Source organism: Rhodopirellula europaea 6C (genome assembly GCF_000338295.1).
Taxonomy (GTDB): domain Bacteria; phylum Planctomycetota; class Planctomycetia; order Pirellulales; family Pirellulaceae; genus Rhodopirellula; species Rhodopirellula europaea.
This window is the reverse complement of sequence record NZ_ANMO01000154.1, coordinates 57,672-110,654: the sequence shown is the minus strand read 5'-3', so window position 1 is coordinate 110,654 and position 52,983 is coordinate 57,672. Positions and strand designations below refer to the sequence as shown.

41 protein-coding genes and 1 tRNA gene (1 of these 42 cut by a window edge) are annotated in these 52,983 nt (G+C 55.5%); 18 read left to right on the top strand and 24 right to left on the bottom strand.

The genetic code is table 11. The features are described from left to right. The first annotated feature begins 227 nt into the window (after positions 1–227). From RE6C_RS16505 to RE6C_RS16480, 6 genes are all read left to right on the top strand, one after another. Positions 228–554, top strand: coding sequence for a hypothetical protein (locus tag RE6C_RS16505; protein ID WP_236618274.1), 327 nt, complete (start codon positions 228–230; stop codon positions 552–554). An 82-nt stretch (positions 555–636) separates the two neighbouring features. Next, positions 637–1,494: a DUF1559 domain-containing protein gene (locus tag RE6C_RS16500; RefSeq protein WP_008658283.1), complete on the top strand. Its 858-nt coding sequence runs from the start codon at positions 637–639 to the stop codon at positions 1,492–1,494. A 252-nt stretch (positions 1,495–1,746) separates the two neighbouring features. After that, positions 1,747–1,911 (top strand): 50S ribosomal protein L33, encoded by a 165-nt coding sequence (gene rpmG, locus RE6C_RS16495; protein ID WP_007324504.1) that lies wholly within the window; start codon positions 1,747–1,749, stop codon positions 1,909–1,911. Between the two features lie 39 nt (positions 1,912–1,950). After that, entirely contained in the window at positions 1,951–3,750 is a 1,800-nt protein-coding gene (gene recJ, locus RE6C_RS16490; protein ID WP_008658282.1) for a single-stranded-DNA-specific exonuclease RecJ, read from the top strand. 371 nt (positions 3,751–4,121) lie between these two features. Then, positions 4,122–4,931, top strand: a complete 810-nt coding sequence (locus RE6C_RS16485; RefSeq protein ID WP_008658281.1) for a D-mannonate oxidoreductase — start codon at positions 4,122–4,124, stop codon at positions 4,929–4,931. A 195-nt stretch (positions 4,932–5,126) separates the two neighbouring features. Beyond that, on the top strand, positions 5,127–6,203 hold the full coding sequence (locus tag RE6C_RS16480; RefSeq protein ID WP_008658280.1) for a sugar kinase: 1,077 nt from the start codon (positions 5,127–5,129) through the stop codon (positions 6,201–6,203). A 317-nt stretch (positions 6,204–6,520) separates the two neighbouring features. Here the strand turns inward: RE6C_RS16480 and RE6C_RS16470 are convergent, their stop codons facing one another. The 4 genes from RE6C_RS16470 to RE6C_RS16455 form a co-directional block, all read right to left on the bottom strand. Then, positions 6,521–6,922, bottom strand: coding sequence for a DUF4430 domain-containing protein (locus RE6C_RS16470; protein WP_236618273.1), 402 nt, complete (start codon positions 6,920–6,922; stop codon positions 6,521–6,523). 598 nt (positions 6,923–7,520) lie between these two features. Then, entirely contained in the window at positions 7,521–8,474 is a 954-nt protein-coding gene (locus tag RE6C_RS16465; protein WP_008658277.1) for a hypothetical protein, read from the bottom strand. A 664-nt stretch (positions 8,475–9,138) separates the two neighbouring features. Further along, positions 9,139–9,792, bottom strand: a complete 654-nt coding sequence (locus RE6C_RS32245) for a hypothetical protein (RefSeq protein ID WP_160167218.1) — start codon at positions 9,790–9,792, stop codon at positions 9,139–9,141. Between the two features lie 753 nt (positions 9,793–10,545). Beyond that, positions 10,546–11,043, bottom strand: coding sequence for a DUF4430 domain-containing protein (locus RE6C_RS16455; protein WP_008658273.1), 498 nt, complete (start codon positions 11,041–11,043; stop codon positions 10,546–10,548). A 713-nt stretch (positions 11,044–11,756) separates the two neighbouring features. Here RE6C_RS16455 and aroH point away from each other — a divergent pair. The 6 genes from aroH to RE6C_RS16425 are packed head-to-tail and all read left to right on the top strand — an operon-like array spanning position 11,757 to position 16,994. After that, entirely contained in the window at positions 11,757–12,182 is a 426-nt protein-coding gene (gene aroH / locus RE6C_RS16450) for a chorismate mutase (RefSeq protein WP_007325001.1), read from the top strand. A gap of 4 nt (positions 12,183–12,186) precedes the next feature. Beyond that, entirely contained in the window at positions 12,187–13,170 is a 984-nt protein-coding gene (locus RE6C_RS16445; protein ID WP_037199619.1) for a hypothetical protein, read from the top strand. A gap of 4 nt (positions 13,171–13,174) precedes the next feature. Next, positions 13,175–14,980, top strand: coding sequence for a sigma-54-dependent Fis family transcriptional regulator (locus tag RE6C_RS16440; RefSeq protein ID WP_007332284.1), 1,806 nt, complete (start codon positions 13,175–13,177; stop codon positions 14,978–14,980). After that, entirely contained in the window at positions 14,977–15,417 is a 441-nt protein-coding gene (locus RE6C_RS16435) for a tellurite resistance TerB family protein (RefSeq protein ID WP_008658266.1), read from the top strand. Before RE6C_RS16440 ends, RE6C_RS16435 begins: the two co-directional genes overlap by 4 nt. After that, positions 15,414–16,070: a phosphopantothenoylcysteine decarboxylase domain-containing protein gene (locus RE6C_RS16430; RefSeq protein WP_008665885.1), complete on the top strand. Its 657-nt coding sequence runs from the start codon at positions 15,414–15,416 to the stop codon at positions 16,068–16,070. Before RE6C_RS16435 ends, RE6C_RS16430 begins: the two co-directional genes overlap by 4 nt. Before the next feature lie 6 nt (positions 16,071–16,076). Continuing rightward, on the top strand, positions 16,077–16,994 hold the full coding sequence (locus RE6C_RS16425; RefSeq protein WP_008658263.1) for a dihydroorotate dehydrogenase: 918 nt from the start codon (positions 16,077–16,079) through the stop codon (positions 16,992–16,994). Between the two features lie 34 nt (positions 16,995–17,028). Here RE6C_RS16425 and RE6C_RS16420 read toward each other — a convergent pair whose 3' ends face one another. From RE6C_RS16420 to RE6C_RS16375, 9 genes are all read right to left on the bottom strand, one after another. After that, the gene (locus RE6C_RS16420) at positions 17,029–18,126 is read right to left on the bottom strand and encodes a DUF1349 domain-containing protein (protein WP_236618272.1); all 1,098 of its coding nucleotides are present in this window, start codon (positions 18,124–18,126) and stop codon (positions 17,029–17,031) included. 253 nt (positions 18,127–18,379) lie between these two features. Further along, positions 18,380–21,361, bottom strand: a complete 2,982-nt coding sequence (locus RE6C_RS16415; RefSeq protein WP_081605673.1) for a BatD family protein — start codon at positions 21,359–21,361, stop codon at positions 18,380–18,382. Positions 21,362–21,369: 8 nt separating this feature from the next. Then, entirely contained in the window at positions 21,370–23,511 is a 2,142-nt protein-coding gene (locus RE6C_RS16410; protein WP_236618271.1) for a VWA domain-containing protein, read from the bottom strand. Then, positions 23,508–24,581: a vWA domain-containing protein gene (locus tag RE6C_RS16405; protein ID WP_008658258.1), complete on the bottom strand. Its 1,074-nt coding sequence runs from the start codon at positions 24,579–24,581 to the stop codon at positions 23,508–23,510. The genes RE6C_RS16410 and RE6C_RS16405 overlap by 4 nt, the downstream gene beginning before the upstream one ends. After that, entirely contained in the window at positions 24,578–25,579 is a 1,002-nt protein-coding gene (locus tag RE6C_RS16400) for a hypothetical protein (RefSeq protein ID WP_039962294.1), read from the bottom strand. Before RE6C_RS16400 ends, RE6C_RS16405 begins: the two co-directional genes overlap by 4 nt. Before the next feature lie 41 nt (positions 25,580–25,620). Then, positions 25,621–26,496 carry a DUF58 domain-containing protein gene (locus RE6C_RS16395; RefSeq protein WP_008658255.1) on the bottom strand — a complete coding sequence of 292 codons (876 nt, stop codon included), beginning with the start codon at positions 26,494–26,496 and terminating at the stop codon, positions 25,621–25,623. A gap of 3 nt (positions 26,497–26,499) precedes the next feature. Next, entirely contained in the window at positions 26,500–27,543 is a 1,044-nt protein-coding gene (locus RE6C_RS16390; protein ID WP_008658254.1) for an AAA family ATPase, read from the bottom strand. A gap of 273 nt (positions 27,544–27,816) precedes the next feature. Beyond that, positions 27,817–29,409 (bottom strand): SPFH domain-containing protein, encoded by a 1,593-nt coding sequence (locus RE6C_RS16380; protein WP_008658253.1) that lies wholly within the window; start codon positions 29,407–29,409, stop codon positions 27,817–27,819. Then, positions 29,406–31,070: an SPFH domain-containing protein gene (locus RE6C_RS16375; RefSeq protein WP_008658252.1), complete on the bottom strand. Its 1,665-nt coding sequence runs from the start codon at positions 31,068–31,070 to the stop codon at positions 29,406–29,408. Before RE6C_RS16375 ends, RE6C_RS16380 begins: the two co-directional genes overlap by 4 nt. A 798-nt stretch (positions 31,071–31,868) precedes the next feature. Between RE6C_RS16375 and rho the strand changes: the two genes are divergently transcribed. From rho to RE6C_RS16345, 4 genes are all read left to right on the top strand, one after another. Then, positions 31,869–33,194 (top strand): transcription termination factor Rho, encoded by a 1,326-nt coding sequence (gene rho, locus RE6C_RS16360; protein WP_008658250.1) that lies wholly within the window; start codon positions 31,869–31,871, stop codon positions 33,192–33,194. A 52-nt stretch (positions 33,195–33,246) separates the two neighbouring features. Further along, positions 33,247–33,329 (top strand) — tRNA-Ser (locus tag RE6C_RS16355). A 119-nt stretch (positions 33,330–33,448) separates the two neighbouring features. Continuing rightward, complete coding sequence (locus RE6C_RS16350; protein WP_008658249.1) at positions 33,449–34,882, top strand: L-serine ammonia-lyase; 1,434 nt, start codon at positions 33,449–33,451, stop codon at positions 34,880–34,882. Positions 34,883–35,036: 154 nt separating this feature from the next. After that, a complete protein-coding gene (locus tag RE6C_RS16345; protein WP_008658247.1) occupies positions 35,037–36,152 on the top strand; it encodes a Gfo/Idh/MocA family protein in 1,116 nt (371 codons plus the stop codon). Between the two features lie 86 nt (positions 36,153–36,238). On the opposite strand, the gene RE6C_RS16340 is transcribed toward RE6C_RS16345, so the two are convergent. From RE6C_RS16340 to RE6C_RS16320, 5 genes are all read right to left on the bottom strand, one after another. Beyond that, positions 36,239–37,129: an endonuclease/exonuclease/phosphatase family protein gene (locus tag RE6C_RS16340; protein WP_173401798.1), complete on the bottom strand. Its 891-nt coding sequence runs from the start codon at positions 37,127–37,129 to the stop codon at positions 36,239–36,241. A gap of 74 nt (positions 37,130–37,203) precedes the next feature. Further along, a complete protein-coding gene (locus RE6C_RS16335; protein ID WP_008658245.1) occupies positions 37,204–38,832 on the bottom strand; it encodes an L-fucose/L-arabinose isomerase family protein in 1,629 nt (542 codons plus the stop codon). 26 nt (positions 38,833–38,858) lie between these two features. Next, entirely contained in the window at positions 38,859–40,496 is a 1,638-nt protein-coding gene (locus RE6C_RS16330) for a ribulokinase (protein ID WP_008658244.1), read from the bottom strand. Between the two features lie 114 nt (positions 40,497–40,610). Next, on the bottom strand, positions 40,611–42,956 hold the full coding sequence (locus RE6C_RS16325) for an FG-GAP repeat domain-containing protein (RefSeq protein WP_236618269.1): 2,346 nt from the start codon (positions 42,954–42,956) through the stop codon (positions 40,611–40,613). 54 nt (positions 42,957–43,010) lie between these two features. Next, entirely contained in the window at positions 43,011–44,366 is a 1,356-nt protein-coding gene (locus tag RE6C_RS16320; RefSeq protein ID WP_039962305.1) for a YidR family protein, read from the bottom strand. 203 nt (positions 44,367–44,569) lie between these two features. Here RE6C_RS16320 and RE6C_RS16315 point away from each other — a divergent pair, with 203 nt between their 5' ends. Beyond that, positions 44,570–45,265 carry a GntR family transcriptional regulator gene (locus RE6C_RS16315; RefSeq protein ID WP_037249616.1) on the top strand — a complete coding sequence of 232 codons (696 nt, stop codon included), beginning with the start codon at positions 44,570–44,572 and terminating at the stop codon, positions 45,263–45,265. Here RE6C_RS16315 and RE6C_RS16310 read toward each other — a convergent pair. The 4 genes from RE6C_RS16310 to RE6C_RS16295 all read right to left on the bottom strand — a co-directional run bounded on the left by RE6C_RS16310 (position 45,232) and on the right by RE6C_RS16295 (position 50,338). Beyond that, positions 45,232–46,848: a sodium:solute symporter family protein gene (locus RE6C_RS16310; RefSeq protein WP_236618268.1), complete on the bottom strand. Its 1,617-nt coding sequence runs from the start codon at positions 46,846–46,848 to the stop codon at positions 45,232–45,234. The two genes, RE6C_RS16315 and RE6C_RS16310, sit on opposite strands and share 34 nt — an antisense overlap. A gap of 8 nt (positions 46,849–46,856) precedes the next feature. Beyond that, a complete protein-coding gene (locus RE6C_RS16305) occupies positions 46,857–47,780 on the bottom strand; it encodes a dihydrodipicolinate synthase family protein (protein WP_008658237.1) in 924 nt (307 codons plus the stop codon). A gap of 184 nt (positions 47,781–47,964) precedes the next feature. Further along, positions 47,965–49,353 (bottom strand): Gfo/Idh/MocA family protein, encoded by a 1,389-nt coding sequence (locus tag RE6C_RS16300; protein ID WP_052034984.1) that lies wholly within the window; start codon positions 49,351–49,353, stop codon positions 47,965–47,967. A 130-nt stretch (positions 49,354–49,483) separates the two neighbouring features. After that, on the bottom strand, positions 49,484–50,338 hold the full coding sequence (locus RE6C_RS16295) for a hypothetical protein (protein WP_236618267.1): 855 nt from the start codon (positions 50,336–50,338) through the stop codon (positions 49,484–49,486). Between the two features lie 196 nt (positions 50,339–50,534). Between RE6C_RS16295 and RE6C_RS16290 the strand changes: the two genes are divergently transcribed. Continuing rightward, on the top strand, positions 50,535–51,029 hold the full coding sequence (locus tag RE6C_RS16290; RefSeq protein WP_039962302.1) for a 6-pyruvoyl trahydropterin synthase family protein: 495 nt from the start codon (positions 50,535–50,537) through the stop codon (positions 51,027–51,029). A gap of 23 nt (positions 51,030–51,052) precedes the next feature. Here RE6C_RS16290 and RE6C_RS16285 read toward each other — a convergent pair whose 3' ends face one another. Both RE6C_RS16285 and RE6C_RS16280 read right to left on the bottom strand, forming a co-directional pair. Then, entirely contained in the window at positions 51,053–52,288 is a 1,236-nt protein-coding gene (locus tag RE6C_RS16285) for a DUF502 domain-containing protein (protein WP_008658232.1), read from the bottom strand. Continuing rightward, positions 52,285–52,983, bottom strand: partial view of a ComF family protein gene (locus RE6C_RS16280; protein WP_008658231.1) — the 3' portion only. 210 nt of this gene lie beyond the right edge of the window; only the last 699 of its 909 coding nucleotides appear in the window; its start codon lies beyond the right edge, outside the window; the stop codon is at positions 52,285–52,287. The genes RE6C_RS16285 and RE6C_RS16280 overlap by 4 nt, the downstream gene beginning before the upstream one ends.

Here is a 52,983-nt window from a genome sequence, read left to right as displayed (position 1 = left end):
ACTGCGCGGGCGGGGTTCTCAAGGCGCTACTGGCACAGCACTTCAAAACGGCACGACCTCGAAGGACAGAGCAATGCGTCTCCCTTCTTCACCCTCCCTCTGGGAGGGTCGAGCGAAGCGAGGGGAGGGCCGAACCTCAACTCCGCCCCCACTCGTCGCCCTCTCCACGCCAAGGCACAGCCCTGATCTACGTGCTCGTGTGCCTGGGCATTTCAATTTCATTGGTGATGACCTCGTTGAAAAGCAGCCTGACACACCGCCGCCAAACCAACCATCTCCATCGAGTGGAGCAAACCGATTGGCTGCTCGAAGCCGGATTGGTCCGAGCCCACCGACAACTTCGCGAAGACGACGCCTACACCGGAGAAACCTGGTCCGTCAGCGAAGCGATTCGCGGTGATGAACCCGCCGAGATCGAAATCGAAGTGACGCGAGACGATGCCTCCGAGGATTCCTTGACCATTCACGTGATCGCTCGGTTGGGCCAACAAGATCCCGAGAACCCGCGTCGCATCCAGCGGTCCAACACCTGGCAAATTGCTTCCGAGCTTTAGCCGCCCACGACACTCACCTGATCCCAATCCATTGCTCCACCGACCTTTTCAACCGGCCCCACCTCGAACCCAGGAATCTACCATGGCAACGAATTTCCCTTCCTCGTCACGGCGTGCATTCACGCTGGTCGAACTCTTGGTGGTGATCGCCATCATCGGCGTCTTGGTCGGTCTGCTGTTGCCGGCGGTCCAAGCCGCTCGAGAAGCGGCGCGGCGGATGAGCTGCTCCAACAACATCGCTCAACTCACCTTGGCGACTCACAACTACGAATTCTCGATGGAGCATTTGCCGCCGGGCACCACCAACCCGACCGGTCCCATCGCCAATACGCCCAATGGCGAGCACATCAGTTTCCTGGTTCGCTTGCTGCCTTACATCGAACAGCAGGGTACCGCCGACGACTTCGATTTAACCGCCAGCGTCTATGCTCCGGTCAATGCAAAAGTTCGCGCATATCAAATCTCCGCGTTCCTCTGCCCTTCGTTTCCATTTGGCATCAACGATGAAAAGACGGCTGGCCTGTCCAACTACGCCGGCTGTCATCACGACGTGGAAGCTCCGATCGATGAAGACAACAACGGACTGCTGTTTCTCAACAGCGAGGTTCGCTACAGCGACATTTACGACGGCAGCAGCCACACGATCCTAATCGGCGAAATGGTTCCGACCGTCCAATCACTTGGTTGGGTGTCTGGGACCCGAAGCACGCTACGAAACACCGGCACAATGGTTGGCGGCGGGATTCGAATGATGGGCAACGCGGCCATCGACGAGAATCCGCCCGAGTTCGTCGGCGGCTTCGCCAGTGAACACCCCGGCGGTGGCAACTTCGGTTTCGCAGACGGCTCTGTCCGATTTCTTTCACAAAATACTGACCCGCAAATCTTCACCTACCTCGGCCACCGAGCCGACGGAGAATTTGTCGACGAGGAAATGTAGCAGGCGCTACCACTTCCGCGTCCAGTCAATGAATGATGTCGACAAAGGATCATCACCCTCCCCTTGGGAGGGTCGAGCGAAGCGAGGGGAGGGCTCAGCATTGGATCGAGCGCACACCCTCCCCCAACCAAATCAACGAACTTTCCCCCTGATTCGCCCCAAAAAAGTACGACTTGCCAAAATCGCACCTGGCTAGTCATACTCTGGGGCTCGAAAATTTCATTTCCCTGACAAACCACGCCGGCACGTCTGATGTCCAAGAGCAAGAAAAAAGCAGAAACCATTTTCCTGGTCTGCGAAGAAACCGGACAGTACAACTACACCCTCCGCAAAAAGCCTGGTGGGGAAAAGCTTCGTTTGAAGAAGTACAACCCCAACCTGCGCAAGCACACCTGGCACGCTGAAAAGAAAAAGTAAGCTTCTCAGCGCCGACTCTATTCAAGGACGACGGTCGATTTGAGTACCGATTCCAGCTCGATTTCCGATACCAACCAGCTTGTTGATTCCGGGACGAAGCGGGAATGGCGGATCACTCCGCACGATGCTCCGTTGGTCGAACAACTGATCCGCACCACGGGACTGCCTCCCGTCGTCGCTCAGTTGCTGGTCAGTCGCGGCGTTTATTCGCAAGAAGACGCCGCCACGTTCTTGGACACCAAACTGACCAGCCTGCGTGACCCGCAGTTGCTGCCCGGTGTGCCTGCCGCGACCGAAAAAATCCTGGCGGCCGCAGAAGCCAAGACGCCGATCGTCATCTACGGCGATTACGACGCCGACGGCATGACCGGGTCCGCGATCCTGGTCAATTGCCTGCGATTGATCGGGGCCGAGGTCAGCTACCACGTGCCCAACCGGCTCGAGGAAGGCTACGGCCTGAACGAGGACTCGATCCGCAAACTGGTCGCTCGCGGCAAGCAAATGATCATCTCGGTCGATTGCGGCATCGCCAGCCTCGAGTGCGCCAAACTCTGTCGCGAGCTTGGCGTGACGTTGATCGTCACCGATCACCACCAAATCGGCGACGAACTGCCCGACGCCGACATCATCGTCCACCCACGACTGCCCGGAACCGCTTACCCGTTTGGCGAACTCTGCGGTGCCGGCGTCGCCTTCAAACTCGCCTGGTCGCTTTGCCAAGCCAAATGTGGGCAAAAGAAAGTCACGCCACCGATGAAGCGATTCTTGATGCAATCGCTTTCGCTGGCCGCCATCGGAACCATCGCCGACGTGGTCCCGCTGCTCGACGAAAACCGCGTGCTGGTCAATCACGGCCTGCGAGTGATGCAGACCGAACCGCTGCCGGGTTTGTGGGAACTGATGAAGCTCACCAAACTCGACCAAGCCAGCGAATTGACCACCGAAAACATCTCCTTCGGGCTGGCTCCCCGACTGAACGCCGCCGGGCGACTTGGCCAAGCCCAACTGGGCATCGAGTTGCTGACGATCGAAGCCGGCGACCGGGCCGTGGCGTTGGCCCAGTACATCGACCAGCTCAACGGAACCCGAGACACGTTGCAGCGAAGCGTTCAACTGGCCGCCCAAAAACAAGCCAAAGCAGACTTCGATCCCGAAAAAGATCCAGCACTGGTCCTGGCCGGAGTCGGCTGGCACACCGGAGTCATCGGAGTCGTTGCCGGGCGATTGGCCGAGAAATACGCCAAACCCGTGATCATTCTCTCGCTCGACACCGCAGGCAAAGTCGACGCGACCGGATCGGGACGCGTCGGCGGCACGGGCATCAATCTTTACGAAGCCCTGCGAGAGTGCGAGGACCGACTGGTTCGCTACGGCGGCCACCCAGCCGCGGGCGGACTGACAATTCGCGAATCCGACATCGAAGCCTTCCGTGGTGACTTCTGCGAAGCTGTTTCGAAGCAGTGGTCCGAGCAAGAATTGGCTCCGGCGATTCAAATCGATGCGGAAGCTCCGCTCGGCCAACTGAACCTGCAAACGATGAAGCAGATCGAAACGATGGCTCCGTTCGGCGCCGGCAACCCGCGTCCCGTGTTGATGGGCCGCGACATCGAGCTCAGCGAACCGGCCAAAAAGATGGGCAAGGGTGAAAACCACCTGTCCGTGCGTTTGAAACAAGGCGAACGCGTGATCCGCGGCGTCGCCTTCGGTGCGGCGGATTGGTGCGAACCGCTGAACCAGCACAACGGCCCGATCGAGATTGCGTACCGGCCCGTCATCAACGAGTTCAACGGTTACCGCAGTGTCGAAGTTCACCTGGTGGACTGGCGAAAACAAGCCTGAGGCGGGCAAGAATCTGCCCCGCTCCTCCATAGGAGGTCGTGCAGTTTTACAAGCGCAGTGCTCGCTAGTTTGAATTCACCCTCCTGAACGCAGTTGGGGAGGGTCGGAATGCGAGCGTTCAGCGAGAATTCCGGGGAGGGTAGTGAGCGCCGTTTCACATGCTCGGCCCTCACCCTCGCGTACGCCTGAACGGCGTCGCTCGATCTCTCCCGAAACTTCGTTTCGGGAGAGGTACGCCATGTGGAAATCTGCCAAAAAGCGGAATCAAAAAAGCTCCACGCCCTCCATAGACCCTGCGTCGTTCGACTGGCAAAACTTCCCTGTTTCGCGTGCTGTTCTCTGCGTCGCGTTGCGAGTAAAGTACCGCCACTATGAATACTCTTTTTGAATTGAACGACGATGTCGCGGTCGTAATCGGCGGCACAGGCGAGCTCGGCGGCCACATGGCCCAGGCACTCGGATCGGCCGGGGCTCGCACGGCAGTCTTGGGACGCAACGCGGAACGCGGCGAAGCGAAAGTCAAAGCGATCACCTCGGGCGGTGGCGAAGCCAAATTCTTCGCCGTCGACGGGATGCAAGCGGACTCCTTGGCCGAAGCTCGCGATGCCATCACGGCTTGGGCCGGAACGCCAACGATCCTGGTCAACGCGGCGGGCGGAAACCATCCCGACGCGACGATTCCACCTGGCGGCGATGTCTGCGGATTGCCTCGCGAAGCCTGGCAACACGTGTTCGACCTGAACCTGGTCGGCGGAGCGTTGTTGCCCAGCCAAGTGTTCGCGCCCGCGATGATCGAAGCCGGCGTCGGCAGCATCATCAACATCGCTTCGATGTCAGGCATCATCCCGCTGTCTCGCGTCGTGGCTTACTCGGCCGCCAAAGCCGCGGTGATCAACCTGACCTTGTGGCTGGCTCGCGAATGGGCGACCACCGGCGTGCGAGTCAACGCGATCAGCCCCGGTTTTTTCCCCGCCGAACAAAACCGCAAACTGCTCTACAACGACGACGGCTCGTACACCGAACGCGGCGGCCAAATCATCGGTCACACCCCGATGGCTCGCTTTGGAAAACCAGAAGAACTCGCCGGTGCCGCCATCTGGTTGGCTTCGCGAAAAGCGTCTTCGTTTGTCACCGGTCAGAACATCGCGGTCGACGGCGGATTCGCATCCGTCACGATCTAGCCCTGCTTCGAACGAGTTTCCTGATTCGCTCACGATTCATAACCCGCAGCGTAAGCAAGGCAGCGCAGACCTCTGGGTGAATCCGCTTCACTGCTCTTCACCTGAGAACCTATCTCGCAGCGAGCCATTCGTGAAATGACTCGCTGACTGCCGCCCATTCCCCTTCATCCCAACTTTCCCCATCCACACTGTCCCATGATTGAACTACGCAGCGACGCCAAATACGCCATGGTCATTCCCACCAGCATGGGAATTCGCCTCACGCCAGTGGACCACCAACCGTTCCACTGCAGCGACACGTTCAAGATGCAAGCCACCAGCGCGGAATCGAACGTCGGCAGCATCTCGTCGTTCTTGGGATTGCCCGTCAAAATCTTGACCGCGTTTGTCAAAGACAGCCCCGTCGCCCGGTTCATCAAAGATGACTTGGCCGGCCGACACATGGATTACGAAGGTCCTGAATTCGTTCAAGACAACCCTTGGGGCGTGCGTCACCAAATCAACATGGCCGACAGCGGCTGGGGTTCGCGCGGGCCTCGCGTGCAAAACGACCGCGCTGGTGAAGTCGGTCGACAACTGAACGTCAAGGACTTCGACCTCGATCGCATCTTCGGAACCGAAGGCGCCAAGATCGTTCACCTGTCCGGCTTGATCGCTGCTCTCTCGGAAGAGACCAGCGAGTTCTGCTTGGAGATTGCTCGTGCGGCCAAAAAACACGGCTCGCGAATCTCGTTCGACCTCAACCACCGGGCTTCGTTCTGGAAAGGCCGCGAAGAAAAACTGGCGGCTCAGTTCAAAGAGATCGCCAGCCTGTCCGACATCCTGATCGGCAACGAAGAAGACTTCCAACTTTGCTTGGGTGTCGAAGGCCCCGAAGCTGGCGGCAGTGACATCTCCGCGAAGATCGATGGCTTCAAGGAAATGATCAACCGTGTCAAAAAGGAATACGCCGACACCACTCTGTTCGCGACCACCCTGCGTGAAGTCGAGAGCGCCAACCTGCATCACTGGGGTGCGATCGTTTCTCACGGCACCGAGTTCGCTGTCATCGAGCCTCGCGAAATCGGCGTGATCGATCGCATCGGCGGCGGCGACGGATTCGTCGGTGGCTTGCTCTACGGCGTGCTGCAAGGCTGGGACGCAGAGAAGAGCTCGCAGTTCGGCTGGGCCACCGGTGCTTTGACCGCAACGCTCTACACCGACTACGGCCAACCCGCCGACGAAGACCAAGTCTGGAGCATCTGGAAAGGCAACGCCCGCGTCCAACGCTGATCTTCGCAGGACGTTTATTCAACCTCTTCCTCATCGGGGAAGAGCCCAACTGATTCACTCTTCCCTCCGGGAGGCAGTGCAGTTTTCTGACAATGCGCTTTGGCGGGTTTCTGCAATTGAGAACCTCTCCCGAAACGAAGTTTTGGGGGAGGTCGAGCAAAACCGTAGGCCAGGCCGTGCCTGGCAATGGCCCCCGCCGATCGATGCACCACCGCCGCGACATTCAACCTCGCGACAAACCTCAACTCTGGATCAACCAACCACACCACCATGTAAGACATGGCCTACGGTGCGTTGGCCGACCTTTCAAACGCCGATCACTCTTTCTCGGCCATCGCCTCTTCGAAGGTCGTGTACTTCCAGACGATTGTGGTCGGTGGATTCAACTCCATCGTGCCGATCCCTTTCGTCGCGAATTCGCCGTCGACCGTGTAGGTCCACCCGTGAGTCGCATTGGTGCTGACTCCTTCAATCGAATTGACGAACGCGGTTGCCCCCTCTCCGCCGATCTCCATCTTTGGCGCACTTAGGTTGCCCATCAAAGCTTCCAACGTGGATCCTTCGGCGACATTGTCCACGACATAGGACTTCGTCGTATCTTCGTCGATCACAAATTCGAGCGTGACCTCGCCAGTCGGTGCATAGTCCTCGATCACCGGTGGTTCGACGGGGGCGGTGGATCCGCCGCATCCACTGATACCCAGCGAAACTGCGCCCATCAGAACGCAAAACAACGGTCGAAAACGGTTGTCACCCGCCCGCGTGAAAAAGTGTCTCGCTGCCGGCGATGACTCCCCTGTCATTTTTGTAAACACAATGCTTGCCTGTGAAACGTGGTAGCGAGTGAACCTCGCGAAATGGTTTTCCACAACTTACCGCGAAAACACACCCAAGTCATGCGAACCCGCCAAGCACCCGTAGCCGCCTGAGGCCCCTCAGTCAGCTACCACACCTGCAACACACCCGCCCCCGAAGACTCATCGCTTCGTTCCTCGCAGTAAAGCCCCAACCTAACTGCGATTGATTGCGCTCAAGCCGACGGAGAGGCCTCCGTCGGCTACATGGTGCCTAGCACCTTCCAATCCCGACCCAGCACCGTAGCCGACTGAGGCTTCTCAGTCGGCAAACCACACCCTAAACGCACCAATCCCCCGAAGGCTCATCACCTCATTCCCGGCAGGAACTCCCCACCGCTGGCCGCAATCAGGTGCGCTCAAACCGACGGAGGGCCTCCGTCGGCTACATGTTGCCTGGCACATTCCAATTTGCTCTGGGACGCGATAGGTTCAAGGTGCTGGATCGATAACCTGCCAACACTCAACGCTCTGCGTCCTTGACTCCCTCTGCGTCCTGAGGATCAAGCATCTTCAACACCCGTTCGCTATCACTCATCAGTCCAACAGACCATTTCTCCCGATCTTTCTTGCCGTTATTGACAGAGAGCCATTGGAAGTCAACGTCATAGACAAGCGGTGTCTCTGACCGCTCACCACCACTCATAACATTCATATTATGCTCACCACGGACTTTCACAGGTAAATAAATACCTTCTCGTTCTTCCCATTCGTAAACTTCCCTGAGCCTCGGTTCGGAACGCTCACGAAGGAAAAATGTCTGAGTCAGCATCGTGGGCACCCAACGATTTGTGTCAAACCTCACCAATTCAATCACATGGGAAATCCCCGGTGACACTGGAACCTTGACAGATAGATCGACCGTCATTCCCGTCCGCGAGTGCAAGCGAAACTCTTTCGTGGGACTGTAGTTGGTTGAGAACGATTCTTCGAGAGTCTTCCCTGCATAGGCGTATTCAGCAACTAGTACGCCCGTCCAACGCGGGTCCGGTTCTCGACTTCGGTGAAGAGCTTTGAGGAAATCATCTCCCGCCAAACGCATCGCGTTACGGCCCGAGGATTTCATCCATTCCTCCCCAGTCCGACCGTCGTAGCAGGAAACCGACATCAGGTGGCGTTTGACGCTCACACCCGCCGCCGACAACTGCTCAACTTCAGTCCGGCTGCCCATCCAGAACGTCTCATTCTCATGATCCACAATCTGGCGATGAGAAGTCACCCGTTCCATCGAAACGCCTCGATCACTAATACGAAATTCGCTCACCGTCATTAACACATCGTAGCTTGTGACGGCCAGCCAATTCGCGCAGTACGCTTCCCCAATCGATGATACCTCCGTATCGTCCCCCAACGCCTGATGGGTAAACAACCACAGCACCACAACAGAACACACCAGCTTGCGTCGAAACAAGTACATCCCTATTCCCTCTTGATGCAAAAGCCAGCCTTTCGATCAGAAACAGCCCTGCACCCCATTCGGTCCCGAGCAAGCCGCGTAGAAGCGAACTTCCACGGAAAGCGAAACACCGAATTCTCTTCAAGATGGGCGTCCGACCAAAAAACAAATCAAATGGACATGAATCACTCTTCAGTTACTTCACAAACTTCACCAACCGGCTCCAAGAACAATTCATTAAAGTGTCCCCAAGCGGCAGCGTTGTCCGACTTACAAACCCACTCACCCTCGGCGTTTTTCTCGCACAATGTTTTACAACCTCGATACCTACCACAACTTACAGTCGCATGCCTCCATTCGGTCGAACCAACCCTTCCCGGTTCACCGATTACTTGAATCCCGAGATGATAAATCTCTGGATTTTCGTCCGTGCCGGGGAACTCGTATTCAGTTTCACCACAGGTAATTTCGCCTGTGAGATCCCAATCTAAACACAGCCCCGGTCACACGAGGAATCAAAGCCCGGACTCAAACAATTGTCTTCATAGGGTTCTGTACAATACACAACGTCTTGAGAAAACGTTACTCCTGAAAAACACATGACGCCAGTAAGAACAGCAGCACTATAAAGAACAGCAGCACAGCACATAGATCGAACCATCACAAATCTCCATTAACGAACAAACTATTTTTTCTCGAACACAAAACCTGCTTCCAACAGATGCTGTCGACCGCCTCTCATCAGACGCCAACACACCACTGGTTCATCTTCTACAGATGCGGAAGCAATCAGATCGTCTTCCGCAAAAACAGTGAATCGGTAGATACCGTCGCTCAGCCGTTTCAAAGTGACTTCGATAGGCTTGGCACCAATTGACGCTTCGACCAATAACGCCGCACCCCTGGCATCCGATTGGTTTTCTCTGTCAATTGAACCAAACCTTATGAGACCACTGGCTCCAAACCAAAGCGGCCCCTTCTTAGCTCCGGCGATCCGGGTGAAGTGCAAGGTGTCTGGGCTGACCCTCACGTCCGACACAGATTTCATCAATAGTGTGGTCTTTGCAATCTTCCCGGACTCTTGATCTCGCAACAACACGCTGCCGCTTCCCGGCCGATTACCATCCACAAGGTTTTCTAGGTCCAACAATACGTGCGGCAATGGGTTGCCAACAACAATCGTCGCGTTCGCTTTTGCCAAAACGCCTTCCAGTGAAACCTCTAGATCGCCCGTAGGCGTTTGTAGCGTTGATACGAAGGGAATCTCAACCTTTCCCTTTTTACGTTCATTCAGCTCGATCACCTGCAAATCAGACATGAAATTCAACAAGCCGCCCATTCGGTAGTGAATCGACACATTGATCGCGTCCAAATTTGGATGATTCGTTTTCTTCGAATCAATCAACAATCTCACTGAACCAGTGAACTCGCCCGTTCGGTTCAGTGACGTTGTCTTCAATTTAAGAACCAAGTCACCGTAACGCTTCGCCGGCAACTTTCCACCAATCAGTCTCGCAGTTGTGCATCCGCACGTTGCCGTGATTTCCTGAATAGGCAAGTCAAATGATTCCGGATTGTAGAGCTGAAGTAAAAACTCCAACTCTTTGTTCACTGGCAGAGTCCCTAACTCGGCAGTGACTTGATAGTTTCCACTGGATTCAATGAAACGCTCTTTTGAATCCAAACGCAGTTGCATCCTTGCGTGATACTCTCCGCTTCCTTCCCCACATCTGGCGCCAGCAGGAACAAATAAGGTTACGACAGCAGCGGACCAAAAGATGCAAACGAGCTTCAACGCTCGCGGGCTCGCCCACGCACACAGCTGCCCGGAGTTTGACGCCTCCGTAACCCGAGACCGATCGACCTGCAACCTCTCTCCTGAAACAAACTGAATCTGATTCATCGGCCATTAACCCCGCGCTAAGCAATCATAGACAACCTTGCGCGAATGCTACCCCCCCCCCCACCAGCAGGAAGTCAAGCAATTTCCGCGCGGAAATTTGGTTAACTTTTCTATCTCCGATTTACGAACGTCCCGCACATTCGATCGAGGACCAATGGTGTCCACAGACCCTGATCGCGCGACCGAAAGTCAGTCTCTCTCGGCTATCGCCTCTTCAAACGTCGTGTACTTCCACACGATCGTGTTGGGAGGATCCAACTCCGTCGTGCCAATCCCGTTCGTCGCAAATTCACCATCGACCGTGAAGGTCCATCCATGAGTTGCGTTGGTGGCGACTCCCTCAATGGACTCGACGAACGCCGTCGTGCCTTCGCCACCGATTTCCATCTTGGGCGAACTCAGATCACGCATGAGGGTTTCCAAAGTTGTCCCAGAAGCGACATTGTCCACGACATAGGACTTGGTTGTTTCCTCGTCGATCACGAACTCAAACGTGACCTCGCCCGTCGAAGGATAATCTTCGATCACCGGTGGCTGGACTGGAGCCGTGGATCCACCGCATCCAACGACGCTAAGCAGAATGGCGACGAACAGGACGGGGGCAAGCGGGCTGAAACGCCAAACACTGACTCGCGTCAAAAAGTGTCCGGCCGCGGGCAATGAATTCGATGTGGTTTTCAAAAACACAATGTTTGCCTGTGAAACGTGGTAGCGAACGAACCTCGCAACTGGTTTTCCACAACTTACCGCGAAAACACACCCAAGTCATGCGAACCCGCCAAGCACCCGTAGCCGACTGAGGCCCCTCAGTCGGCTACCACACCCGAAACGCACCCGCCCCCGAAGACTCATCGCTTCGTTCCTCGCAGTAAAGCCCCAACCTAACTGCGATTGATTGCGCTCAAGCCGACGGAGAGGCCTCCGTCGGCTACATGGTGCCTAGCACCCTCCAATCCCGATCCAGCACCCGTAGCCGACTGAGGCCTCTCAGTCGGCAAACCACACCCTAACGATCTGTTGATTTAGTCGTATACCAAATGACAACAATTAGCCGATGGGCGTTAGCCCCGGTTGGCGTCTGACTAACCGCCGCTAACGCGGTACGGCTCATTAAAACAACAGCCCGCTAAACGCACCAATCCCCTGAAGACTCATCAACTCTTTCCCCGCAGAAAAGCCCCACCACTGCCCCCGATCGGTTGCGCTCGAGCCGACGGAGGGGCCTCTGTCGGCTACACGGTGCCTGGCACCTTGCATTTTGCTCCGTGAAACTCTTGCAGGTCGCTCCGCAACGATAGCACGCCAGCTGAAAGCACAAGATCCCCAGTAGTCGCAAATTGAGATTGTGACTATGGTAACCAGAACAAAGAGGCTCGTCTCAAAACAGGATTTGCAACCAAATGACCATGTGCCGGGGAGTTCGCGGGGCCACCACCGTTGAGCAGGATGACCGCGAAGAGATTCTCAAAGCAACGACTCAGTTGCTGGCGCTGATGATCCGCCGCAACGAAATCGACTCCGCCGACTTGGCCAGCGCAACATTCACGGTCACGAAAGACTTGCACAGCGAGTTCCCTGCCCTCGCGGCACGTCAACTCGGTTGGCTCGAAGTTCCGTTGCTGTGCGGGTACGAAGTCTCTGTCGAAGGCTCACTGCCGCGTTGCATTCGAGTCCTGCTTCACTGGAACACGACGAAGTCCCAGTCCGAAATTCAACACGTCTACATTCGTGACGCGGTGAAGTTGCGGCCCGACCTGTCAAAGGTTCCCGCGGTGGACATTGAGGAATTGGAACGATGGATCGCGGAACACCTCAAAGAGGACTGAAACCGTGAAATTGCAGTGGATCCCCTCCACCACCCTCAGCCTCCTGCGAATGGTCCAGTGGATCAGTTGGCAACGTGACCTAAAGGACGCATCGCTGCAGAAGGCGATCCAGCCCGCGGTCCAGGACGTCTGCACCCGATTGATCAACGCGTCCATCGATCCCGCGGTCATTTGGGAACACCTGATCGATGAAGCCATCGCCCAAGACAACGACGTGGAACTCTCGCCCGCACTTTGCGAAATCGCCTTGATTCGCGGCGGCCATTCCGATCTGCAATCCGATCAAACGGCGATGGCAATTCATCGCAGTTTGGAAACATGCCGGCGAGCGTTCACGACACGATCACCAAGATTGGCCGACCAGCTTCGTCTGCGCTACGCTCCGCTCAAACAGGCTTACGAGTCCTACGGCCCCGGACTGGTTCGCTCCGTCGGCAAAGCGATTTGGAACGGCAGCCCGCCGACCGATTGGTGGCCATCGCGAGTCAGCGTTCATGCCGTGCAACCCATCGCTAACGGAGCCGCGGGTGCCAGTTCACAACAAGCCAGCGTATGGATCGAAGCGGTCCTGACCGACATGGATCCCGATGTCCCCGAGTGGTTGCGTTTGGTTTACCAACTCACCTGCATGGCCATCAGCTCGCACACACGAACGCACAACAGCAGCAGTGGGACTCGGACAAGCAGTGACACAGCAACCGGCGAAGCTGGAACATCGTCCGAGCTTCCTTGGACGACGGCGATCGTTCCTTTGATTCTTTCCAAGGCGGCCGATGCCGGCATGATCCCCAGCAACCGCTTTCCGTTGGCAAAAGCGTTGTTGATGTGGCAACCCGAACTTCCTTCCGCCAAAGCTCCCATCGTCGAACGATGGTGGGAACAAGTCGGACTGACCGGCCAACCAACGCCGATTGCACTCAAACAACTTGCTGCCGCGTTGTCCGCACACAACTCATCCGATCCATCCACCAACTTTCACACGGCTTGAATTGATGGTCGCCTACCTCGCCATTCAAGACGGCAACGAAAAGGGAACTCAATTCCCTTTGGATCCAGAACGCCCGATGCACATCGGACGCGCTGCGGGCTGCGAGATCATGTTGACGGATCCCAATAGCAGTCGATTCCACGCGGTCATTTATTACGAAGACCACAACTGGCAACTTCGCGACACTGAAAGCCGCAACGGGACGCTCGTCAACGGAAAGAAAGTCAGCACCGCTCGACTGAACAACGACACGCAAGTCGTCATCGGGAAAACGATCATGCAAATGATCAACCTCGACGAAGACTCGCTCAATGAAGACGCGCTGTCGCAAACCGTTTACGAAGAACTTGAGTCCTATCGAACTCGTCAGCCAGATCGTATCCGCGAGCCAGGCCAACTGGTCGATCACCCGGATGACTTGTTGGACTTGTATCAACTCAGCCTTTCGCTGCTGGGTGGCAAACGCGCCGACGAAGTCATCAACACGACTCTCGAGTTGTTGCTGGATCGCACTGCGTCGGAAACCGTGACACTGGTCGCTGATTTGGGCGATGGCCGTTGGAAAATTCGACGCCAATTCCCCAAGGATTCGCAACCGATCAAATTCGATCGCGGCCGCCTGCGTCACGTCAGCAACGAACAAAAGCCCTACATCAGCGACCATCCAGACAACAACGGTAAATCAGGCAAAGACGCCTGCATGATGGTTCCAATCCTCGATGGCGAAACCTCTCTCGGTGTGCTGGTTTTGCACCGCAGTGGTGCTGCCTACGATGAACGACTGGTCGACTTGACGGTCGGTGCCGGCAGCCTGCTGACAAAAGGAATCGCCCAATCAACGCTGACTGAAAATCTGCGATTGGAAAACCAACGCATCGCTGATCGAAATGCCGACCAAGGCGAATTGATCGGCAGCAGCAAATCCATGTTGCGACTCAAAGAACGAATCTCTCGCGTCGGTGCCGCCAACGGTTCGGTGCTGGTTCGCGGTGAGAGCGGTTCAGGCAAAGAACTGGTCGCCCGCGCTGTTCATCGATCATCGACGCGAACCGATCGCCCCATGCTGACCGTCAACTGCGCCGCGATTCCTCGTGACCTTCTGGAAAGCCAGTTGTTCGGTCACAAGAAAGGATCGTTCACCGGTGCCGACAACGACCACGACGGTTTGTTTCAACAAGCCAATGAGGGCACGTTGTTCCTGGACGAGATCGGTGAGTTGAGCCTAGAAGGACAAGCCAAACTGCTGCGGATCCTGGAAGGTCACCCGTTCCTTCCAGTGGGAGCCACCAAACAAGTCAGCGTCGATGTTCGCGTGATCGCCGCCACCAACCGAGACCTCACCGAATTCGTCCGCGACGGCCGTTTTCGTGAAGACCTTTACTATCGACTCAGCGTGTTCGAACTCGTCGTGCCGCCCCTTCGCGAACGCGGCGAAGACATTGACATCTTGATCGATCACTTCCTGGACCATTTCCTTCGCCAACATGGTCGCCCCAAATTGTCACTCAGCGATCCTGCACGCGAGCGGATGCGGAACTACGCTTGGCCGGGCAACGTTCGCCAACTGCGCAACGTCATCGACAGTGCGGTGGTGATGGCGGATGAGCCCATGATCCAAGAAGACGACCTTGGCCTCCGTGACGCGGGGCTGACTCAGATCGACACGCTTCGAATCGATGTCTGGGAAAAACGATTGATCGAAAAAGCACTCAATCGGTGCGACGGTAGTGTGCCCGAAGCGGCGAAATTGCTCGGGATCAGCCGAGCGACCGCGTATCGCAAGATCACCGAATATGAGATCGAACGATGAGCGATTCATCGCCCGCCCCCGATCCTGAAGAATCCAAAACCGCGAAAGAAATCGCGTCTGATCACGATCGAATCTCGAACCAGCGTAAACAGCACCTCCGCAACTTGGTGGTGATGGCGTTCGCCGACGGATCGCTCAGCCACCGCGAAGTCCACTTGATCGCTGAGCGTTGCGAAGAACTTGGGTTGCACGAATCGGAGCTTGAGGCTGCTCTCGCGTTCGGCATCAGTGACAGCGCCAAACTGCAACTGCCCACCGAGCCCGATATCCGCGAGTCATTGCTCAAAGATTTGATCCGCATGATGGCCGCCGACGGGCAATTCGTCGAAGCCGAAAAGAGACTGTTTGCTTTGGCGGCCGCGAAAATGGGGCTGACCGGACAACGACTGCAAACCTTGATTCAATCCGTTCAGCTCGAACTGGGCCGCTCTCCGTGACAGATGCCTCCACTTCTCCCCGTCGTCGCATCTTGATCACATCTGGACCGACTCGGCAGTACCTCGACCCGGTTCGTTATCTCACCAACGCGTCGAGCGGTCGTATGGGCGCCGCACTCGCCGGTGCCGCATTGGCACTCGGACATGATGTCGTGATGATTTCGGGACCAGTTTCGGTCGACTATCCCGACGGCGTGGAACTGATCAACGTGCTAACCACGCAAGAGATGTTGCAAGCTGCTGGCGAAGCCTTTCAAGACTGCGACGGCGCCATCGGTGCGGCGGCACCCTGCGACTACATGCCTCGACATGTCTCAACTCAAAAACTATCTAAAACGGGCGAACCGCTTCAGTTGGAATTGATTGAAACACCCGATGTCATCGCCACCCTTGGCCAGAGCAAACGCCAGGATCAATGGGTCGTCGGTTTTGCATTGGAAACCGACGATCGCCGCTTTCGAGCCACCGTCAAACTGGAACGCAAGCACTGCGATCTGATGGTCAGCAACGGTCCTGAAGCGATCAACTCTAGCGAAAATCAAGTTGAACTGTTGGATCCGTCCGGTGACGTGATCGAACACATTCGCGGCACTAAAGAACACGTCGCCCAAAGACTTCTCCACCAAATTCACCACCGACTGCTCACCTCCTGATCCCTCATGACCGCCACGCAAATTGACCTGCAAACGAAACTCGGTCGCCTGACGCTTCCCAATCCAATTTTGGTGGCATCGGGAACCTTCGGTTACGCTCGCGAAATGGAAGGCATTGTTGACCTTCCTCGTCTCGGTGGCATCCTGCCCAAAACCATCACCGCCGAACCACGCATCGGCAACGCACCCTGGAGAACCGTCGAAACGTCGGCCGGTTTGCTCAATGCGATCGGGCTCGACAACGATGGTGTGGACGCCTTCCTCGAACACCACCTTCCGTACCTGGCCGGACTCGGAACGCCCATCGTCGTCAGCGTCGCCGGACGAACGGTCGAAGACTTCACCGAACTTGCTCGCCGAGTCGGCCAGTGCGATGGCGTGTCAGCGATCGAACTGAATCTGTCCTGCCCGAACGTCAGCGGCGGAATTGACTTTGGCACCAACGCCGAATCATGCCGCGAAGTCGTCGCCTCGGCACGCAATGCGTGCGAGGTGCCAATCCTGGCCAAGCTCACGCCCAATGTGACTCGCATCGCCGACATCGCTCAAGGTGCAGCAGATGGAGGCGCCGACGCGGTTTGCTTGATCAACACGGTCCTCGGCATGGCGGTCGACTGGAAAAAACGTCGGCCCATTCTCGGCAACGGCATGGGCGGACTCAGTGGCCCTGCCATCAAACCCATCGCGTTGCGGTGTGTGCATCAAGTCCGCCAAGCCGTCGACATTCCGATCATCGGAATTGGTGGCGTCGCCAACATCGACGACGTGATGCAGTTCCTCGTCACCGGCGCATCCGCCGTGCAAATCGGCACGGCGAACTACTACGACCCCACGGTCTCCATGCGGCTGATCGACCAACTGCCCGCCGCCCTTGACGAGCTCAACGCCTCCACCCTCACCGAAATCATCGGCACCCTCACGTAAAAGAGCCATCGCATAAACGGTGCTAGGTGCCTGTTTAGCGGGAGCGTTTAAGGGTCAGCAAGATGCTTCCGTCGTTCTCCAGTGATTCGAGTTTCTTCGGTGCGGGTGCGCCGGGCGGCAGCGACAAGCACAGGACCAATTGATCGTCGTCGATGGAGTAGATTCCGTTGACAGGATCCTGCGCGTCCCTCGTCAATGACGACAGAGTGAATCCTTTCGGATCGGATTCGACGTTCAGGATGTAGTCGACCTCCGTGAGTTCACCCTGAGTAACAAATGAAACGTTGCCGCCATCGAAGTTAAACTCTGTGATCGGCCCTTCGACTAAATCTTGGCCGTTCACTTTCGTTGAAACGACATCCCATGCACCGGCAAGTTCTTGGCGTTGCAAATAAACAGGGTCCTGGCGTTCATCGGCTGTCAGTTTTCGAATTTGGAAGAAGTCAAACTGGGCCTCGATTTCATGGTCCCGCAGCGATCCGTTGCAAGCCATGATCCCAATTTGCTGAGGGCTGCCATCGCCCCAAACTGCTTCGCCGATGACTTTGTATTTTTCGCCATCGGTGCTGAAAGCTCGCTCATAAACGTTTCCACGTTTGATCACACGCAACCAAAGCCGATCGGCAGGCTCCATGAATTCATCGGTATCGACCAGCCGATAGGTGTCCTTCTCTCGCATGTGCTTGAATCCAGCCTCAGCTCCGCTGTGTTCATAATCAAATTTGAGATAGTTGTCATCATCGTCATAGATCATCACTCCAGCTTGCTGATATTTCTTGACCGGGCGAAAGGACTCAACGCAGGTCGTGACCACAAAGTCGTCGTCACCTTCGACGGGGTTGGGCACCAAATACAGATTCCGGGTCAGTGGCATTCGACGCGTCAGCGCGTTGCCACCGAGACCACCAAAATGCGTTTTCAACGTGAGTTTGCCAGGATGACTGGTGAGCGACATACGATCGGGATCGGGTCGCAGTGGGTCCCAAAGATCATCGACCTTTCCTTCGAACCCATCAAAGAACAACGTGTCGGGCTCATCGGCGACCAAGCAAGAAGCATTGTGCCCTATACCTAGTAAGATCGAGGCAACAACAACGACTCCATATCGAAAACGCAACCGCCCGCGTGACATTCAGATCTCCTGATCTAAAAAGAAACAAAACTGCATCCAGCAATATAGCCAACCTGGTGCTCGGCATTGCCAACGTTCCTCAATTGGAACCTTTGAGAGTCAACAAAATACGGCACCATCTCGTGACGATTCAAGCTTTTAAAGAGCAGGCGTCTCTGGCGGCAAAGACAGACATAGAATCAATTCGTCTCCATTAATTGCATAGATTCCGTTTCCCCCAAGACTTCAAAACCATTGCCGTCTGTCCTGTGGGCTACCCAGCGGAGTCGATATTTGGTGGAAGCAAGATCTCGCGTCCGCCGTTTTTGATGGTCTGAATTTTGCCGCGAGGCACCCAACCTTCCGCGGACGCGGTGCGGACAAGCATCCACTGACCGCGTGATTGAACAACTTCCACTTGCTTCCCATCCGCATTGCTCCACTCGATGAGAGGAGGAAACGAATCAGCATCGCCGGTCCGAACGGTGACCTGATCAGCGACAATATAACCGGCGGATGGTCTTGAAACCGCTGATGTCGCCAACCACCAAACCACACTTCCGCCCACGGCAACCACCACAAGCAAAGAAGCCATTGAACGTGCCACACGACGTATTTCAGGTGCGACTTGCCCGATCCGAAGTGAAATCAGCAAAACCCAAAAGACAACAGCCAAAACGATCACTGTCCAGCGCAGTTGGCTTGATCCCCAGTGTTTGAAAAGAACCGGCGAGATCGCTCTTTGGGCCCACAATTCCCACGACAGGTCATGATCGCTGGACTCTTCGACTTGATCGCGAGCCAACCACAAACGAGTGCGGATGGAATCGTTTTCCGGATTCCACTTCAACGCATTTTCGTAAGCTGCAATCGCTCGTCCAATTTGGCCGGACTGCAGACAGGCATTTCCTAAGTTTGAATACAACCAAGGATTCTCGACTCCCGCGTCCACCAGCGTCTGATATCGGGTTGCCGCCAACGCAAAATCCGCTTTCGCATCCACACGTCCTGACTGCAAATCGCTAGCCAGATCCTTCGTCGATGCGTCACGAGAGTCTTCCATTTCCAGCATCGACATTCCACGCTCGTAGGCTTGGTTGGCTTCTTGGAACAACACAGACATCGATGTCTGATCCAAGGTCACGCCGTCGAGTGGCTCAACTGCATTGCCTCTATTCGCCGGAGCAATCTCCATCGCGAACGACTTCAACATGGAATCACGGAAGACGCCACCACTCGCCAACGTCCAGCCGACGATCATCCACCCCAGTGTTCTGGCCACACTTCGTGAATGCAAAACAGAGGCAGGTTTCGTACGTGAACTTCGCGAGGGTCGTCGTTGCTCGCGAAAGCTTTCTAGTTGTTCAATCAATGCCACACCGCGAGACCGCATTGGCTCCGCGGCGACCGTCGCTTCCGACGGAACCACCGATTCTTCACGCTGACAACGTTCGATAAATGACTCGACCTCAGCGGCCAATCCATAACCTCCCGTCGCTCGCACACCACCGACCCCAGACATCCAGTTCGATGATTCACGATCGGTCCCGAACTGTCGCAGCAGATACGCAGCCATGGCTTGCCCAATCGCCGGTAAATCCTCGGCCAGTTCCATCTCTTGCCTGGCACGCTCGCCCGGTGACTTCCATTCGGGCATCCACGTCATCCAGCGATTTCGGTTCTGCCAAACGACAAGACTGAACCAGACCAAACCCGGAAACACGATCAGTGACCAACCTTGCATCTGCTTTTTGCGAACTGGCACGTTTTCAAGTGCATCCGCGGACGTGTGGTTTTGCCAGAGTGAAGTCGCCCAGACCTCCCCTGCGTTTTCACCGCCCTGCCCTGCCCCGCTGACCGAATCGGAGTCCACCGATCGGTTTCCATTAGAAACGATGGAACCCAGCTTCAGAGTCTCCGACGGTTTGACTCGCAAGGGAATTGGTTCACTCTTCGCGACTTCAAACGATTCCGTTTTCGGATTGAAGAAATGAAATTCAATCGACGGAATCTCAGTCACACCTTCGTATTTGGGACGAATCGTCGGAGCGAACACCTTCATGTTGTCTTGGACGAAACCGGGCAGCGGTTGATCAGAGACTTTGAAATCAGCGGTCAACTCCGGCATGGTCGACAACGGAGGGCATCGCACCAATTCCATCGGCCCGTCGCCAGTGATTCCAATCTTCAACTTGACCGCGTCACCGGCTTCAACCGACTGAGGTGTCGCCTGAGTGACGATGGTGTATTCGCCTACCGCACCGTTGTATCCATCCGGTCGACCTTCGGTGGGAATGGGCAGCACTTCGATGGCATCGATCTCAGCCTTCGCTCGTATCGGCCGAGACTTCTTCACAGCAAACCGTGGTCGCCCAAATGGAGAGCGAAAGAAGTCGTCGTCAAACATCGATCCCATGCCGAACGGATCTCGTCTCGATGCCGGACCAATTTCGGTCGGATAGTTGAAGACGATTTCCACACCGCCGGCGTCAACCTTGCCAGGCTTCTTGGGATAAATCTCGGCGTCGATCTCGTACAGATAGTATTCACGAGATTGACCGTTTTGATCCTCACGCAACACCGACCGACCTCCAGGACGCTGGTTTTGTGCACGCATGTCCTCCAACGCCTTCGTGAATTCGCCCCACTCGGTCTGAGAAGAACGCATCGACCACATGTCGCCTTCCGATAGCGTCAATTCTTGGTCCGCCATCCGATACGGACGAAGCCAAATCTTCAATGTCAATCGAATCGGCTCACCAACGTACACCGAGCTTTCTTCGCCTTCGATTTCCACAAATAGCAGATCGCCGGTTTCGCTCGCCGTTGCAACAAAGGTCATCGGTTCGGTCCGAAACACATCACCGTCGGCCCGAATATTCATCGCTGGTATTTCAAAGGTCCCCACTTCGGTCGGAGTCACGCGGTACAAAAACGTGATGCTCTGTTCCTGCAACATTCGGCCATTGACGACCGCGACTCTCCGGCTCTGTTGAGGTGCCCCTTCGCGAACAATTTCGACACCTTTGACAGTTGGCAACTCCGGGAGCTCATACTCTTCTGCGTTTTGAATTTGGATTTGCAAAGTCAATGAGGCACCCACATACGCCTCCTTGGACGACAACTTCGCCGTCACGTCGGCCGCGTTTGCTATGCCAGCGCACGTAAATAACCCGCAGCACATCAACACGACGAGCAGTCGAATGGCGGGGCTCGCGCATTGCCGCTTCCAATTTGCACATTCAATGGATTTCATGATCGACCTCACCAATCTCTTTCCACTGGAATTTGACGTGATCGTTCTCGTTGTTCTCTTCCGAAACGTCGCAGCATGTCTCGGTCGCGAACGGCTTGCAGCATCTTCAAAGCCTCCTCGCGAGTCATGGATTGCGGCATCATTTGTTGTGTCATCGCACCGCCTTCGCCTTCCTGGATTTCGGATTCGTCGCTTCCTTCCGATTGAGATTGCAACTGTCCCTCAGGAGCCGCTCCGGTGGATTCGTCGGCGGATGATTCGGCATCATCCGCCCGATCCTGCGGTGAATCCTGTTCCGGCATTTGATTTGAGTCCGCACCGGACTGGGCGGAAGTTTTCGCAGACTTTTCTGACTCACTTTCGTTGCCGTCCTCGCCACCCTGTTGCTCATCTTCCTGCTTCTCACCGGCGGAAGATTCCTGCGAATCACTCTCTTGTGACTCGCCTCCATCGCTCGGGGATTCACTTTCGTTTTGGTCGCCCGAGGCCGATTGATCTTCTCCGTTTTGATCCTGCTGATCTTCCGACGAGTTTTCTTCAGAGGGCTTGGATTCCTCTTCTGAAGCCCCGTCCTCTGACTGCCCCGATTGCTGTTCCTCCTGCCGCTCCAATTCCTGCTTCAGCCGCAACGCCAATTCCAAATTTGTGCGTGCTCGACGCACCACGTCGACTACCGAATCGTCGCTTGATTCCGCAGCATGATCCATGGACTGAGCCACCTGGATCGCGGATCGAAAATTCGCGATCGCAGCATCCAAAGCCTCTTTCGCGGCGGCTAGCTCACTCTGCATTTCCGCCAATGCTCGTGAATACTGACAGTTCCCAAGGTTGTAACGAGCCCGCAAGGCGAGAGACGTATCGAGCGAACTCGCCGCCTCCGCAAAGAGTTGTTCCGCTGCATCCAACTCTCGTGATTCAAAGTGTTCCACGCCTTGGTTGAACTGTTCGCGACCGACGCGATCAACAGGCGACATCGGCCCACCGTGTGACCGCAAGTCATCCTGAGCACGCAGTGTCCCACTCCAATTCAGTGTTCCAGCCAGCAGAACCAATGCCACTTTCGCGGCATTTCGGGAAAGTGGTTCCGCGGAACGAACGGGTGTTTCATCCTCCGCAACGGATTGTTTGTTCGGCCAGCCTCGAAGCAGAACCTCAAAAGCCAGCAACAGCATTGTCGGGATCAAGAACCAATGAAAGCGAGGAATGTATGTATTGATTGTCGCCGTCTGCAAATCCGTTTTGTCGACGTTTGAGATGTACCCGTGAACCACATCAGACATATCCACTCGTTTGGTTCCCGCCGGGATGTAAGCTCCATCGGATTGCGTGGCGACCTCCTTCAAAATGGCACCGTTCATCTTTGAAATCACCGTTTGTCCTCTGTGCTTCACATAGCGTCCGCTTTGCCGACGAGGCAGCTCAGGATCCACATCCGGAATTCGTGAGCCTTCGTCCATGTCGCCCAAACCGATCGTGAAAATGCGGATGCCTTTTTCTTCGTGGGCCCGCTTCGCCTCGGAAACCGGATCGCTCTCTTGGTCCTCTCCATCAGTCAAAATCACCATAGCTTTGTGGTCGGTCGTTTTGTCCAGGAACGCATCGGATGCAACTCGAATGGCATCCCCCAAACGCGAACCGCCTCGACGCACAGAGTGAAGACCAACGGAGTCCAACGTCTGTTTGAAATCTTCCACGTGCCGAGTCAGCGGCAGCGTTTGTCGAGTCTCGCCAGCAAACACGACCAACCCAACTCGGTCGCCCGGCATCTCATCGACCATGTCTTTGATTTGTTGCTTGGCGCGTCCCAATCGGTTCGGCGAAACATCTTCCGCCAACATGCTGCGGGAAACATCCAGCACAAACACCGCTTCGATTCCACGTTGGGGAACTTCTTCCCACGCCTTGCCCCAACGCAAATCGGACAGCGTGCCGACCATCAGCACCAACGCCGCCAACAATAGGAATGAACGAACGGGACGATTCCATTTCGATGGATTCGCGAACCGGTTGGCCGGCCCCGTTCCGAGGAAGCGTCTCCAAGCGATCCGCCGCGAAATTCCGGCATAGCCGACTAGCAACGCAACACCCGCAACGACGATCAACCACGTCAGAGCTCCAGGATTTCCCCACTGTATGTCAGACGTGTTCACACCAACTCCTTCAGCCAAAGGTGTTCCAACAGCGAACGAATGATCAACACGACAAACGCTATCGCAACCACAGGAGGAACCGTGAACGAACGCCAATACCACGGCTGAACGGCCAACTCTCGATAGCTGACGTACTGCTGTGTTTCGACTTCCGTTTTTTCCAATTGATCGATTTCGCGATAAATTGCATCGAGCGAATCGGTGTCCGTCGCCCGGAAATACTTGCCGCCGGTAATCTCAGCCACCTTTTGCAGTGTCGCTTCGTCGATGTTCACCTCCATGTAATGCAGCCGCTGACGACCGGTGAATGGGTCACGGACGGGCACGGGAGCCTTGCCCTTTGTGCCAACTCCGATCGCATAAACTTTGATTCCCATTGTCTCAGCCAGCTCGGCAGCTTGAACCGGATCCAATTCACCGGCGGTGTTCTCTCCGTCGGTCAGCAAAATCAAGATCTTGCTCTGCACCTTTCTTTCCTGCCTTGCATCCAAGGCGTTCAGTTTTTCGACCGACAATGCGATAGCGTCTCCGATCGCGGTTCCGTCCTCATCTCTTCGATTGACGATCTCAGTCTGGTTCAACCGTGACACCACAAACGAATGATCCAGCGTCGGAGGCGTTTCCGCATCGGCATACGCCGCGAAAGTAATCAGCCCGACCAAGTCACTGAAACGACCTTCCAAATCTTCGCCACCGGTGATGAATTTGCTGGCCACGTTCTTCACCGCGGTCAATCGGTCAACCGGCTCGCCGTCAATGTTGAAGTCCATCGCCTGCATGCTGCCGCTGCGGTCGATCACCATTTCGATTGCGATCCCTTCGGTTTGCGAAACCGTTTGTTCGCGTCCTTCGCGTGGTCGTGCCAACGCCACCACTAACAATGCAAACGCAATCAGCGTCAACGCCTTCGGCAACCACATCCAACGTTGCCGCAAACTGGGCGGAAGTTCATCGACCGCGGCGACCGAACTGAAAGCAATGGAGGCCGTGCCTCGACGACGCCACATCCACCAAGCCATCAGTGGAATCAACGCCAGCAACCAAAACGCGTGAGGCCATGCAAAATTCATGCGTTTGCCTCCTGTGTGACTCGAACTTGCAGCGTCTCAAGTTGTTTCATCCAGTCATCGGACTGATTGAGCCAAGAATCAACTTCCGAGGAAGTCGCCGATATTCCGGCAAACGAAACCTCGTCCGCTCGAGTCAGCATTGTCAGTAGTTCACCATCAATCGCCGGATCGACTTCCCGCAGCCAAGCCGATGCTTCGTCCGACGTGACCGCCGATTCTCGTCCCATCATCGAACCAATCCATTCGCGAAAGATCGGTGACAACTGACGTGCACAATCGTCGGGAGAGAGTCGTTGCTTGCGCCATTGAGAACGCAGATCCGTCAGCTGTCGGCGTGCCCAGTCCGCGTTGGAAATTTCTCCGCGAGATCGAATCCGGCGAATCAGCAATGCTCCGGCGATCAAGACTCCGATCACACCGACAACGACGCCAGCCAGCGAAGAACTCGATGGCGTTTCCTCGGTTGGCAGCGCAATGGCACCGGCAATCGGCTCAGGCTTTGTCGGGTCAGCATTTTGCGATAGGACACTGACAACGTCGATGGAAATCGGCTGCGTCACCAGAGAACCGGCTTTCTCCCAATCGATGGCGGCATTCTCGGATCGACTCTCCAATTGCCTTGGAAGCGTTTGAATTTCAACACTTGGAATGGTCACTTCGCCCGTCTGCAGAGTCTCCAGCGTCAATCGCACCCACCATCGACGCGAATTGGGGCCTGGCTCATCCGCGTGGGGCAAGTCCTCTCGAACTTCCTTCGCGATGATTTCCCAATTGCCGAGAGACTGGTCCAGCGTGGGCAAGACTACTTGCAACTCGCTTGGAACGATGACTTCCAATTCAAATTGCAAAGGTTCTGCGATCAGCGTTTCCGAATCGGACACACGAAGTCGGAATTCTATCGGACCATCGCTCTGCCGCTGAACGATCGCATCAGCGTATGCAGCGGTCGTCGCCGCGACGCACAGTAGGACTGCCATCCATTTGCAAATCGTCAACATCGCTTGAGAGCGGCGTCTTTGGCTCATTACTTTTTCGACCCTCATCGTCGGTTCTCCCGTTGATGGAAGTAGCGACGCAAAGGTTCGCCCAAGTCTTCTCCGGTCCTCAAGTGCAGTGGTTCCATTCGGTAACGTCGAAACAAAGCGTCACGCTGTTCCTCTCGCTGTTGAACCATCTGTGCATACCATTCGCGATGCTTGCGGCTGGAAGTATCGATCCAACTTAAATCACCGGTTTCGTTGTCGCGAAGCGGAACCAAACCCACCGCAGGCATCTCCATTTCTCGAGGGTCCGTGACCACTACGGGAATCAAATCATGCTTTCGAGAAGCGACGCGAAGCGATTTCTCGTAGTCCCTGGATTGGAAGTCGCTGATCAGGAACACGACCGTCCTTCGTTTCGCGGTCCGCTGCAAGTGTTCCAGCGCAGACCCAACATCGGTTCCGGATCCACTGCAAGGATGAGTCAACATTTCGCGAATCAGTCGCAGCACATGACGTGAACCTTGCCGTGGGGGAAAACTCTTTTCGATGTCTTCGCTGAACAGTGTCAAACCAACTCGATCGTTGTTTTTGATGGCCGACATCGCCAGGGTCGCTCCCAGTTCCGTCACCAATTCGCGTTTGGTTTGCGACTGGGTTCCAAAGTCCAATGACGCCGAACAATCCACCATCAACATCACCGCCAACTCGCGTTCCTCTCGAAACAGCTTGACGAAGGGAGCGTCTTGGCGCGCGGTCACGTTCCAATCAATCGTGCGAACATCGTCGCCGACTTGGTAGGGGCGAACCTCTTCGAATTCGATGCCTCGGCCTTTGAATGCCGAATGCCATGTCCCCGCCAACATCTCGTCGACACGGTGGCTGGTTCGAATTTGAATTCGACGAATCTTGCGAAGGATTTCGCTGGGAGTCATCGCTTAAGGTGCCGGAATGTGATCGAGAATTTGCTGCACGATGGATTCGCTGGTCAAATCTTCCGCTTCGGCTTCGTAAGTGATCATCACCCGATGCCGCAATACGTCCAACGCAATCGAACGCACGTCGGTCGGCAGCACGTACGCTCGTCCCGCTAAAAATGCGGCCGCTCTGGCAGCGAGCGTCAGGTTGATCGTTGCTCGCGGCGAACCACCAAACTGAATCAATCCATCCAATTCCAACCCGTAAGCCTTTGGACGCCGAGTCGCCATCACCAGATCGACGATGTAGCCCTCCACCTTTTCGTCGACGCGAATTTCGTCGAGCAACGCTCGTGCTGCCAAGATGTCCTCTGGCGAAGCGACCGCGTCGACTTCCAATTTCGTACCCGTCTTTCCCATTCGACGAAGAATCAACAACTCCTCTTCGCGGTTGGGATAATCGACGATGACTTTCAGCATGAATCGGTCAGTTTGAGCTTCCGGCAACGCGTACGTGCCTTCTTGCTCCACCGGGTTTTGCGTCGCCATCACCAAGAACGGCTCGGGCAGTGGAAAGGTTTCGCTACCGATCGTGACTTGATGTTCTTGCATCGCCTCCAACAAAGCGCTCTGAACTTTCGCCGGCGCCCGGTTGATCTCGTCAGCGAGCACCAAGTTCGAAAAGATCGGCCCTTTCTGAACGACGAACGTTTGATCCTGCGGACGATAGACCTGAGTTCCAATCAAATCCGCTGGCAAAAGATCCGGCGTGAACTGCAGACGTTGAAATCCGGTGTTGATCGCTTTGGCCAGACTCGCCACCGCGGTGGTCTTCGCCAATCCGGGAACGCCTTCGATCAACAGATGGCCACCAGTCAGCAGACCGATCAGCATGCGATCGACAAGATGACTTTGGCCAACCAACACGTGATTGATCTGGGTCACGATTTCGCGAAAGGGACTGCTGGCGTGAGCGATGCGTTCGGTCAGCTGCCGTTGTTGCTTTGCAGCTTCGGAAAGCTCCGCGTCTGACAAAAACTCAGCGTGTTCGTTCAGTTCGTTCATCGAAACTTGCTTGGAAGGACAACGTGAAGTGTGCCCGACCGGCGAAGTCTCGCGACGAACTCGGGCATCCGATCCAAACGAAGATACCCATCTCGCCGGGTCGGTCCACAGCAGTACGCGACGAGGCGGCGGTTGGTGCGGTCGGAACAGAGAGGCGATTCGGCCGCACTTTCCCAGGTAGGACGCGACGTGGATCGCTGCTCATCAACAAAAACGGCGGGGACCGAAGTCCCCGCCGAGATGAGTTTGAGCGTGCCTTTGCTGCGTGAGCCGTTACTTTGGAGCGGACTTCAGAGGCAGCGTCGGCTGGACACTTTCCAGGTCGGTCCAAAGGGTGCCTTCGCCGGCGTAGAACATTTTCAGATCCAGCGACGTCGGCAACTGCTCGGCAAATTCCCATTTATTGAATGCACTGGGCGATCCAAACGCCTGCACCGCCAACCGAAATTTGTCCGCCGTGGCTTCAGCCGCCATCTGCTTCGCTTCCGCCGACGCGCGCCCCAGCAACACCGATCGCTGAGCATCCAACTCAGCCGTTTCGCGGTCGATTTGGGCGATCAATCGCTCTGTTTCCGCGGCAATCTCTTTCGCTTTCTTTTCACCTTCGGCCAGAACACCCGCGCGCAATCGCTCGGTATCCACCTGAACGCGTTCGGCTTCCAGGTCGACTTTGCGTTCCGCTTCTCGCAGATTCGCCTCGATCCGAGCCGTCTTGGTTTCCTCATCGCGAGTCAGCTTCAATTCATCGCTGACGTATCCTTTCTGAATCGGTTCGCGAACGTTCTTGGGGATATAGATGTGTCGCACCAAGCCGTACAGCATTGAGATTTCTTTCTCCGACAGCACGCTTTGGAAATCTTCGCTGACATCGGTTTGGAACTGCTCACGCGTTTCACCGATCAGCAACTCAATCGCTCCCATTTTGGAACCATTATTGCGACAAATGCTTTCGCTCTGAGGTTCAATGACCTTTTGCTCCACTGCGTCCAAGTTGCCAAAGACGCGAACGATTTGGGCAGCGTTTTCGGGCATCACGCCCCAAATCGCTGAGAAGTCCAATTGAATGTCAAAACCATCGTTGCTGGGGAAGTTGATCCCCGTGTCCTGTGTCGCGAGTGGCTCACCATGCTCGTCATGCATTTGGTTGCCTTGAGCATCGACTTGCTTCTGAACTTCGATGCTGGATTCGTTGTAGCCAACATTGATGATGTCGATCTGCTGTTCGTTGGGATTGACCGGGTACAGACCAGGTTGCAACACCTTCGACTGAACACCTTTTTCCAAACCGGCTTGTTTGTTGTTGGTTTGCAGCGTGACCACGCCCACGTATCCCGTCGGGATTTCAACCCAACCACTGTTCTTCTCTTGATTGCCGTATCGCTTCACTTCGCGTTTAACGATCTTGAATTCGTACGCGTACGGATTGGCGCGGTATCGGCCGGGACCAAAAACCTTTCGCAAGATGCCTCGCTGGGTCGCTTGATTTTCCCCGTCCAAATCACCATCGACGAGGAACTCACCCTTGGGCAAGCTATCGCCGACCTTGCAGGTCACCACCCCGATCTCGCCAGGAAGAATCACCGTGTCCGGCACCACGTTGCGCTGCCAGTAGATCGGGTTGTAGAAGTGTCGGCCGGGCCCCTTCATCTTCGCACGCACGCCGACTTCACCTTCACCAGCCAATCGATTGGGCTCGGCTTCGGGAGCCGTCAAAACCAATGGCCCTTTGTACCGAAGCTGCAAACTATGCCCCTCGGGAACATAGACGCGGCAAAAGAACCACAAGAACGCGAAGTACAAACCGCCCAGGATCCACAGACCACTGAACGCCAAACCAATCCAAGATTTATGTCGGCGAAGGCTCATTCTGATTCTCCTGATTCGTCTTGATTCGATGTGTTGATCGCTTCAGCGGATGGCTGAGTCTTTTTGTTGGGTGCTTCGCTGTTGAATTCATTGAAGATGTTCATCAACGAACTGTCGGCCGTGTTGACCATCATTTGGCGGTAGCTCGGGGCCAGCTTTCGAAGCATCACCCAGCGTGCGTACTCGTCACCATCGCCGTCGTAGGCCTCAACAGATTTCACCCACCCTGCGGCTTCCGCTTCGTTTTCAAATCCGATGACTTCGGCTTCGGCCTTTCCTTGTGCCAAGATGGCTTCGGACTGGTCTTTCGCCGCCGCCAACTCCACCTCCGCGACCTTCTTTCTTTGTTCGGCTTCGATCACCGCGACTTCTTGTTGCCGCATCGCTTCGGTGGTCAGCTTGATGACTTCTCGATCGACTTCGACCAACGCTTCCTTTCGTTTGACCATCTCTTGTTCGATCTTGAGCTGCTGCTCACTGGTTTGCTGCTCGATCTCTTTGACGTATTGCTGAGCTTGCTGTGTCGCAATCTGACGATCACGAACCGGCGACGCGATTTGCTGTGGCGGTGAGATGCGCGTCACCAAAGCCTGAATGATCTCGATGCCTTGTTGGCGACAGGTTTCGCCCAGCGTTTGTTGAAAGTCCTTTTGAAACGCCAAACGTTTTTCGCCCAAGATAAAATCGCGGCCTGAGTTATCACTCCCGCGAAGACGGCAAAACGAACGTGCGTTGGGCAAGATGATCTTTTCGATGATCTCTTCTTCGACCCGTGCATCGTATCCATCGTCATTGCCAGAATCGTTGTAGGTCACGAAGACCTCTGCGGCTCGTTCTGGATCCACTCGAAACTCGATCCGGCCATCCAGACGAACCCAAAATCCATCGCGGCTGGGGAATCCCATTTCGCCGCCATTGGAAAGGTTGAATCGTTGGCTGCGGCAATCGACCAAGTTCACACGTTGAACATAGGGATTGATGTAATAGACACCGGGGTCCAACGTCTTTTCTTGAACGCCGCGTTTGCCTTCTTCGACGAGAAGTTGATTTGGATCTTCTGCGGGTGGAGCCGACAACAACGTCACGACCCCCTTGAAACCAGCGGGGATCACAATCGGTTCGTGCAGTTCCACTAACTCGATGAAGTTGTCTCGATAACGAGGCACCTCTTGACCGGCCTCGTAGACAACCGCGTTCAACTGGTGACGCCCAGGACGCAACACCTCCGCAGCAATCCCTTTCTGGTTCGGTTCGTAAGCAATCAAATTGCCATAGCCCAAGTCATCGCCATACAAACGAATGCGAACACCCAAACGATTCTCAGGAATTTCGACTTGGGGAACGATGTCCCAATCCCAATTCCATGGGTTGTAGAAGTACCGGCCCTCGGTCAGCACTTTCTCCTGCAGGCCTTTGAACTGGCCGAAGTCAGCTTCCGAGACCACCTCCGTGGAGTTCTCGATTTCGCTGCCCGTTTTCTTCAGCAGCACCGCAATATGACCGCTGGGCACTTCGATTCGGCAGAACATGTAAAACCAAATCACGCCCAGCAGTCCCGCGGCGAGCAAGCCAAGACCGGCGGTACCGATCAATCCCTGTCGCAACAAACGACGCATTGCCGGCGAATTCAGTGGTGAGTTGGAATTCGAGGAGGATTCCATGGAAAAAAACCTGAAACGATGTGAACAAATGACCAAGCAGAGGGCCCAGGCAGCCAAAAGCTAGCATGCGGGGCGCGCCCCAACCCAAAAGCGATCAAAATGACACCACGTTTCGACCTCACCGCGACTTCGCCCGGCAGTTCGTAGCTTTTTCTCGCAAAATAGAGGCTTCTTCGTGGCCATACCGTGGCAGCGGGGTGAAACTCACTTGACACAAGCTCAATTCAGCCTATAGTTCGGTCGAAAGTTGGGTGGTTCAGACATCGAAACGCTGATGTCATAAATGTTCCCCCTTCCTCAGGCCCCCCAATGATTCGATGTGGTGCGAGGCCGGTTTCTCCCGCGTTGTGGTATTTTTGCCGTGACTCAGGTAAACCCTCGTGCAAGTGAATCACGACCATTGGGTCGCCATCCGCATTAGGGCAAGAAGTGAATTGGGCCTCGGGTCGAATTTGTTTTGTATCGCCCAAGTCGGTGATGTTTCATGGCGAGTCTTGGATTCGTCTAACGGGAATCTCCCCACGGCAAGGAATTGCCTGTCGCGATGAGTTTGACTCAGACGCAGTTTGACTCACAAGCAATGTCCAACGGTCGCGTTGTTGGTGTTACCGCAACCCTCGACGCACAAGACCTCGTATTTCAAACGCGGTTACTCTTGATTGGTTGTCAAAGCGAGTTGGTGCTTGGAAACCGCCATGGGCTTCTGCCACATGGTCCGGATCGTTTTCGATCTGTTCGAGCGTGACAAACCAAGCTGATCCCTTTCGGGATTCTGGCGAACGACAACAGGAATAACAGATGGCGAAGAAAAAACGTGCCCCGCGTGGTCGAGGTGGTTTTGGTTCCCAAAATGGCGGTCAGGGCCAAGGTGGCGGTGGTGGCCAAGGCGGTGGTGGAAAATCACGTTCACGACGTCGGCGTCGCGGTGGCGGCGGAGGCGGAAATGGTGGTGGTGGCAACAATGGCGAACCAGCCGATTTCGTAAGCGATGCACCTCTCGAAGAGTGGGACGGCATCCTGGAACTGCACCCCAATGGCTACGGCTTTCTTCGCAGCCCAAAGAACAATTACTCTCGCGAACGCACCGATCCATTTGTGCCCGGCACAATGATCGAGAAGTTTGGGCTCCGCCAGGGCCTGATTCTCAAGACAATGGTGCAACAGGCCAAACGTCAACAAGGCCCTCGTGTTCGAGAAATCCTCGATGTCGATGGCATGTCGCCCGAGTCCTACGCCGATGTGGCCAGCTTCGACGAGCTGACACCAATCAACCCCGAGCAACCTCTCAAGCTCGAACATGGCAAAATGCCTTTGACCAATCGGGTCATCGATTTACTGGCACCGCTTGGCAAAGGCCAGCGTGCTCTGATCGTCGCACCGCCACGCAGCGGGAAAACGATCATGCTTCAGCACATCGCGGAAGGCATTTCTCAGAACCATCCCGAATTGACGATGATGGTTTTGCTGATCGATGAACGACCAGAAGAAGTCACCGATATGCGACGCAGCATCAAAGGTGGCGAAGTGATCGCCAGCAGCTTGGACATGGATATCGAAAGCCATGTTCGACTCAGCCAATTGGTCATCGACCGAGCCAAACGATTGGCCGAAATGGGCCAAGATGTTTTCTTGATGCTCGACTCGATCACCCGTCTGGCCCGTGCATTCAATAAATGGGTCGGCAAATCCGGCCGCGGGGGTGCGACGGGAACCGGTGGTTTGGACATCCGAGCCATGGACGTCCCCAAGAAACTCTTCGCAACCGCACGTGCGTTCCAAGAAGGTGGCTCGCTGACCATCGTCGGCACCTGCTTGGTCGACACCAATTCGCGAATGGATGACGCGATTTTCCAAGAGTTCAAAGGCACCGGCAACATGGAAGTCATCCTGGATCGACGCCTCGCCGATCGGCGCGTCTATCCTGCGATCGACATCTCGCAGTCAGGCACCCGTCGCGAAGAACTGTTGCTCGACGAAGAAACCTACGAAACCGTCTCCATGTTGCGACGTACTCTCAGTGAGATGCACCCAGTCGACGCCATGGAACAATTGACCAAGCAACTTGGTCGGTTCGATGATAATGAAGGCTTCCTGAAACTGATCTCAGGTGCGAAACTCGCCTGATCAGGCACGGTTGCCAAAAACAAGCGGATCAACGAAACTGCTGATCCGCTACGGAGGATAAGCGAATTGGTGAGCGGCCTCACTGGAACTGAGGTACCCCGCAAGGGGCTGCGGGTTCGAGTCCCGTGTCCTCCGCTAAGCCTAAGAGCCCCGTCAGAACATGGTTTTGACGGGGCTTTTTTCATGTCCGCTTTCACCCCCAGTTCCACGCCCGCGTATCCTGACTGCGTCCATCGAACAGGAAGCTTTGCCTCGTGAATCGCCCCGCTGAATCCGAAGAAACTGTGGTTCCGTACTTCGGCGTCTTTGACCTGTTCAAGATTGGAATTGGCCCCTCCAGTTCCCATTCGGTCGGTCCGATGCGAGCCTCAGAAGCCTTCCTCAAAGAGCTCAAAGATTCCGACCTCTTGAAAAGCGTTTCGCGGGTCCAAATCGACCTCTACGGTTCGCTCGCGCTGACCGGTCTGGGACACCAAACCGACGTCGCACTGTTGATGGGATTGCTGGGCGAAACCCCTGACCAAATCGACACAGAAACGGTTGCTGAAAAGCTTTCTTCCATTCGCGAATCGAAACAGCTTTTACTCAACGGCGATCGGTCAATCGACTTTTGCGAATCAACCGACCTGATCATGCATCGGCGAACGGTCAAAGGAATGCACCCCAACACGATGCGGTTCTCAGCGTTCACCGACAACGACGGTGCGACCGCCGCAATCGAAGCCACCTATCTTTCGATTGGCGGTGGCTTCATCGTCCGCGAGGGACAAAGTGGGAATCTGCAAGCTGGCAATGCGCAAACGAGGTGTTCATCCGATGTGCCTCACCCGTTCACCTCTGCGAGTGAACTACTTCAACATTGTGATCAGCATCAACTGTCGATCCACGAACTCGCTCTCAAAAACGAGTTGACGTTTCGATCTCTCGAAGAGATCCGTGCGGGGCTTCAGCGAATCTGGAAAGTGATGCGAGAATGCGTCGAGAAAGGGTGCCGCACCAAAGGAATCTTGCCCGGAGGCCTGAATGTGGAACGGCGTGCGCCGGATCTGTACAGAACGCTGACCGAACGAACCGCACCACTGGACCGCGATCCGCTGTGCGTCTTGGACTGGGTCGATTTGTATGCTCTTGCGGTCAATGAAGAAAACGCCGCCGGCGGACGAGTCGTTACCGCGCCGACCAACGGTGCCGCGGGAATCATCCCCGCGGTGCTGCACTACCTGCAACGTTTCTGCCCGGATGTCACCGACGAAACCATCGAACGATTCCTCCTGACCGCGGCGGTGATTGGCTCGTTGTACAAGCGGAACGCGTCGATCTCCGGCGCAGAAGTTGGCTGCCAAGGCGAAGTCGGCGTCGCGTGCTCGATGGCCGCGGGAGCTCTGACCGAAGCATTGGGCGGAACGCCTCACCAAGTCGAAGAAGCCGCTGAGATTGGAATGGAACACAACCTGGGCCTGACGTGTGATCCGATCAAAGGTTTGGTCCAAGTCCCCTGCATCGAACGCAACGCCATGGGGGCCGTGAAGGCGATCAACGCGAGTCGCCTGGCGCTTCGTGGCGATGGCAAACACTTCGTTTCACTCGACCGTGTCATCCGGGTGATGAAACGCACCGGCGCGGACATGTCAGCTCGCTACAAAGAAACCTCCCGCGGCGGCTTGGCCGTCAACATCAGCGAATGCTAAACCGCCCCGACCAGCATGGTTTGCCGACCTCCGCATTCGTCAAATAACACACACGCGTTTCTTTATTTCACATAGAATCCGATTTCGGTCGCTTTATACTGACGGTCGATTTCAGGTCCCTAGATAGATTCGACGGCAAAGGAAAAACCTTTCGATGAGTGATGGCAAAGTGAAGATGGCAATGGTCGGCTTGGGCTTCGGGTCGGAGTTCATTTCGATCTATCAAGCTCACCCGGACGCTGACGTCGTGGCGATTTGCCGACGCAACGAGGCAGAACTGAACAAGGCGGGTGACCAGTTTGGCATCGACCGACGCTACACCGACTTCGACGCCGTGTTGGCTGATCCTGAAGTCGAGTGCGTGCACATCAACAGCCCCATCGCTGATCATGCTTGGATGTCGTTGAAAGCACTCGATGCCGGCAAGCACGTGATGTGCACCGTTCCGATGGCAACAACCATCGAAGAGTGCCAACAAATTTGCGACAAGGTTAAAGAGACCGGCCTGAAATACATGATGGCGGAAACCGTCGTCTACAGTCGCGAATTTTTGTTCATCAAGGACATGTACGAGAAAGGCGAACTGGGAAAGATCCAGCACCTCGCCGCATCGCACCCACAAGACATGGAAGGCTGGCCAAGCTACTGGGAAGAAATGATCCCAATGCACTACGCCACGCACGTCGTCAGCCCCTGCCTCGGTCTGACAAACGCTTTGGCAGAATCGGTCAGCTGCTTCGGATCGGGAACCGTTCGCGAAGAGATCGCCAAAAAGTCAGGCAGCCCGTTCGCCGTTCAAAGCTGTCACATCAAACTGAAAGACAGCGACATCACGGCGCACATTTGGCGTTTCCTTCACGACGTGGCTCGGCAATACCGCGAGAGCTTTGATGTTTATGGAACCAAACGCAGCTTCGAGTGGACACTCATTGAAAACGAACCGCACGTGCTGCACACCGCGAAGAAACCTGAACACGAGATCCCGGAAAAGATCGAGATCCCTGACTTCGCACACCTGCTGCCAGAACCCATTCAGCGTTTCACCTTGCCCGCCGAAATCCACGATGCCGATCACCTGTCATTCGTCCAAGGCGGCGGACACGGCGGATCGCACCCGCACATGGTGCATGAATTCGTCTCGGCGGTCAAAGAAGATCGCGATCCATGGCCAAACGCACCAACGGCTGCCAACTGGACCTGCACCGGTTTGTGCGCCCATGAATCAGCGATGAAAGGCGGCGAATTGGTTCGCCTCCCCGACTTCAGCTGATCCACCGCGAACAGACTCAAACGTCTTCAAGCCCGCTCTCCTCGAGCGGGCTTCTTTTTGGCCAGTTAACAATCGAGGACTCCGCCCTACTTCAGGTCAACCCGAATGGCGATCGGCAAGTGATCACTCGCGTAGCGGCCGGCTTCCGTTCGAGGATCCAGTGTTCGGTACTCTTGAACCACAACACGGTCGTTCACCAAGACGTGATCGATTCGTCGATCGGGCTGAATGGCTTTGAATCCATTCCAGGTTCCGGTTGGGCCGCTGGGCTTTCCGTCGACCGCGTCGCGGGCATCCAGCAACGTCACCTTTTCCCCGGACTGCAATGCCTTTAGCGGAGCCGAATCAGGCATCGCATTGAAATCACCCATTACGATCACGGGCAACTCCGTCGCTCGTTGATCCACCTCTGCAGCAACCAAACGACCAGATTGCTCGCGAGCATTCTGACCTCGGTGATCGAAGTGAGAATTGATAATCAGAAACTCAGCTCGATCCAATTTGCGACGAAGCACCATCCATGTCATCGTTCGAGGCAACGCTGCATCCCAACCTTTGGAACCGACCACCGTAGGCGTGTCTGACAACCAAAGCGTCCCATGGTCCATCGCTTCGAATCGATCATGCCGGTATCCGATGGGAGCAAACTCACCACCTTCCTTCCCGTCGTCTCGCCCAACGCCATACCAAGTCCACTCGGGTGTGCCTTCTTGAATGTCGTGCAGCTGCTGCACCGTGACTTCCTGCAGTCCGGCCACGTCCGCGGACGCAATCGTTTCGATTACCTTGGATCGCCGCATTGACCAGAGATCTTGCCGATCGTGCGTATTCAAGTAACGAACGTTGTAGGTCATCGCGGTAAACGATTCGTCGGCGACGACCGCCCCTGCCCCAAAGCGGCTCATCAGAAGCATGCCGCAAACAAGGGCAACCCACAAAGTGGGTTTCGTTGCCAAAACAGGTTGTCTCACTGTCATTTCATTTCTCCGGTTGCCCAGGACGAACCCTGGGTGAATGCTTGCGAATGGAACCAATTGCTGCGTTTTAGAACTCAGTGAGCATCGGGTCGCACGCCGCAGTAGTTGACGACCATGCCTAACTGATTGGCAACCGACGCCTTGGCTCGCATGGCCAAGTCCGCTTCGTCCGCTGAATTCGCGTAGGCAACCTGAATGTGGTTGGCCTTGTGACGTGCCATCATTTCATCTCGCGAAACACCATGCAAAACCGCGTGCATGATGGGCCACTGTGGTGTCGTTGCATCCCATCGTCGCTGCGTTTCTTCGGCCGGCAATTCGATCGAGGTCGCACGTCCCAAATCCATGTGCAACCGATCATCCTCCACAAAAATTCGCGACCAAACCACTTCGCCTGGCTTCGAGATACCTCGGATCGTGCTGCCGCCTGATGGGAAGTACATCGGCGGTTGCCGAAAACCCTCCGCGTCCGCCCAACCGTTTTCAAAGTGAGAAGCCGGGACCGCGCCACTGATTTCCAGCACCCAAACTTCTTCATCGGTCGTACCGCTCGCGTCGCGATCAGACCATCGCAGATCATGCAACGTGTTCTCAACTGGCTGCCCCAGCGCGGAATGAACTCGGTTGGTAATCAATCCATCCAAACCCGCACACTCATCGACTTCGTTGAAGTGAGTCAGTGGACCTCCCGCGTACAATTCGCGCGAACCGTCGCGTGAAAAGACTGGCGGACGAACCGAATCATTGAGCATGCCCTCGACCAAGTCGCTTGCGGGCAATAGGTCTTTCAACCCTTGCTGGTACTGAATCCCAATCGCGTCGCATCCAAAGTCGTCGGCGATTCGCATGGCTGCGATGTAAACGCGACATTGCCCAAGAATCTGTGCGTCGGTGAGATCGGTCTCGTGATTGGGACCGGCATGAAATTTCATTCCCGCTTGGTCCAACCAGTCTCGCACCGCCTGCGCTTCTTCATCGCTCACTTGCTGCGATTCGAAGTAAAGCGCCGATTGGCTGAGTCGCTCCTTGAAGACTCCCGTCGCGTGCAATAGGTGATCGGGAATGATGGCATTGAACATCCCCATGCATCCTTCATCGAAGACGCCCAAAATGGCTTTCTCACGCTGCAACGTTTCTGCGATCTGCAACGCCAACGCTCGCGTGCTAGCGTCGCAACTGGTGATTTCATACGGAGTCACGTGACTCATTTCATGAGCGACGGATCCGGTGTCCAACCAACTTTTCAGTTTATCCAAGAACACGGCATCGGCGAATTCTTTGCTCCACAGCGAACTGTATTGCACACCGGCTTTGGTCAGCGATCCATTGAGATTCAACAACCCCACCAAACCAGGCCATTGGCCAGACCAGTTTGCCACCGTCAAAATGGGGCCTCGGTGCGTCGTCAAACCAGCCAAAATGTGATGCGAATATTGCCACACCGCCTCAGCAACGATGAGCGGAGCTTCAGGATCGATCTCACGAAACACATCCATCCCTTGCCGCTGAGAACGGATGAAACCATGGCCGCGAGCTTCATCGAACTCATGACCGCGAACGACGCTGTGCCCCAACGATTCAATCGCCGCGACTAATCGCGACTCCATGTCTTTTTGGGCCTCCCAACAAACTTGGTTCGCAGAATCTCGCAGGTCTCCGGAGGCAATCAATGTGATCGTTTGAGGCATCTTCTCGTCAGCCAATGAAGTAGTAGAAAAGTGGATTAGATTTATTGCTGTGCGACCGCGTCGGCCAATTGACGATAGCGATCATAAAGCGATTCGTAAGCACGCGTTCGCTCTGGCCGAGGCATGATCAGGTCGCGTTGATCCCCGGGGACCGCCGCCATCGCAGAAGCCGCGTCAGCAATACTGGAAAACGGAGTCTTCTCAGGCCCGGCGGCGACCATTCCCAAGACAGCGGCCCCAACCGCGGGTCCTTGCGTGGAAGGATGGATTTCGATGGGCATGCCCAAAACGTCCGCATACACTTCCACGAACGCGCGGTTGTGATGCGGCAGACCTCCCGTCGCAATCAAGCGATCGATCGGAACACCGCTTTCACCCGCGCCGGAAGGAGACCGATCGGCGGAACCATGACGCAGCAATTCCACGATCCAACGCACCCCGAACGCGGACGCTTCCATCAATGCAAGATAAAGATGAGCGGGACCGTGTTGCATTCCCAGTCCCGTGAACGCACCGCGAACCGCGCCGTCCATCAATGGTGTTCGACAACCGTTCAGCCAATCCAAACATGTGACACCCTCGGCACCGGGAGGCAACTTCATTGCCTCTTTGGCCAAATCATCGAACGAGTCACGGTTCAACAATTTCAGCAACCAAGCAAAAGCATCACCGACGGCAGCCTGCCCTGTTTCATATCCAAACAACCCAGGCAAAATCCCACCTTCGACGACACCGGCTACTCCGGGAATGTCCATCATCTTGGTTGCGTTGAGCATGTGACAACTGCTGGTCCCCAATACCATCACCAATGTGCCTGGTTCAGCGGCACCGACTCCGGGAACGCCCGCGTGCGCGTCAATGATGGCTGCCGAGACGGGAACGCCCGCTGGCAATCCAAAACGTGTTGCCATCTGTTCGGACAAGTGACCAGCGACCTGTCCCGGTGACCGCATCTCGCCGGGCATCCGGTTGGCAACAGCTTCGGCGAGCTTCGGATGAACGGCCTGGAAGTAGTCCTGCGACGGGTAGCCTTCTTCCGCCGACCACATCGCCTTGTAACCGGCTTGGCAAGTCGAACGAACGAGTTGATCGCAATGGCTGCCGACGAGTTGCCATACGAACCAGTCCCCCGCTTCGAGCCACACCTCGGCGGCTTCGGCCACATCACGATCACCCTCGATCGTTTCCAGCATCTTGGGGAAGAACCATTCCAATCCGATCACACCACCGTATCGTTTCAAGAACGACTCCCCTCGCTCTTTCGCGATGGTCGTCATCCGATCGGCTTGTTCCAAAGCACCGTGATGCTTCCATAGCTTTGGCCAAGCCAACGATCTCGACTTCCATTCCTCCAATTCACATAACGGAGTCCCATCGCGTTTGGTCGGTAACATCGTGCAACTGGTGAAGTCCACACCGATGCCAACCACTTCGTCGCCACTTAAACCAGCAGACGCCAAAGCATCTTTGGTTGCCACGGCGGCCGACTCGATCCAATCGGCCGGACACTGCAATGCATACCGCTCTGGCAAAGGCTCCGTGCTGCCGGGCAAAGCATCAAGGATTTGGCCATGGTCAAACGAACTGACCGCGGACCCTACCTCGCATCCCTCGGAGTCCACCAGGATGGCGCGAACGGACTCCGTTCCGAAATCGAGACCTAAAGCGATGATGGACATGGATCGTATGAAGTCTTTGAAACAAGAATTGACTGACAAAACCAATTGCCGAAGAGACTCAACAATTGGGGCTCTTTGTCATCGGTCAGGCACGACAGTCACCATGGAAGGTGATCACTTGGCATCGCGAAAGGAACGGCCACGATCGTAACTAATTTTCGATACCGTTTCCGACGCGTCGCCGACATGTGCTTTAAACTTCAGCTCGATTCGATCATCTTCGCTGCTATCATCGAACCGTAATCTCGAACATTCCACCTTTCCGGGTTTGGATTGTTCCCACAACACAGTGATCGGCCCCGACCATTTTGTACCGTCATGATAGCGGTATCGCACGACGTCGGACTTCGCCGCATCTTTTCCCGACTCGATCCAAGCCACGATTCGTCCCCGCGTTGAATCGAACGTGATCGCATCCTCGCGATCCACTTCTGGATCAACAGGCTTCGCCGGCGACGCACGCTGAAATTGCACATCCGCGGCCAATTCCGATTCTGAAAAAGAAATGCAATCATCATGAAAAATGTGATACATCCGGCCGTTTTCGCTGCCAACAATCAGATCCAATTTGCCATCTCGGTTGAAGTCGCAAACCGCAGGGCTGGCGGTATGTCCTGCGACATTGCGACGTGCCAAATTTCCAATCCGTTTAAGGACCACCTTGCCATCCTGATCAGCAACGTTGCGATACCAAGTGACATTTTCGGAATTGATCAGCACGTCCAATCGCCCATCCGAATCCCAATCGCCAACGGCGAGCTTGACTCGTCCGGAACGTCCGGCGGTCCCCGATGCCAATCGAATCGGCTGCCCCGACTCATCCACAAACAATCGCTCGGCTTCACCCGCTGAACGACGAAGCGTCAGGTAGCCTTCTTGGTCCATCAACACCAAATCCAGTTCGTCGTCGCCGTCGAAATCAATCGCGACCGGCGTTGTTCGCCACTGCGTCAAAGAACCTTTCGTGGCGGACTTCCAAGGGTACCAAGCCGGTGGACTTTCGACCGGAGCCGATTTCAACTCGTGTTCAACCAGTGTGCCGGATTCGTTAAGCAACACTCCAACCTCGGCCAAGATTGAGTTGTAAACAATGTCATCGTCGCCATCGCCATCCCAATCGGCGAGCGACAATGTTGTGTAGCCCCACTTGGCTTCGCACGGCCCTTGAATCGAACCGTTCTCGCCCGCCAAAATCCGAAACGGCTCTTCCGTTCCGTCCGCGTTGCGAACGTTCAGCAACACTGGTTCAGCCCACATGGGCAATCCATCCGGTCCGTCTCCACGATTCTCAAACCATCCGATGTTGCCTGCTGTGTTTCCACACACAATGTCATCGTCGCCATCTTGGTCCCAGTCGGATACGTACGGCGTAGCGAGCGCTCCGAACTTCAGCGTGTCAGCCTTTTGCCGGAAGTAAACCGGATTCTGAAACACGGGTTGTCCGTCGCGCAGCTCGCCAGTGTTTTCGATGAAAGCAACGCGGCCGTCTTCGTCGCCCACGATCAAGTCCGCATCACCATCGCGGTCCCAATCGATCGCGGTCGGAGTGATCATCTGCAAATGCATCGTCAGACGTTCGCCGTCAACATTCTGGAGTTCTTTGCCGGATTGATACCGAGGTTTTTCGCGAGTCCCAACATTTTCGAAGTATGTGAAATAGTCCAAGAAGTTACCAACAACGATGTCGAGGTCCTCATCCCCATCGAAGTCGACGAAACTAGCACACGGCCACCCGTAAACATCAATCACCCCGTCACCCGCAGAGATCATCTCCGGCTTTTCGTAATCCGGTTCCGAGTCGTCGCCTGCGTTGGTCATCAAAAACAGGTAGCCGTGTAGCGGACCGTTTTGCCAAGTGCCCGTCTCGTCATAGGCATGGTCCCAACCCAGGTCGGCCCAATCTCCGACGCCGGCGACCAAGTCGTGGTCACCGTCGCCGTCATAGTCCACGTATCGCCACATATTGCCGCGAATTCGAGCTCCCGGCGTGGTCAATGGTTTTCCAGGAGCAGAGATTCCTGTCGGTTTGTCGAAGTTGAATTTCCCGGTCGTGGGATCCTGTCCAAAGTACTTGCCCGGGATCAAGACTCTGGCCTCGCCATTGACTTCGCTCGCCAACATGTTGTGGAACGCGCGGCCGAGACGAACCGGTGCTTCGAAGACCGGCATTTTGACGTTCGGGTCCTGAGTTGAATTTTCGAAGTAGTACGTTCCGTTGGAAGGTTTGTCCGGGCATCCAACCAACAAATCCAAATCGCCATCGCCGTCATAGTCCATCGGCAACGGATAGGCCCAAAGCCCCACGCCCAAGTCCACTTCCAAACCAGGATGGTTGTAATTCAGCGGCATCAACTTTGGACTGTCTTGCGCGCTGAGACACTGGCCAGACTGAAGCATCAACGTGCCTACCAATCCAACAGTCAATGCAATCGGGTTCAACGAACGTCTGTGAATTCTCATGGTTGCTCTCTCTTTCATCTGGTAGCTGCTATCCAACACTTGTCTTTGATGCTGTCACTTGGACCGCTTCGATTCCGTCACAAAAATTTGATTGAATGTTCTCTCGTTATCTTTCACCGCTCCACCAAATGCGATTTCTTTTCCATCCGGCGAATAGACCACGGCGAACGGAAGGCAGACGAATCGATCATTCTGTTCTGCCACGATCTCAACGCGTCCGTCGCTCAAACTGACTTCGCAAACGGATTTTCCAATCACACAAGCAACCAAATCGCCGCTTGGATGAATGGAAAACGCAGAACCAACTGATTCGCTTCCACAGGAAACTTGCCTCGGCAATCCACCGTTCGGTGAGATCGACCAAATCTGAATCACGCCGTTGTCGTCTCGCATCAGGAAGACGATTTCGCTGCCGTCAGGTTTGCTTCGCGGCCAGTGACGAACATCCGTTGCCAAACCCGGATACGCTCGATCCGTGGTTCGGGTCAATCGTCGTTGAACCGTTCCCGCGGGCGGCGCAGGCCGAGAAATCGCGGTCCCTTGCAATGGCTCCGATCCAGCGACCATGCAGTTCTCGGGCAACTCCACCACAAACAATTCTGGCACGCTTTTGGTTTGCTTTCGCGAAGAATTTGGACGTGTTGCATCGCTGCTTGATGAGTCGGCGACCACCACATCTCCAATGAATGCGAGTGCCCTGCCCTGCCGTTTTCCAACTGGCTGATCGCGGCGATCCCATCCAATCCAAGCGTCTTCGTAGGCTTTGCAAATCTGGTCGGTACCGATTTCTGGATCGTCAAGGGTTTGAGTCACCACAACGCTGAAGCACTCCCCATCATGGTTCCGGCGATGGGTTTTTGGCACGGTGACTCTGCGACCCGGGATCGAAACGCCCACGTTACGCTGGTTGGATTGCCCGCCAGTCGGATTCATCGCCAACACGTGATCTTCGTAGGTAAAGCTGACCCACTCGCCTTTGTCATCGAACACGTGCACGTGGCTTCCGCCGCGAAGGGCACCCGCAGTGAATGGACCCAAAACATCCCGAGCGTCCAAATGCTGAACCTCGGTGCCTTGGCCCGGACGCATCCAAACGCCGTGTCGATGATAGGCGCAGTAACTCCAATCCGCCGTCGGTTGTTCCGGTCCATGTATGAACGCGATTTTGTTTTCGACGGGACTGGATGTCACAACACCGACACAAGCGTCTCGTTGAGCTTGGTACACCACTTCGACTTCACCAGACCGAGTGTGCACGCGTTCGATTCGACTTCCGTCAAAGACCGAACCATTTGCGTCACTACGGATGTCGTAATAAATCCAATTCCCGTCCCAAGACCACACGCTCGTGTTTGTGAGATGGTGTTGCTGCCTTCGATGGGTCAGTTGACGCGTCATGCCGCCACCCACGGTTGAAAGCAACTGGATGGCAAGTCCATGAAATCATCCTGCGACACCCTGAGTGCATAGACTTCACCGCAATGTGTTTGGCCTTCCGCATCTATAGACGCATAGGACCGATGTTGCGTCACTGGTAGAATGAGTGCCCCGATTGTGTTCCAGCGCATCGGCCCCGGATCCATCTCGTCCCTCCCCACCCCAACTTCACGACAATGACTCCAGGGCGTCACCAAGTCGAAACGCATGCTAGCCGTGCCTATCATCACCTGCGTCAAAAACTGATCTCGGGCGAATTCAAGCCCGGCACCAGGTTGCTGTATGGTCCGATCGGGAAAGAAATCGGCGTGTCCGCCACTCCCGTTCGCGAAGCTGCAGGTCAGTTGGCGACCGAAGGCATGGTTGAGCTGGTTCCGCAAATCGGCGCAGTCGTTCGCTCGATCAACGAACCTGAAGTGCAGGAACTTTACGAGGTCCGCAACCTGATTGAACCCTTCGCATCGGCACGTGCTTCCGAACGTTCGACATCGGAAGACATCCAACTGATTGCGAAAGAATACAACTTGATGCGGGAATTGGTGGAACGTCAGAAGCAAACCAATTCGCCGGAAGAAAGCCAAGAGATCGCCTACCAATTCAATCAGGCGGACCACAACTTCCACCTGCGTATCGTTGAAGCGACCGGCAACCACACGCTCGTCCGGACATCCACCCAGTCCAACATCCTGACTCGGGTGTTTGGTATCTGGATGCATCGCCAAGGCGCCGACGTGATGGAGAACACTTGCAACGAACACGAAAAGATCTTCACGGCCATTCAGAACGGGAATGCTGAAGCGGCGCATGAAGCAGCGTCGAACCACATCCTGAAGGGCCTTCAACTTTCGCTCCAATCTTTTCGCGAAGTTTGATCGCCAGACAGACCAGTGACGGCAAAGATTGATCCGATTGCGATCATCAAGCACGGCCCAACGACGATCGTCATCAGTTTGTCCATTGGGTTGGCATACTTCTCCCATCCTTCGGGCCAAACGCTGGTCTGAGAAATGGTCATCCAAGCGATTACCAAGCCACCAATCGCGAATGCGGTGATGGCGGGCCAACCGTGCAAACGAGGCACGGTGATCCCTAGCAAGAACAAGCCGACGATTCCGGCACCCAAGACACCGGACAAAGTCCACCAGACATCCAGCGTGCTGTCGGTCAAGCGAACGAGGGCCAATGCCATCGCCGTCCCCATCGCTCCCCAAGCAATCGTTGACATCCTCAACACACCCACGTGCTGGGCATCCGTCGAGTCCTGACGAAACAGACGTTTATAAAAGTCGCTCATCACCAACGTCGCGGATGAGTTCAGCGAAGTGGACACGGTGCTCATCGCAGCAGCAAACACGGCAGCGATCAGCAAACCTCGAACACCTTGCGGAAGGTTTGCCGCGATGAAGTGTGGAAACACCCGATCGCCCAAATCTTCTTCCTTCAGGTCCGACGAAGTTGCCGACAAACGGGCTGAATAATCAGCATCGTCTTTGCTCACACCGTCCTGCATCAACTTTTGCTCGGCTACGATCGTTCGCACCTCTGTGAGGTCCTGCGGATGTCCCTCGTAGTACGCATACAGCGACGATCCAATGAACAGGAACAACGCGCTGACGGGGACATACAACAAAGCCCCCAACCAAACACTCTTGGCCGCTTCTTTGTCCGAGCTTGATGCGATGTAGCGTTGGACATAGCTCTGATCGACGCCGAAGTTGCGAAGGTTGTCAAACAAACCAAACGCTAACACGACCCAAATCGTTGGCTCTGACAAAACAAAGAACGAACTGTCTCCCAGCGAAAACTTTCCGTTCTCGTTTGCCACCGCCAACACTTCTGCTGGACCACCGGGCATCCCCATCAACAAAATTGCCAGCGCCAACAAAGCCCCCGCCAGCAACACAATTGCTTGGATTGCATCGGCCCAAATCACTGCGACGATCCCACCGACAAACGAGTACACCGTGACCACGACTCCGGTGCACAGGATGACCAATCGAATGTCCCATCCGAACAGCACCGCCATCGGCAGAGCCATCAAGTACATCACCACGCCGATGCGAGCGATCTGATACAGCAAATAGAATCCACTGGCAAACAAACGAGCCCAGAGTCCAAAGCGGCGTTCCAACAACGAGTACGCGGACACTTCGCCGCTGCTTCGGTAAAGCGGCAGAAACCATTTAACGGCAATCGCGGCGGCAACCGGAATTGCCAGCGAAAACATGAACGCATTCCAATTGTCGACAAACGCTTTGCCCGGCAGCGCTAGATAGCTGATGCTGCTGAGATAGGTCGCGAAGATTGACAATCCACACAACCAACCCGGAAGCGAGCGACCACCAGCGGTGAAATCATCCGCGGAACGGTTGCGTGCCCAGAAGTAAAACCCCATCGCCATGATCGCGATGAAATACCCGACCAGGACGGCATAGTCCAAGCCGGTAAATGCCATCGCCGCAATCATAGAATGTCCAGATCACGAAGAATCGCGGCCACTTTCTCCCGCTCAGGTTCAAAGAACCGGTGAAAAGGATCCGCCGGAAGATCGCTGCAAATCCCTAGCAACGACGCGGCGCACTTGGTCGCCTTGATGTGACGCGACGCATACTTGCCCACATCGTAGATGTCTTGGAAACGCCGGATCTTGGTGATGGCCGCTTCCGTTTTCGCGGAGTCGTTTGACGTCAGTCCTTCGTAACAATCGACAAAGCATCGCGTCATCACATTTGCGCCGCCGGCCACACCGCCGTCGCCACCCAACCGATGAGCTTCCGGCAACATGGCTTCGGGACCGATCAAAATTGACCAATCCTCACGCACCTCATTTCGTAGGTCACACAAACGGCGGAAGTATTCCAAGTCGCCGCTGCTGTCTTTGACACCCACGATCGATTGGATCTCAGAAAGCGTCTTCAAGGTTTCGATCTCAAACCAAACCTTGGTCAATCCGGGCATGTTGTACAGCATCAACGGCAACGGAATTTCCGGTGCAATGTTCTGCACGTAGGCGGTCAGCTCCGTTTGACCAGCCGGAAAGTAATAGGGCGTCGTCAGGACCGCGGCGTCCGCTCCCGCGTCCGCGGCGTGATGGGCGATCGACACGGATTCAACAAATGCTGTGTCCGTGACTCCGACCAGCACAGGCACACGTTTCGCGACCAAGCGAGTCGTGGCGGTGATCAACTCGCGTCGCAATCGGTAACTCAGACTGGGTGCCTCGCCGGTCGTTCCAAGAATAAAGATTCCCGAAACGCCACCGTCGATGACATGCTCGATCAGCCGTTCCAAACCCTCCTGGTCAAGCTCGTCACGAGCACGCAAAGGAGTGATCAATGGAGGCACGATGCCTTGCAAGCGATTGCCTGCAGTGAACAGACGGGACATATCGCGAGCGTCGGCTATGGGGGAGGAAGATTTCATCTTGTGGGGACAGACGAAAATAGGTGGGAGGTGGGGAGGGGCGAGGCACAAGGCTCAAACGGTGATCGGTCGTCCAGTATCGAACGACCGCTCACCATTCACTTTTCAACGAATCGAAAAAATCCGATCCGCGAAGGGGGTCAATAGCCTAAACGTTCGCGGCAGCGGCCGCATCCACCGACCATCCCTCACGATAAGTTTTGCTCAACAGCGAGGTGGCTTGCTCGTCCCCGGTGCAAACCATTTCGGACGCGTTGAACTTCAATTCCCGACCGCATTGATGAGCGACCGTCCCCAGCAAAACCGTTTCGGTCAACGGCCCGGAATAATCGAATTGGCAAAGCGGTGTGCCCTGCCCGCGAATCGCTTGCATCCATTCCATGTGATGCCCGACTGAGTCGGCAATGCGAGGTGCGGCCGGTTTGAAGTCCGCGAATTTGTCTTTGGGTAGCAGCGTGTAATTGCCATACGTTGCGATCATCATTCCCTTGTCGCCCACAAACAGAACCCCACTGCCAGGCACCGAGATGCCTTCGAGTTCCTTTGGTGATCGATCGCCGTCATACCAAGTCAGATCTAACTCGTCGTGTTTGTCGGTTGCGTCGAAGTGATATCGAACCTTCAATCCGGTTGGGCAATAATCATCCGATGGTGGCGGTCCATCCGCAACGATGCTGGACGGCAAGTGCAAACCCAACGCCCAGAACGGCAAGTCAACATAGTGACATCCCATGTCGCCGAGCGTGCCAGCACCATACGCACGATAACGACGCCAGGATGCAGGATGCAAACCTGGCGTGTATGCGATCTTAGGTGCGGGGCCAAGCCAGAGATCCCAATCCACATTGGACGGTGCTTCACCCTGCGGCTCGGGCAATTCTGTCGCGCCCCAACCTTTCCCAACCCACACATGAACTCGGGTGACGTTGCCAATCACACCATCCTGAATCATCTCCACGACGCGGCGATAGTTTGCACCAGCGTGAATCTGCGTTCCCATCTGAGTCACGACGCCAGCTTCCTTGGCTGCCATACGAATGGCTCGCGCTTCGGCAACGGTGTGAGTCAAAGGCTTCTCACAATACACGTGCAATCCTTTTTCGATTGCACGGATCGTGGCCGGCGCGTGATGGTGATCCGGCGTGCTGATCACAACACCATCCAAATCGTTTTCCTCTCGCAGCATCTCGCGATAATCGCGATACAACTTTGCTTTTGGGAAACGCTTGCTGGCATCCTTCAAGTAGTTTTCATCGACGTCACAAAGTGCGGTCAGGTTTTGTGATTGCACTCCAGCCACATTGGATGCACCGCGGTTGGCGATCCCGATGACCGCCAAGTTCAACGGTCGATTGGGGTCAATGGTTTCGGCGGCTTTGGCTGAAGAAGCGATCCCGTGCGAAGAGGCGGCCAGTCCCAGCGTGACCCCCGTCCACTGCATCCACCGACGGCGATCAACAGATGATCCCAGCGGCGGTTGAGCAGAACTGGAAGCTTGGGCGGAAGCGGACGAGACAACAGAGCGGGCAGGTTTCATCGGTGGTCCTCGTTGAACAATTGCATTGAGATCGGCCGAACCAAACACCTTCGCCGCCGTGCATGCTCCGAACCGAACGAGCCGACATTGTAATGTGTAAATTGAGCACCTGTGGCTAGCAAAAAGTCCCTTACCCCGCTGGTGGTGACGAAGGCGTAGGCGACGACATTAAAACGCCTCGCTGGACCAAGACGGGCTCTTTGTCGTCCCAATCGACTTGGCAAGGTTCGCTGGTGGCCACTTCCGATTCACAAATCCCCAACGCCAACCGCATGATCCGTCGATGCTGACGCTGATCATCCACAAATGGAATGCTGCGATCCAAAGCGGCCGGCAAAGCGATCTGTTCATCCTGGTGATAGCAAGCGATTCGGTGCAGCGTCACAACTCGCAACCAGTGCCAAGGGCGTTCCACACGAACGTGTTTGCGACACCAGCTCCAATCCGCGAATCGAAGCAACTCGTCTTCCTGAAACAGAAAACATCGGATGCATTCCTTGCGAACCACGTTTCGGTCTTCGCAAGTCATGCAGAACAACCAAACTTTTCGCGGCATGGACGAGGTTGCTAGCCAACCGGTCAGGATGCTCGCGGCATCGTTGAGAATCTCAAACCCAACTCGACCTTCCGTTGGAACGATCGGTGCATTCAACGTGGTCGCGCGAGCCAATTGCCTCAAGGTTTCGCGAGCGGATGGGTTGTCGTAGGCATCATCGATCGTGCGTCGAGGAGCGACATTGCGAAACAGCAACAGCACCGTTCCGTCCGGTCCTTGATCACCGTCAACAGGCAACAAATAGTGAGCTTGAAACAGAAGCTCGTCCGAGTCACCGCGACGCAGCCTGTCCAAGTATCTCAATCGCTTGCGGAACAAAACCCACCAACTGATCGCAATACCAAGCAACACGCCGGCGGCTTTGCCAACCAATTCCGGAAAGACACGTTGCCACTCCATCTCGGAGAGCCATTCGAACAAAGCTTCCATCCAAACCATCCACGCGAAAACATCGACCAGCGGCAAACCGGAACCAACAGCTTGCCGGCATAAGTTAGCACAGCCCCAACCCGGCATTGGCTTTGGAACGTTGGGGAACGAGGTGTCGGGTGCCCTCGATTGGACGCTCGTCTATCATTGCGACATCGAATCATTGGTCCGCTCCCACTCTCAATGTCGCCAATTCATGTCAGGCACTTTTCGCGTCGACGTCTCCAAAGAACAATTCATTTTTTCGGCCGCGCACTTCATCACTTTCGCGGGCGACATTTGCGAGCGTATCCACGGGCACAACTACGGTGTCCGCGTCAGCGTCGAGGGACCGCTGGATGAAAATCGCTACGTGGTCGACTTCATCGCTCTTCGAGATGCCGTGCTAAAGCAAACGCAAGCACTCGATCATCACGTGATCCTGCCGCGAGACCACAAAGAGATTTTGATCACGCAAGACGAAACCGAAACGACCGCACGTTTTCGCGAACGTCGCTGGGTATTCCCAAACGAAGACTGCATCATCATGCCGGTCATCAACACCACGGCCGAAGAAATTGCTCGCGTGATTGCAGAAAACGTTCGCGAGCAAACCAAAGAACAGTTTGGCAACGCGTTGTCTTCCATCGAAGTGGCGGTCGACGAAAACGCGGGCCAATGGGGCGTCTGCAAATTGCCTTGGAACGAGTGACCGCTTCTTAGGCACACCGCTTCTCAGGCACTCGGTGAAGTGGCACCGTCTCGGGAGACCGAGTCACCGATCGCTGGTACGACGATCTGCTTGGGTGCCTTGGCACCGGGCAAGTCATATCGCTGGGTGGTGGGAACGACCACGCCGCAACTGACAATGAACTGCAAGGCTTCATCGATTGTCAAATTCAAATCGATCGCTTCGCTGCGTCGCACGCTGACGGTGAACCCGGTCATTGGCATGGGGCTGGTCGGCATCAACACGCTCAACATCGGTTCGCCAGCAGCTTCTGAAATCTCACGCATGCCGTTGCCGGTCACAAACCCGAGCGACCAAATGCCATCGCGTGGATATTGAATCGCGACAACGCGGTTGAATTCGATTTGTCGATCATCAAACGCGAAGTCCGTGATTTGCTTGACGCTACCGTAGACCTTGTTGACGATCGGGATCCGCAGAATCGTGGCATCAAACGTCGTCACAAACCAACGACCGATACCGCCGGTGAATAGCCGTCCAAGGAAATACAGCAGCACAAAGAACACGATCAAAAAGACCGGAACGACTACCGATCGCGGCATGTACTGAAGCTGGACAAACCGGTCCCAATAAGCCGTCGCACTATTCGGCGGAACCGAATACGGACCGAAAGCATCGATCTCGGAATCGACTCGCTGAACCACATACCCAGGCAGATAGCGTCGACCGGTCGGATCGGGAACGTACGACAAACCTTTGTAGGTGAACCCACGCTGATTCGGTTTGCTCAGTGATCCTTCGGGTGCGTCGTTGATGATCGCACCTTCGGGCGGACGATCGTACGTTTCGCTGACCGCCGGAATCAGAACAAAGCGGCGGATTCCAGTTTCAACCGGCAACAAGACGTAGTTTTCGATCGCATTCCAAGCCCAAATCAAAACCACGATCGTCAACAGTGGCGGCAGAACGACACCCAACCCACGAACAATCGCGCGGCGAGCCCCACCTTTGTGAGACGCGGATGCATCAGCTTGGACTTCGAGAGGAGTGTCGGTCGATTCAGTCATCGTGCGGGAAAACCGGATGAGAATATCAGTGGAACGATCGCTCGCCAAAAGGACTTCGCTCCGAATGGAAGAGAAGCCATCGTGAAATGGGACGTTGTTTCCGCCGCCACGTCCAACCACGCGACAGACTTTAACACGGAATGCCGATTCACGAACCCGCAAACTCCGCCCAACCGTCCCATTCCAAAGGGATGCATACGGGTTTGGCGTCATTTTTGTGCGTCACGAATCGCCCGAGCAACAACCAGCAGATCGACTCGGGCCGCACCAGCATCCAGCAACACCCGAGAGATTTCATCGGCGGTCGCTCCGGTTGTCATCACATCATCGACCAAAAGAATATGCCCGCCCGACAAGCGTTTTCTCCATCGTCGACGAACCCGAAAGGCTCCGCGCACATTTTCGCGGCGAGCAACATCGTCCAACAATGCCTGTTTTTGCACCGAACGCGTGGTTTCTAACAGAGATCCAAACGAGAAATTCATCTCGCGAGCGAATCGGCTGGCCAGCGATCCCGTTCCCACACCGCCTCGACGAAATTGCCGCCAAAACGGGCTCGGCACATGAGTGACCAAGGGAGACGACTCCGGTTCATCGGAAATCGTCCTCGACCGAATCCCCGCCCTCTCTCGGTAGCGATCCGCCAATCGAACGGCCAATTCGCGAGCAATCGCGGTATTGCGTGGGTATTTCGCCGCGATGATCGCGTGCCGGACGACTTCGTGATAACGATAGACCGCAGTGGCGGTCTCAAATGAAAAAGGCGTCTGACGACGAACGCATTCCTGGCAAGGCAAATCATCCGATTGGTCATCGCCACCATCGATTTGAGCTGAATCCTCGCCGGCAGAACTTCGCCGGTGTCCCGTCGCGGGCCAAGCACATCGCTCGCAAGCGGCCTGCATCGA

What these genes read in the sequence shown, in the direction of transcription:
- RE6C_RS16505 (WP_236618274.1), top strand. Translation starts at nt 228, where the DNA reads ATGACCTCGTTGAAAAGCAGCCTGACACACCGCCGCCAAACCAACCAT.
- RE6C_RS16500 (WP_008658283.1), top strand. Translation starts at nt 637, where the DNA reads ATGGCAACGAATTTCCCTTCCTCGTCACGGCGTGCATTCACGCTGGTC.
- rpmG (WP_007324504.1), top strand. Translation starts at nt 1,747, where the DNA reads ATGTCCAAGAGCAAGAAAAAAGCAGAAACCATTTTCCTGGTCTGCGAA.
- RE6C_RS16485 (WP_008658281.1), top strand. Translation starts at nt 4,122, where the DNA reads ATGAATACTCTTTTTGAATTGAACGACGATGTCGCGGTCGTAATCGGC.
- RE6C_RS16480 (WP_008658280.1), top strand. Translation starts at nt 5,127, where the DNA reads ATGATTGAACTACGCAGCGACGCCAAATACGCCATGGTCATTCCCACC.
- RE6C_RS16470 (WP_236618273.1), bottom strand. Translation starts at nt 6,922, where the DNA reads ATGGGCGCAGTTTCGCTGGGTATCAGTGGATGCGGCGGATCCACCGCC.
- RE6C_RS16465 (WP_008658277.1), bottom strand. Translation starts at nt 8,474, where the DNA reads ATGTACTTGTTTCGACGCAAGCTGGTGTGTTCTGTTGTGGTGCTGTGG.
- RE6C_RS32245 (WP_160167218.1), bottom strand. Translation starts at nt 9,792, where the DNA reads ATGGGCGGCTTGTTGAATTTCATGTCTGATTTGCAGGTGATCGAGCTG.
- aroH (WP_007325001.1), top strand. Translation starts at nt 11,757, where the DNA reads ATGACCATGTGCCGGGGAGTTCGCGGGGCCACCACCGTTGAGCAGGAT.
- RE6C_RS16440 (WP_007332284.1), top strand. Translation starts at nt 13,175, where the DNA reads ATGGTCGCCTACCTCGCCATTCAAGACGGCAACGAAAAGGGAACTCAA.
- RE6C_RS16435 (WP_008658266.1), top strand. Translation starts at nt 14,977, where the DNA reads ATGAGCGATTCATCGCCCGCCCCCGATCCTGAAGAATCCAAAACCGCG.
- RE6C_RS16425 (WP_008658263.1), top strand. Translation starts at nt 16,077, where the DNA reads ATGACCGCCACGCAAATTGACCTGCAAACGAAACTCGGTCGCCTGACG.
- RE6C_RS16420 (WP_236618272.1), bottom strand. Translation starts at nt 18,126, where the DNA reads ATGTCACGCGGGCGGTTGCGTTTTCGATATGGAGTCGTTGTTGTTGCC.
- RE6C_RS16415 (WP_081605673.1), bottom strand. Translation starts at nt 21,361, where the DNA reads ATGAAATCCATTGAATGTGCAAATTGGAAGCGGCAATGCGCGAGCCCC.
- RE6C_RS16405 (WP_008658258.1), bottom strand. Translation starts at nt 24,581, where the DNA reads ATGAATTTTGCATGGCCTCACGCGTTTTGGTTGCTGGCGTTGATTCCA.
- RE6C_RS16400 (WP_039962294.1), bottom strand. Translation starts at nt 25,579, where the DNA reads ATGTTGACGATTTGCAAATGGATGGCAGTCCTACTGTGCGTCGCGGCG.
- RE6C_RS16395 (WP_008658255.1), bottom strand. Translation starts at nt 26,496, where the DNA reads ATGACTCCCAGCGAAATCCTTCGCAAGATTCGTCGAATTCAAATTCGA.
- RE6C_RS16390 (WP_008658254.1), bottom strand. Translation starts at nt 27,543, where the DNA reads ATGAACGAACTGAACGAACACGCTGAGTTTTTGTCAGACGCGGAGCTT.
- RE6C_RS16380 (WP_008658253.1), bottom strand. Translation starts at nt 29,409, where the DNA reads ATGAGCCTTCGCCGACATAAATCTTGGATTGGTTTGGCGTTCAGTGGT.
- RE6C_RS16375 (WP_008658252.1), bottom strand. Translation starts at nt 31,070, where the DNA reads ATGGAATCCTCCTCGAATTCCAACTCACCACTGAATTCGCCGGCAATG.
- rho (WP_008658250.1), top strand. Translation starts at nt 31,869, where the DNA reads ATGGCGAAGAAAAAACGTGCCCCGCGTGGTCGAGGTGGTTTTGGTTCC.
- RE6C_RS16345 (WP_008658247.1), top strand. Translation starts at nt 35,037, where the DNA reads ATGAGTGATGGCAAAGTGAAGATGGCAATGGTCGGCTTGGGCTTCGGG.
- RE6C_RS16340 (WP_173401798.1), bottom strand. Translation starts at nt 37,129, where the DNA reads ATGACAGTGAGACAACCTGTTTTGGCAACGAAACCCACTTTGTGGGTT.
- RE6C_RS16330 (WP_008658244.1), bottom strand. Translation starts at nt 40,496, where the DNA reads ATGTCCATCATCGCTTTAGGTCTCGATTTCGGAACGGAGTCCGTTCGC.
- RE6C_RS16325 (WP_236618269.1), bottom strand. Translation starts at nt 42,956, where the DNA reads ATGAGAATTCACAGACGTTCGTTGAACCCGATTGCATTGACTGTTGGA.
- RE6C_RS16315 (WP_037249616.1), top strand. Translation starts at nt 44,570, where the DNA reads ATGACTCCAGGGCGTCACCAAGTCGAAACGCATGCTAGCCGTGCCTAT.
- RE6C_RS16310 (WP_236618268.1), bottom strand. Translation starts at nt 46,848, where the DNA reads ATGGCATTTACCGGCTTGGACTATGCCGTCCTGGTCGGGTATTTCATC.
- RE6C_RS16305 (WP_008658237.1), bottom strand. Translation starts at nt 47,780, where the DNA reads ATGTCCCGTCTGTTCACTGCAGGCAATCGCTTGCAAGGCATCGTGCCT.
- RE6C_RS16300 (WP_052034984.1), bottom strand. Translation starts at nt 49,353, where the DNA reads ATGAAACCTGCCCGCTCTGTTGTCTCGTCCGCTTCCGCCCAAGCTTCC.
- RE6C_RS16295 (WP_236618267.1), bottom strand. Translation starts at nt 50,338, where the DNA reads ATGGAAGCTTTGTTCGAATGGCTCTCCGAGATGGAGTGGCAACGTGTC.
- RE6C_RS16290 (WP_039962302.1), top strand. Translation starts at nt 50,535, where the DNA reads ATGTCAGGCACTTTTCGCGTCGACGTCTCCAAAGAACAATTCATTTTT.
- RE6C_RS16285 (WP_008658232.1), bottom strand. Translation starts at nt 52,288, where the DNA reads ATGACGCCAAACCCGTATGCATCCCTTTGGAATGGGACGGTTGGGCGG.